Raw genomic sequence first — 55,260 nt, 5'->3', positions numbered from 1 at the left:
GCTCACCCATCCTTTTCCCCGTACTTGACCCGCTGGATTCTTTTAATTGAGCGACGGCAAACAGAACCCGATCGTCGATGCCGCGCCGAAAATGAACCGTGCCGCGGCGGTATAGGCGTTCACCGGCGCTTTCGCCGGCGCGCGGTACATCAACCAGGTGTTGAACCCCGTCGCAGCAGCGAACGGTTGGTCGAGTTGCCCGAGAACCTGCGACGAGATCAAGTTGCCGCCGTAGTCGTACCAGTCGATGACCGGTCTGATGTATGCCGTCGACGTCGACGTCATGAACTTCAGCGGCATCGCGAAGTGATAGTCGCGATTGCCTTCGACCTTGAATCGGGCCGTAGTGTCGGTTGCGAAGTTGAAGCCGTCGACCGTCGTTACGACCTGAATGCACTGACCCAGACCGAACGGGCCGTCGCCGGTGAGTTGCCGATATGCGCCAGCCGACGCGTTCGCCGTGACGACCCACCCGCCGAAGCTGCTGACGGTACCGACAGTCGGCATCGACGTTCCCGAGCGGTCGACGTTATTGATGCAGTTCGTGCGGCCGTCGTCGAGATACCAGCTCGTCGTGGTCGCGTTATCGATCGTCACGTCTTCGAATTTCGCCTGACAGCCGTGCACGAACGTGGCGCCACCCTCGAAGCCTTCGAAATAAAACTCCTGAATGTGGCACTTGCGCATCACAACGTGGTAATTGATCGAGCCGGTTGCGTCGACAAGCTTCGCGCGGTCCGTCGCGGCCACCCCGGACGCACGGCTCAGGCGGAAGTCTTCGAGCGTGAGCGTGCCGGTCGAGCCTGCGGCGATAGAGAACGGCGCAATGCCGGCCGGCCCGAAGAAACCGTCGGCGTCGCCACTGATCAGGTTGTCGCCGGTGAGAATTGCCGGGCAGCCCACTTCCCAGATCGCGTCACGGATCGTCATGTTTGAGCCGTACACCGACGTGCCGCTAGAGATCGCGCGCTGGAACTCGCAGCCGGTCAGCACCATGTGGTTACCGACGGGGTTGTAGTCGTTGCGCACGCAGAATCCCGCACTGTCGTTCCACCACGAAGCGTTCGATTCCATCTGCTGCGCAAGAAAGTTGCAGCCGATCCACGTCGAATACGAGTTGATAGCGTTGCCGTAGACCGGCTGCAGCACGCCGCGGAACTGGAACCCGAAGAACCAGTTCTCGGACATCTGCGACGACGGCATCACGGCCTGTCCAAGCAGACCGCCGTAACTGATGCCCGCCTTGATGTAGCGGATATTGCCGCCGTGGAAATAATTGAAGCAGGTATTCTTCGGCGGGATCAAACTGGAATCACCGACAAACTGCAGCGCGCAGCCGTAGTTCTGCTGATGCAGCACCGTCGCGGCGGCGCCGTCACTGACGATCTGCAGGTTGTAGAACTTGTTGTTGTTGCAGCCGTTCATGCGCACGATCGCGTCGTATGCGGTCGCCGCAACGCCGCTGATCCACGCGTCGTGGAAGACGAACGTGCAATTGGCGATGTTCGCGCTGAAGTCGAGCGACTTGACGTTGTAATACCCCGGCAGGAATTCCAGCGTCGTATAGTTCGGCAGCGCGTTGAGAATCGACTGAAAGAGCGTCGTCTGATCGGTACCCGCCGTGCCGTTCTGGTTACCGTCACCGAGCAGCCCGAGCTGCTTGCTGTTCACGCGGCCCTTGAACACGCGGCGCCACACACCACCATCTGCTGCGGCGACATCACCGAGCACGGCCGGCGTGATCGACGGTGAGCCGTACGGCACTGCGTAAAAGGCGTCGCCGCCACCGTCACCCGACGCGTAATAGCCAGCAGTGTGCGCGTGCGAATAACGCACAGTGCTGAGCAGACTAAGCGCGGCAATGTTCACGACGCGCCGTTCGAGCAGCCCCGCCCAAGCGAGTTGCGAATCTGCGACGGATTGATCCGGCGGGACATATTCCGACAGCGTCGTGCCGCCCTTCAACCAGATCTTGCTAATGCCCGCCGGGATCGGCGTATTGAACGAAAGCGTCTTTCCGGTCAGGCTGTAGGAATCTGGATCTTGCGCGATGCCGGCCATGACGACCGAACCGAGATTGGCCTTGCCGCCGTACGCCTTGCCGAGCGTGATCGACGTCGACGTGCCCGACGTATAGTCCACCCCGTCGGTGAACGTCTCGTCGGTGAGACTGCCTGCGCCGACGCTCGCCGTGATCGGCAGCGACGCGACGTTGCCAAGCCCATCGAAGCCGAGCAGCGTATTAACGCGGTCTGCGGCCGGCGGCAGCGACGAGGGTGAATCCTCACTCTCGTTCACGACGATCGCGCGCGAGACGATCTCGGCGATCTGCTGGATCTGCACGACGGCGCGATCGACCGCCATTTCGACGACTTCAGGATAGAAGCCGCCGCTGTTCGTGATGTCGACCGTTTGATCGATCGGCAAGTCGCCGAGAATGACGAGCGAGAAGCCCGTCGGCAGCGGCGAACCGGAGATCGGATAGGTGATCGTACCGCCGGGCGACTCGCTTTGATCGCTGCTCACCGACACCGAAAAGTCGGAATCCAGCACGAGTCGCGTCGACGTGCCGTTCGAATTGACCAGCGTCACGGTCAGATCGGACTTGTCGAAAACCTTAAATGCGAATGGAAACGCCGTCGTTGCACCGTTACCGATGAACGGGCCGGCTTTTCTTTTCGAACTGGAAACCGTCATGCGCGCACCCCTATGGAATGCCCGCAATTGTCAGCGCGCGTTTACCCGGTATGTGCGCTCACTTTGACGGCTTGCCAACGATCATCGCTGCGGCGCTGGCGTCGCCGTTTTGCCACGCCATGTACCCCGTTGCCACCCGGTCAAGCAGCCCCGCCGGGTAGTGCAGAAGGTCACCGGCGAGCTTGTTCACGGCGCGCAGCGCGCTCTCGTCGACTTCGCCCTGCTTCGCCTGTTTCACGAACTGCCCGAGATCGGCAAGCGGAGTAAGCGGCGTCGGGCCGGTGTAGTCGAAGCCCTGCAGAATGCTCGACAGCTCGCGCACGCCGACGCCCATGCCGAGCGTATTGCCGAGCAGTTCTTGAAAGTAATCACCGGCCATCTGCATTTGCCAGTCGTCACCGTCGCCCTGATGCCCGCGCAGGTTCGCGACGGCGGCAGTATAGAGCGACGGCAGCGCGATCGCGATCATGTACGCCGACGCGAGCCGTGCAACGCCGCCCTGCCCCTTCGCCTTCGCGAGCAGGTTGTACTGTGCATTCAGCGCCGAATAGAACGTCGTGAACAGTTTCGCGAATTGACCGCCCCGCATGATCTGCGGCTGATCAGCGATCATGCCCGAGCCCTGCGAATCACGCACGACCTGATCGGCGTACGAGACGGCCTTCGCTTCGTCCCCGGCGAAGTCGTTCAACCCCTTCCGGTACGCGCCGAGCCACGTCGGCACGTCGACATGGCGCTGCGTGTATTCGATCATCCACAAGAACGAATCCTTCACGCCTTCGATCACCGGCACCGTGCGCTGCGCGGCCGGCAATGCCTGGCTGATCGTTTCGATCAGCGGGTGAGCGCCGGCGTCGATCTGGTTCCGGATCTCGCGAATGTCACGGTTCATCGTCTGCCCGCGCAGGCGCATGAAATCCGACTTCGCGTACACCGAGTCGGTGACGTTCTGGCGCTGCACAGCCGAGCCCATGTACTCGATAAGCCCGCGGCGCATGAAGCCCGTACCGATCAGCGCGGCCGACGGACCGAACCCGCCGAACTGCTTCAGGGCGCTGATGACGTTCCAGCCGAGACGCGACACTATCGTGCCCTTGCGCAGGAACGCGAGCGCGGCGTCCATCGCGTGTTTCGATGCCACGTCACCGAGCGCGATCGACTTCGCCGTTTCTTTCATCGTCGACAACACTTCGGGGCCGTAGTGCGTACGCACGGCGTCACCGAATCGACCGCTGCCGAGCACGCGGTTCGTGTCAATCAGCCACTCGTGCCAGGCGAGATCGTGCAGCACTTCCTCGACGTGCTGCGTGATGACGCCGAGATCCTTACGCACCGGACGATTCACGTCTTCAACGCGCGACTCGGTGAAGCCGCGGCGCGTCGTCGCGCGCGTGACTGCCCCGCCGAGCATCTGCTTCAGCGTCGCGGATTCCTCGTGTTCTTCGGCGCGCGTCGAGCGCACCGGGTCGTATTTGATCGGGTAATACCCGCCGCGCATCGTGTCGCCCTGCGGGTTGATGAAGGTCTGCGCTTCGACCTTTTCCGGCCGCACGCCCGTCACGCGGTATTGCTTCTCGGCAATCTCAGGCCAGTACGTGTCGATGTGATCCCACGTCTTTTGCACGAACTGCCAGTCTTCCTTCGTCAGCGTCTTGAGAATCGCCTGCACTTGCTGCGGCGTCCACTTGTCGCCAGTCATCACGCGGCGCTGGTTCGTCTCGTTGCCCCAATTCAGCGCGACAGCAAGCCGGCCTTCTTTCGACAGACTCGTGTCGATCTCGGGAATGTACGTCTTCGTGCGCAGATCGCCATGCTTCACGATCGGCTCGAAGATCTCGCGCAGCGCTTTCGTCGCTTCGCTGCGGCGCTTCGCTTCCCAGTCGCCGCGCTCGTTCATCGGGCGCACGATCTTATCCCACAAGAAGCCGCCATCTTTCCCGTCCATCTGCTGCAGCAGACTGGCGAGCGTGCGGTGATCCGCGAGGAAGCGGTTCGCCTTCGCCTTGATCTTGTCGGCGAGCTGGTTCGACTCGATCTTATCCGGCAGCGTTTTCTTCGCGTTCGACTCGATCGTGCCGACGGCTTCCTCGATGAACGCATTGAATTCGCGCTTGTCGGCGAGAGTGAGCAGCTTCTGCTTCAGGCGTCCGAGATGCTCGATGTTGCGCACCGAGTCGATCAGCCCGCGCATCTCGTCGATCGTCATATCTTTGTACGATTTCCGATATGCCTCGTTAAGCAGCGACTCGGGGATCACCGGCGTCAGCCCTTCTTCGGTGCGGGCTTCGACCCACTTCACGAGGCTTTCGCGGCGCGCGATGTCTTTGCCCGTCACCGACGAGCGCAGATCGAACCGGTCGAGCAGCGCCTCGATCTGGCTGCGATAGTCGGGGTCGATCGTCTTGCTGACCGTCTCGAACTTGCGCAGGTAGCCGATGCCCTTCGTGACTTCGGTCGCGGCGTTGCGCGCGGCGCGTTCGAGCTGGTTGTTCAGCAGCTGGTTGCGCTTCTGTGCGGCGGCTTCGTTCAGATCGCCTTTGCGCAGCGCTGCGTCGGCCAGCTTCGCGGCGCGCGCTTCGGCGGCGGCGTACTTCGCCGCACTGATCTCGCGCACCTTCTTGTTCGCGATCGTGTTCTGCGCGACTTCGCGCGCGGCGCGTTCGAGCTCACGCACGGGGCCGGTGGCTTTCGCGAGCGCCTTCAGTTCGGTCGCGATAAAGCGCGTGCGCACTTCGTTGTGGATCGCTTCGTTTGCCGCGCGATTCATCGCCGCCGGATCGGTGATGTCACCGTACTTTTCAAGCATGCGCTGATCCGTCACGGCGTCGACGACATCCTTCTGCTTCTCGGATTCGAGCAGCTTGCGCACGAGTTCATCGCCAGACGAGAAGCCGAACAGTTCGGCCATGACGTCGGGGTGCATGCCTTCTTTCGCGGCGAGCCCGTTCTTACCGGTGTCGAGATAGCGCCACGGCGCCGCCTCGCCTTCACCGTACATTTCCTTCAGCGCTTCGAGTGACAGCTTCGTCGAGCCGCCGGCCGCGCTGTCGAGAATCTTGCGCTGCTTGTTCGTCTGCTTCGTGTCGTCGAGCTCGCCGCGTCGAATGAAATTCTCGGCGCGATAAACCGGCTCGGCTGCGACTTGCGCTTCGACTTCGGCGCGCGTCTCGCGGCGCTTCGCGGCGACGTCTTTCTGAATCTCACGCAGCGCGCGGATCTTCGAGTTGTCGGCGAAGCGCATGTCGCGCAGCGTGCGCGCGCTCAATTCGTCCGACGCTTCGAGCGTCGCTTCGTGACCGAGCTTGTGGTATTCGGCGAACTGCTCGGGCGTCATGCCGGCTTCTTCCGGCGTCGCGAACATCGGCGTGTACGCGCGCTCGGCTTCGGCGCTGCGGATCGCGTCATTCGTCGCGAGCAGTCGGTCGAACACGCCGCGCACTTCCGGTGACAGTTCGACGTTAAGCGCGCGCAGCGAGCGGTACACGTTCACCATCCACGCGCGCACCTTCTGAAACACGCCGCGCAGTTCGGCGCTCGGCGCCTTGCCTTCGAACAGGTACGCTTCGAAGCCGCGCGCAAACTTCTCGTGATAGTCGCGCTTCTGGTCGAGCGACATCTCGCGCCACTTCTCGGGCGTCGTGCCGAACCAATCCATAACGGTGCCGAAGTCTTTCGCCACGTCAGGCAGCGCGCCGTCGCGCGACATGTGCGCGAGCATTTCCAAATTGAAGTGCCCGAGCTCGTGCGTGAACGTCGAGAGATCCGCAGACTTATTCAGCGTGATCGTCGTCGGTGCGCTGCTGATGTCGTCAGCAAACGACAGCTTGCCGCGCGCGGCCTGGTCGACCGAGTTCGCGCCCGTCACGTCTTCGGCTGCGATGCGCAGCGGGTAGCGCTGATACATCGCTTCCGGCGTCACGCCCGCGCGCGCTGCGGCTGCGGTGTACGTGTCGCGCACGAGCGCGGCGTACACCTTGTTCACGTCCGGCGTGAAACGGTTCGCTTCGCCGAGCTGGCGCAGAATGTCGTCATGCACGACGCCCGCCGACTGCGCGACCGCGTCATCGTTGCCCTTGTCCGCGATCGTCTGCTCGGCGGTCTTCTGGAACTGATCGACGGCCGACTGATGGAATTCGTTCGCTTCCTGCAGCGTCATGCCTTCCGGGTCGGTCTTCAGGTGCGGCATGATCGCATCCTGCGCCTTGCTGCCCGCGATGTGCGCGGCGAAGTCTGCGACCGGGATCGTCACGTCGCCACCCGTCGCGAGCGCTTCCGGGATCTGCTTCGCGACGTCTGGCATCGTGCGTTCGATGTCGGCGAGCTTGAACCCGGCTTGCGCGAGCGCGTTCGCGAACGTGCTGCCGTCGACATACACGTTCTGCACCGGGCCGTTCTCGTTGGCCCGAGCGACGAAGTCGCGGAACGTGTCGGGATCGCGCGCGCGAAGCTTCGACTGCGCTGCGGCGTCAGCCAGGTTCTGCAGGTTTGCGCCATCGCTCGTCGCCGTCTCGGCGCGCGCTGCGTCGCGCAGCCAGCCGCCCGTCGCACGCCCCGCGCCGTGCAGACTGAAAAGCGTGTTCAGCCCGTAGTCGAAGACCTTCTGCGCGGTCGGACGATTGTCGAACGGGTTCGTGCCTTGGATCACGTCCATCAGCGAATTGACGCCCACGGCACGCGCGAGTGTCTGCACGATCGTGTTATCCGGCAGCACGCGCCCGGCCGCGCCGAAGACGCCGCCCATCTCAGCACCGTGCAGCCCGGCCATGCCGAGCGTCGCCAGTGCCGCGCTTGGCGTGCTCTGGTCGAGCGCCTGCCCCGTCGCGGTGATCGTGCTCGCAAGCCCGAGCGTCGTCGCCTGCGCTGCGACGTCACGCCCGATAGCCTTCGCGAACGATTCGCCCGCAACGTGCGTCAGCCCCGGCAGGCGTTCAACAGCGCCGGCCGCGAGCTTGAGCGGCGCGCCGAGCACGAAGCCGGCCAGATTGCCGGCGCCGCTCGCGACACCGCCCGCCGTCGTTTGCGCTTCACCGTTCGCGTCGGGCGCGAGCCCGGCGAGGAACGAGTTATAGAAGCCCTGCGCAAACTGCGTCGGCACTTCGGACATGCCGCCGACCGCGTCGCGCATCGCGCCGACCGGTACATTGTTGTCTTTCGCGTACTGCTGGATAAAGGCGTGCGCGCCCGCCGCGCCTTGCGCGTTACCCTCGCCCGGTCCCATGCCGAGCAGCCCGCGCGCCCAATCGGTGATCCGCGTGCGAAACGGAAGCGGGGAATTGTCCGGTACGATCGAACCCATCTGCGGCGGGTTGATCGCGAGACGCGTCTGCCCTTCGACGTCGTCGGTCATCTGCGCGTCGGGGCCGACGAGCGCGCTGCGCGGCATCGGTGCGTACGGCGCGGCGGGCGTCGAGAACAGCGACTTCGGCGTCAGGCCGTAGGTTGCGTGCTCAACGTTCTGCAGCGCGTCGACGTCATCGTGCGCGACGTTCGCATTGCCCTGATTCTGATAGAACGCTGCCGTGCTCGGGAACTGCTTCGACATACGGTCGAAGTCCATCGTCGACAAGTAGGCCTGTTGCTTGACCTGGTCGGGGAACTTGCGCGCGCTGTCGATCGGCACACCCGTCTGCTTCGACAGGCGCGAGAGTTCCGCCTCGTAATCCGGGTTCGCGCCGAACGCGATCGCGAGATTCGCCTGCGCGCCCTGCGACGTGTTCTTCAGATAGCCGTCGACCGCCGAGCCGGTGTCGACCGTAGGTGCGGCGCGCGGCGCGATCGGGCCGTCGGTGCTCGGCGCTGCGTCCGGCGTAAGCGGATTGGCGACAGGGGTCGTTACCTTCGGTGCGGTCAGATCGGCCATTTAGTTTGAGTTCGCCAGTACGGATTTTTGCGACAGGGTTTTCATCGTCCAATACGCGCCGAGCAGCTGCCCGTCCGTCGGGTTCGTTACGCCGCGCGCCTTGAAATCATTCGTGAGATTGGTCTTGATGTCGCCCGGAATGTCCGCAGCCGTCATCGACATCATGTTGACCGTCTTGTTCGAGCCGCTCGTCTGGAACGCGCCGAAGTCCCAATAGTTGCGAAACGTCAGCGACTTCGCGAACAGGGTGTCGATATGCTCGCTGATCTCGGCTTCGCTGAACTTCTTGCCGGCTTCCTTCTGCGCATCGAGGATCGAGTTCGTCACGAACTGGCGGATCGCGCCGACGCGCTCGGCACCGGTCACGTCTTTGCTCATACCGGTCATGCTCGGGCTCGGGTTGATGCCGATCGACGTCAGGCGCTGGTTCAGCGTCTGCGTCATCGCGCCAGTGTTCAGGCTGTTCGGCGAGTTCGAGCCGGTGCCGTTCAGAATGTCGGCTCGGATCTGCGTCAGGTGCTTGAAATCTTTCTCGTCAAAGTTCGGCGCCTGCGTCTGCCACTGATCGTTCGACATCTTCGCCATCACGTTCGGCGACGTGATGTACGTCTGGTACAGCGCCGTGTTCGTGCTGTTCACGCCTTCGTTCATCTGCTTCGCGAACGTCATCACCTTCGGCAGATCGTCGGGGTTCACGCGCGCGAGATCCGCCGGCGATACCGAGTTGATGTTGCCGCGGTTCGATGCCAGCGTGCGGTACACGCCGGCCAGGGTCGCGTCGTCCTGCTGCTTGATCGCGGCGGTCTGCTCGTCGTACTGCTGGCTGGCGAGCGTGACGGCGTGCGTCATCCATTCAGGTTTCTGCTGCAGCACCGGGTCGGCGCGCACGGCGTTGAGCACGTCGAGCTTCGACGGGCGTGGCACGCCGTTATTCGACTGCAGCGTGGCGACGTTGTTCTGCACGTACGCCTGCGTTTCCTTCGGCATGTACGTCAGCCAGTTGCCGGGCGCGCCGGCTTGCTGCGCCTTCGCCATCGCGTCGTCGAGCGTCTTCGGTCCGCCGTTGTACGCCGCCCACGCCTTCGCCGGATCGCCGCCGTAGTGCGCGAGCATCGCCTGCAGATAGTCGCGCCCGACGCGCGCACGCTCTGCGGGGCTGCTGTCCTGCGCCGGTCGCACGCCGAAGCCGGGATCAGTGTTCGTCGTCGGCATGACCTGCATGACGCCCTGCGCGCCCTTCGCCGACGTGACGGTCGAGCCGTCGGGGTTCGTCTCGTGCCCGCCCGATTCCGACTGAGTGGTGATCACCACCATGCGGTCGAACGGGCTGTTCGACAGCGCCGGGCCTGCGGCAGACATGACGCGCGTCACGGTGTTCTGCGCAGCCTGCGCGCCGAGATAAGACGTCATCTTGCCGTTGACTTTCAGCATGTCGTCGGCGGTCATGTCCGAGCCGTACTTCTTCAGCAGGCCATTCGCGTACGTGATCTGCCCTTGCTGCAGCGCCGTGTCGATTGCGTTCGACAGCGCGTTGCTGGTCATCGTGCGCTGGTTCGCTTCGATCTCGGTCGCGGCGTGCCCGCTGATCGTGCCTGCCTGATACACCGCTGCCTTGATCGTCTTGATGCCGGCGTCGATGGCGTCGGGGTCGTTATAGCTCAGACCGATCTGATTCGTCGCGAGCTTGATCGTGCCGTCTTGCGTCGACAGCGCGTACGACTTGAACTGTTGGCCTTCCCACTGCGTCGTCGCGCCGTGGAACTGCGTCGTGATCTGCCCGGCCTGCTCGGCGAACAGGCGCTGCTGCACCGGGTTCGATAGCTGGCTGCTGATCTGCGACGCGCTGTCGTTCAGCTTGCCGGTGTACTCGTCGGCAAGCGACATGCCGCTGTCGCGCTGCAGCGCCTTCAGCCCGGTCTGCGACTGCACGCCGGTCTGCGGGTTGTACATCAGATCTTGCTGCTGCGTCTTCAACTGATTCAGCGCGTCGTTCACCCGCGTCTGATTCGCGAGATTCTGCGCGTCGATCGCCATCTGCGATTGGACGTTTGCGGCTTGCCCGAGCGCATCGCCGAGCTGGCCGACTTGCCTCGTGCCCTGCGTGAGCAGATCGGCAGTCATCGCCGAGTTGACAGGCGTGGCTGAATCGGTCGTCGGTGCGACGCGCTGCGACGGGTCGAGTGTCGGAACTACCGGCATTATTGAACCCCTGCGCGTTGATTGCGGTACCAGTCGGACGCGATGCTCGTCGCGCTCGTGAGCAGCGACGTCGCGCCCGCAGTGGTCGGGCTGACGGAATTCGCCGCGGCGCGGTACACGCCCGAGTTATTGGCGTAGTTTTCCGACTGTGTCGTGTAGCCCATCGCGGCGCGCGCGGCGTTCGCGGTGATGGTGTCAATGTTCTGATCCGTGACCCACTTCGTCGACTTCTGCAAGTTCGCGGCGGTGCCCGAATTGATGTCGACGCCGTTCGCGGCGAGCGCCGCGCGCTGTGTCGCGATCGTCTGCGCGCCCTTGATAGCAACGTCGGATGCCTGCGCTTCGCCGCTGGTGACCGCGCTCGCTGCTGCGCGCTCCGCGATTAGGGCGTTAGTCGCCATCGCGTCGGCCTGCGCGTTGTCAGCGGTGCGCTGTGCGCCTGCGCTCGACAGAGCGGAAAACAGCTTCATGCCGGCGCCCGCCGCGCCGAGCGCGAGCGACACATTGCCGGCCGTCGCGACGCCGGGCGTGGCCGGCGCGGCACTACCGAAGGCGACAGGTGCGCCGCTGCCAGTTGTCGCGGAAACCGTATTTGGCGAAAGGCACATTATTTTTTCATCCCGAATCGGTGAAACGGTAAGCCGAGCACGCCGTACGGCGTTGTGCTCTGTTCGACCGTGAAGCCGAGCCGTGTGAGCCAGTGGATAGACTTGACGTTTCGCGCGTCGACGAAGTTCATCAGCGTGCCGTATTGTTCAGCCATACGCCTGACGTATGTGCGCCCGAGCTTCGTGAGTTGCTTCGGCGCGCGCTCGAGCGCGGCAGTGCCGAGCATCCACACCCCGCCGACGCCATCTGTCGGCGAAGCACCGAAAACGCCAGCGGGTTCGCCGCTGACCTCGATCGTCCAGCACGGCGACGACGCGTCAACGCCCGCACGCAGCACCGCGAGCGCGTCGCGCGCGCCGGTGCCCGCTTCCACTTCGTCGAGATCCGCCGGCCGCAGATGCGCGGCGATGTGCTCGACGTCCCCTTCGCGGATCTCGCGCACGATCAGCTTTGCCATTCAACCCCCGATAGATGCTTCGATCGTCATCGACGCGACGATCAGCGGTAGCGGATCGGTCTGTCGAACGCACACCGATCCATCCTGTTGCCACGACGGCGAAAGCGTGATCTCGATCTCGCCGGTCACCATTGCGGGCGGCGTACCGTACGGTTCCGTCTTGCGCTGCTTGAACTGCGTGAGCTTGTCGAACGAGGGGCCGGCGAAGACTCCTGACGAGTTGTGCACGCGCATCCAGATCTTGTTCACGTTCTTCGCGCGCCCCTGCCCGTACGCTTCCGTCGCGAACGAGAACGGCAGGGTCTGCAGGTCTCCAGTGATCGGCAGGCCGACCGCGACAACGCTGCCCGCGTGCGCGAGCGTGACCGTACCGTTTGTGACGGTCTGCTGCGGTTGCACTGCGCCATCAACGAGGATGCTGACCGTCTTACCCTCGATGTGACCGAGCCCGCTGACCGACGTAATATTCGAGCCGGTCACGAGCACGCCGCAGTCGACAAAGAAGCTGTCGGACAGCACGTCGACCTGGCGGGAGTGCATGCGCTCGACATAGCGCAGCAGCGCGCCATTGATGTTTCGGCGCACGATCGCGTACAGCACAGACTCGTCGCCTTCGGTAACGACGCACACCGATTCGAACGTGCCGTCGGTGTCGTGGTGATGCCACGCCGAAACCTTGTGCGAGGGTGAGTAGGTCAGGCCGAGCAGCGTGCCGTCAGACGAAACGCACCACACAATCGGGTACGGCGACTTCGAGTACGCCATGTCGGCGATCGTCTTGAAGTCGAACAGGTGCGGCGCCATGACGCTGATGTCCTGCGTCACGTACCCGCCGGCGTAGTAGTTGTACGTCATTTCTCCGACGTGCCCGCCCATCGCCATCGCGTACAGCAGCGAGTTGCTGACCGTGACCGGCACGACATTCGACGCACCGGTGTACCCCTGAGGCTGCACCGACAGCGTGCTCGGCGTGATCGCCTGCGTCGCTGAGCCGTTCGCTGTCACCGCCCATTCGGCGCTCGATGTGAGCAGCACAAGCTCGGACAGCGGCACGACATGACGGATCGTGTTCGCTTCGCGCGCGGCGATGCGATAGTTCAGCGCGTCGGTGTCGCGCGACGGTGTCGACATCGACAGGTTCGACTCGGTGCCGGTGCGCGTCATCCAGACGGTTTGCGGCAGATTGGTCGTACTGGCGAACACGCGGCGCTGCTGGTGGTAGCCGACCGCCGCTGGGTAACTGCCCGCGCCGCTGAACGGGTTCGCCAGCTCGGGCGGCGTCGTGCCGGTGTCGGGTTCGATATTGTTGTCAGTGATCGACAGATCTTCCGTCTGACCGATGAACGCGAAGATGCCCTGGTATTTGCGGTACACGTTGTATCGCGCCGCGCCCGCGACGGCGGGCCACGTAACGGCGTTCGTATAGCCCGACAGCGTCAGATCGTTGTTGCACGACGCAACGGGCGAAGCGAGCGATTCTTCTAGCGTGTTCGCGGCGAGCGCAGTGACGCAGTAGAAATAGTCGATGTACACCGGCGTGCCCGTCGAACCGTGCGTCGCGGTCGCGGTCGGCGTGCCGGGCGCCGCCATCGACGACACGAAGCTGATATCGGTGAGCGTCCAATTCGACGCGCCGAGCCGGCGCAGTTCCTTCGGCGGATAGCTCGGGTGCGTGATCGTCAGCACATCGGCAGACTGAACATAGTGCAAATCGAACAGATCCGCTTCGCCGTAAGGTGTCGCGACTTCGTAATAGGCTGTGCCGTCAGTCGTGAGCAGCGTCTCGCCCTGCGTGTGGAACCGGATATAGTTCGAGCCGAATTCCAGCACCATCGTCTGCGTCGTGCTGTACGAGAACGGGATCAGGCGACTGCGTGTCGCGCTGTTCTTCGTCGCGAGCACGAAGGCGAAGCCGGGCCGATTCGCGGCGGGGCCGTGCGGGAGCGTGATGAAATTGCGGCACGTCGCGAGCCCGGTCTGAAACTGATCGAGATCGACGCGCCCGAATAGCTCGGGCGTGATCTCGCCGGCCGCGAACGAGCGCGATAGGTTGCGGACATTTGGCATTATCGGTTCGCGATCCAAGACGGGTTGCGCTCGGACTGCGCGCGGGAACGGCGCCGGTTATTGGCGTCGCTGGTTTTCGCTTGCGAGATGCTGCCGATAAAGGCGCGCATCATGGCTTGCCCGACTTGCATGCCGGTGTCGCCCTTGATAACAGGCCCGGCGAGATAGGCGGCGAGCAGCCACGCGAGCGCGTCGACGAACTGCGCACTGAACTTGGTCGTGTCGGTCACGCCGCGGATATAGCGCAGTTGCGCGCCGGCCAGGTTCGTGTAAATGACCTGCGTGCCGTCGGCGAGCGTTTCGAGCTCGTACGGCACAGGTTCCTGATCGAAGCCGTGCCAGTGCTGACCGTAATCAACGCAATGGAAGTCGCTCACCGCATTCGGATCGACTAGATCGACGATGTTGCGGCAGTCGGACGGAAGCTGATACACGTATGTGAAGCCCGGCGGGGGCGTGTTCGACAGCGCGGCGAGCGTAGCGCGCGTCGTTGCGAACCCCCACTCGTGCGCTTCGAGGCACAGATCGCGCGCGATCGGATAGAAGCGCTGGCAATGCTCGGCCTGCGAGCTGCCCTCCGGCGGGCTGATGCTCGACACCGTGGCGTCGTCGCCAAGGTGACCGAGCGCGAGATTGCAGATATCAACGGCGCTAGCCATATCGAAACCCTCAAACAAAAACGGGAACCGCTCGGGCTCCCGTTTGTACTCACCTATGCGCGAGCCGCTTAGACCAGATCGCTAGTCACGTCGCGGCTTGCGCCGCCGATCGGGTTGTTGCCAGTGGTCTGTGCTTGCGAACCCGCGATGCGCTTCGTGCGCTTGCCGTCGAGCTTTTCCATCCACTTGTCGGAAAACGCTTCTTCGTTCTCGACTTCGAACTCGTCGCCGACTTCGCGGAACTGGCCGTGGTAACCCTGCGCGGTCGCGATGACTTTGATACCCATGCTTTACGCTCCAAGTAAGAGAGCCGGGCCGAAGCCCGGCTGCACGTTACGCGACGGTGAAGCCCTTCGCGTAATCGACCGTGCCGTTGATCGTCTGCATGTCCTTCACGAGGCCGGCGGTGATTGAGCCCGCGGTGGCATTCGAACCGGTCACGACATACTTCAGACCGACGTAGCGACGGAACTTACCGAACGGTACGTCGATGCCGACGAGGCGCGCCTTGGCGGTCAGCGATGCGACCGGGATCGCGCCGCTGTCGTAATGCGTGATGGGGTTCGTCGTCAGCGCTGCGTCATCGGCAGACACGAGCTGGATATTCAGTGACGTGAGCGTGGCGAAGTTCGCCGAGCCGACTTGCGCGAACAGGGTGATGTCTTCGCCGTCGCCGATGCCGGACTTCGTGTTTTGACCGCCGGGCAGCGTGTCGATGACGTTGCTCGAATTGGCCGACGCGGTGATCGCCTGCGCATCCGAGAACAAGCTTTGTTGATCGAGGATCATGGTTGCTGCTCCTATGTTCTGTGAACAGAGCAAGCCGCCGAAGCGGCTCGCGTTCTGCGGATACGCTTAGACGACGCGGCCTTCGGTCGACAGGATCGAGTCGACGATACGGATCGGGATACCGAGGAACGACGTCGTGATCTGGCCTTGTGCTTCGCTGACGCTCAGCGCGTTCTGCGACTTGTTCAGCGCCTGCACACGCAGCATTTCGCCGATCGTGCGGTTGACGTAGAACACCTGACGGCCCATACCCTGACGTGGGATACGCGCGGTCATGCGGATCATCGTCTGGATCAGATCGGTCGGCGTACCGCTGCTCGTCGTGCCGGTGCCGGGGAACGTCGGCGCGTTCGAGCTCGTGGTGAGCACGGTCGTGTCGATGTTCGCGGCGCGCACGATGTAGCGCCAATCCTTCAGCGCAATACCGCAGTTCCATTCCCAGCGGTCAGCGACGGCGCGGAAACGGTTGTTGTTCGCGTCGAACGCGTCGATTTCGCCGAGATCCTGGTGGATGATGCCGGCCTTCGAGCCCTTCGGGAAAATGCCGTGCAGCGTCTGATCGCCCCACGTCACGAGCCACATCGACGTGTTCGCCGAGCCGGTGCCGCCGCAGTCGATCACGTTGTTCGCGTTCGCCGCGCCCGAGATCGCACCGAAGCGCGGCGCAAGGCCGGTGAAGCGCTCGGCGTTCACTTGCGTGTCGCCGTAGATCAGCGTCGAGGCCATCGTCTCGTTCATCGATTCGAGGAACGCGCTGGCTTCCGACAGACGGAATGCTGCGGTATTGCCGTTCAGCGCTGCGACCTTCACGTCGATTTCGTTGCGTGCTTCGAGCAGGCCGCAAGCCTCGTCGACTTGCGCGCGGGTCGACTTGCTCGCCGGCACGCCACCGTACAGACGGCGCCACACGACGGTCGGCAAGCCGGTGCGGACCGTGGTGCGGTGACCGGTCGGCAGGTTGCCTTCGATGAAGGTTGCGTCGAGCAGAATTTCGTTCGTTTGATTCAGCAGCTCGACGACGTCAGCGGTGCTGCCGTCCGGGTCGAGCGATTTCGCAGCGTCGAGCAGCGTCGGGTTCTTCGTGCCAAGTACGGCCATGATGTATGCCCCTTATTTCTGGTTCGGATAGAGACGGTTTTCGATCGGGGTCGCGTTGCGGTCCTTCTGGCCTGCTGCGCCCGTCACAATGCGGCCGTCTTCACTGATTGCCTTGCCGGCCTTGACCATGAACCGGATGACTTCCGGGTGATTGCCAAGCCCGCTTTCGTTCAGCAGCGACTTCAGTTCCGGCGAGCCGAATTGATCGAGCGCTTGCTTCGCCGCGGCCAGGTTCTCGGGCAGCTTGTCGCCGCCGAATTCCTTGTCCGTCTGCGCCTGCTTCGCCCACTCGGCGGTTTGCGTCTTCACGTGATCGGCGATGCGGGAATTGAATTCCCGCGCCTGCTTCACGCCGAGATCGACGAGCTTCTGCGCGTCTTCCTGCGAAAGACCCTTCTCTTTCGCGTACGCCTTCAATTCGTCGAACGCTTCGCCTTCCAGCTTCACGCCTTCGGGCACCTTGAAGTCGGTGTACTCGACCGGCTTTGCGGCTTCAGTAGGCTTGTCGCCTTCCTTCGCTGCTTCGCCTTCGGCGGGCTTGTCGGCCGCGCCGTCGAGCAGCGTCGCGCCTTCAGCCGGTTGCGTTGCCGGGGTCGCTGCTTGGCTTGCCGGTGCGCTCGCGGGGCTTGCCGCGTCGCTGGCCGTCGTCGCCGTGGTTTCCGTCTGGCCTTCAGTGATGGGGTCAGCCATTTGGTTTTTCCTTTACCTTCGCTTCGGTCGCCATCTGCGCGTAGAGCTCGGCGCCGTTCTCGATCGAATGGATCTGAGCAACGAGTCGTAGCGCAATGCTGCGTTTCCCTTCGTTGAAAATCGACCAGTTGGTGTTGCCGTCGAACGACTGCTGGTACAGCCGTGCGTCGCCGAGCAGGCGCCACACGAAACGACGGCCACGCTTGCCGCTCATGAGCCAGCGAATGTCATCGAGTTCGACCGCAGCCTCAAAGCGCGACTGCTCGCGCGCCGCAGCGCGCTGCTCGTCGATTGCTGTGAGATCGGTCGGATTGAATTCATCGCTCATGACGCGCGAATATACGGGCGCGGTTTTGCGGTATGTGCGCGTCGGCTATTGCTGGTGCAGCTTGATGAAGTTCTGAAAGTCGGTGTAGCGCGTCTTCTTAGTCACGCCATCGTTCGAGAGCATGCCGAATTTCATTTCGTCGTCGGTATTCGGCGTCGTGTTGCTCGCCGCGTCGAAGAGCTGGTACAGCGACACGTGCTTGATGTTGTACGTGTTGCGGGTATTCCAGAAGCGAGTCAGCAGATAGTTCCCGGTGATCGCGTTCGAAATGTCTTGCTCGACGCCCGAATAATTGCTGCTGTGTGCGCCGACTTCGGTCAGATAAATCGGCTTTCCCCAATCCTTCAGGTGCTGCAGGATATTGAACCCGCCTGACTGCCCGGCGAGCACTTCGATGTCGTCATTGCCCGGATAGTTGTAGACGTACCAATGCCACGACGTCAGATCCCAATCGAGCTTCGGCGCGCCGGTCGTGCCGTCGGGGTTCATGCCGGCCAGCAGCATGTCGTGAAACGCCGTGTGCATCCACGTTCCGCCCGGTCCCATGATCGGTGTGACGTTGTCAATCGACTTGATGCCCGCCACCGTGCCACGCAGCAGCCCGCGCAGAATGGCGAACTTCGCGGCGTCGTAGTCACCGCGCCACGCGCCGCGACCGACGAGCGCGTACGTCTCGATCTCGTTCGCGATCTCGTACCAAGGCACAAGGCCGCGCAGTTTCGTTGCCGCTTCGATGCCGCGCGCCTGGCCGAATGCGTAAGCCGTCGTCTCGTTCGTGATCGCCGGGTGTGAATACGTCATCAGCAGAACCGGGGCGACTTGAATGCCGCACGGTGCGGCGTAGTTCGTGATGAAGTCGACGATGGTATTGCCGTCGCTGCCGGTGATCGCGCCGGTCGTGCCATCTTCTGACCAGCCGTACCCGTTGCGGTACACCTTGGTCCCGAGTTCGAGCATGCGCAGGCAGGCGATCGCCCAATTCGCTTTGATGTACGGCGTAGCGTTCGGTGACCAGTTCCACGTCAGATGCCCGTTGATCCCCCAAAAGCTCGACGGTCCGCCGATCGTCAAGCCGCTCGTGGAGTTCAGCCACGCTTTCAAGTCGGTCAGCTTGATCTCGACTAGCTGATTGTCTTGCCGGACGGTCAGCGTGTCGTTGTCGAGCGGTGATCGGGTGGACTTCTGCGGCTGCATGGCGAACTCCTAGACGGTTAGTCGAGCTTGTCCTCGACGCGGCAACAACGTTCGCCGTCTTCGAGTGCACGAGCGCACCACCAACAGCGATATGCGTAATAGAGCTTCACTGCGTGTATCCGGTCAGGTTCGACATCACGTCAGACAGCACATTGCTCGCACCGCCTTGCGTAGGCGCTTGCGCGGCCGTCTTCGCCGTCTCGGCGGCTTGCTGCATCTGCGCCTGTTGCTGTGCCTGCTGCTGCGCTTTCGCGCGTGCGGCGCGCGCCTGGTCGCGCTCGTCGGGGTCGACGTTGATCGCTGGGTCGACGCCCTGCGCGTCGGCGTACGTCTCGTACCACCCGTCGGTGTCGAAGTTGTCCATCACGGTCGGCTGCTGGCCGGCGTTGATCTGCATCGTCGCAATACCGCCGAGCGCCATCACGAACTTGTCGATCGAGTTCGTGCCGATCTGCTTCATGGCTTGCGCGAGGATCGAGATGAACTCGACTTGCAGCGTCATGCCCTGCAGATCAGGCGGCGGCGGCGGGAGCAACCCGGCTTCGGCCAGAATGTCGAACGCCGCGTCGACGAGCGGCTTGAGCAGTTCATCGTGCAGGCGCTCGATCACTGGTCCGAGCATCAGCATCTTTTCTTCGTGCAGCTCGGCGACTTCGGTCGCCGTCATGTTCGAGTTGACGTTGTTCGCGAGCATCAGGAACAAGTCTTCGTAGAACGCGCTCTTGATGCGCTGGCGCACGTCCTGAATGTCCTGCAGCAGATAGTCGAGACGCAGGTTCACGTCGTACAGCGTGCGGATTCCGCCCTGCGGCGTCGCGCTGTCGACGTAGGACAGACCGCCCGGCAGGCCGTCGAAGTCGTGATTCTTCAGCGACGTCGGTGCCTGCAGGGGCGGGTTCGTCATCTTGTCGATGGCCTGGCCCTTGCGCAGCTGCTCGTGCTGCAGCTGGCGAATGTCGCCGAGCGCGTCGGATGCGGGGCCGCTGCCGTAGATGTCGCCGCCGAACGTCGCCCATCGCGGCGCGACGACGCGGAATTTCTTGAAGCCGGACACCGACAGCGTCGCGTTGTCGCCGCCCGTCGTGGCCTGATTGCTCGTCTGCTGCGAGTCGGACGAGCCGCCGAGTTCGAGATACGTCGACGTCCACGCCATGTTGCGCGCGTCGGACTTGCTCGGGTCGCGGTCTTCGTTCGGCTCGATGATGTGCAGCACCGTGCGCCATACGTCGAGATTGCCGCTGTCGTACATGCGGCGTGCGTTCTCGCTGCAGTTCTCGTATCCGAATTTCTTCACGAGTTGCGCGACCGTCAGTTGGAATTCGCGATACAGCGTGTCGACTTCGCCCTTGTCGTTCGTCGAGATCGCGTACTCGCCCGCGGTCAGCGGGTACATGCGGATCACGTCATTGAAATCCTGCATGATGATCGACACCGCAGTGCCGAACGCGCCGATTTCCTCGTACATGGAATGCAGCGAGCGGTACACGTTCGAGCGGTTGAACACGTCGAGAATCAGCTTCGTGACTTCGGCGCACCAGACCTTGACGGCCTGCTTCTTATTGAGTTCGCGGTACGGCGTCTTCAGCGCGATCCACGGCCGCGCCGGCGACGTGGCGCCCGCCATCAGGCCAGCGCCGAGCACGCGCAGCGACTTGGTCGCCGTCGAGTCGAAGATCTTCTGGTTGCGCCGGTTGCCGCGGTTGCGATCCTCAACGAAGAAGCGCCCCGCGCGGGGCAGCAGCACTTCGCTGATCTCTTTCCATTCGCGGATCCACGACGAGCGTTCCGACTTCAGCGCGTACCAGCGCTGCAAGTGCAGTTCTTTGCGCGTCTTGATCGGCTTCGCGTTGCCACCCGACTGCGCCGGCTTGTCGGCGCTCGGGTCTTGCGCGGTGTCGTCAGCGAGTAGCGTGTTCGCCATTACGAGCCCAGAAGCGTGTTCCCGCCAAGCCCGGCGGTGCCGCCGAGATTCAGCTTCGAGTTATCAACGCCGCTCGAACCGGTGAGCAGGGTCGAAGCCGGGCCGCTGTTCACGCCTGCGGTCGCCGCACCGTCGGTCGAGCTCACACCGCTCGTGTCGGCTGCGGTAGCCTTCTGCGCGGTGCCCGCCTTGCGCGCTGCGTCGGCGGTCGCACCGCGTGCGTTCGCGGCCTGCTGGTTTGCCTGTACGTGCGACGCGATGGCGCCCGCTGCGGCTACACCAACGCCGATAGCTGCGATAACCCCGCTCATGCTTGTTCCCCTGTGATCGTGACGCGGCCCGCGCACTGCATGAGCAGTTCGGGCTCGTCGGTGAATTCGTGTTCAGCTTCGACCACCGACTGCGCGGCGCTCAGCAACACCATCGTCATGTGCGTTTCGGCGTGCGTGCGAAACAGTTGCTTGCGCCCGGCGCTGCCAGGCAGGACGTGAAAGCCTGTGAGCCGCACCGCATCGGCGCCGGTGAAAACCGTCACGTCGCCCTGCAGCACGAGCACTGTCGCCCGGCTGAGCAAGACGCCCGAGACGACCGTATCGGCGGGCACGTGCGCGGTTCTCGCGTACATGCCGCCGTGAATCAGGTGGTCGATCGGAATCTCGATTTGCGGCTGCGTGAGCAGTTCAACGTCGAGCCGGCGCAGCTGATCGAGGATCGACGCATCGGGCGCGACGAGCGCAGGCGAAGGTGTCGTCAGCTCGTTCATCGCGCGAAGGCCCGGAAGTACAGGCGATTCGTCGCCCGGTATCCGACACGCGGCAGGATGACGTCGAGCCGGCTTTCGCTCGGCGCGCTGATCATCAGGCCGATTGCGCCGCGCGCTTCTGCGATCTGCTCGGCGGTCTGCCGGAGCCGCGTGCCTGCGCTGCCGTCGCGCGCGCTGGCGGCGAGGAAGAACGAGATCAGGCACCCGACCAGCTTCGAGTAATGCGGCAGCGGCGACAGCGTGACGACGCCGAAGCCCACGAGCTCGTCGCCGCGCCACGCGCCAATGCACTGCCCCATGCCGGCGGCTTCCATCGATCGGTACATCGCGGCGTCAACATTGGCCTGGCCGAATTCCGAAATGCCCGACTCGGCGGCGTACTCGTCACACAGCGCGCCGAAGTTCGGCGCGGCGGCGAGTTCGTCGAAGAGGCATTCGCGGATGACGGTAGCCATGATCCTTTACGCGTATGGGTTGTGCTCGCCGCGGGCGGCCGGGCGCTGATATGCGTACGGATCGTAGTTGTCACGCGCAGCGGTATGTCCGCGTCGCAGATCGGCGATCTTCGGCGTGTCGATCAGCGCGAGGATGTACGCCGATGCGCAGTCAGGCGATCGCCCGATGCGCTTCACGATCTCGTCGCGGGACTCGACTTGCACCGTCTTGCCCTGCACGCGCCAGCGCGGCGCACACAGATCGGCGAGCAGCTCGGGGTCGTTCGGCAACGCAATGCCGGTGTTCGCGCTCGGCTCCAGCGCTTCACGCATGCGCCACCAGAGTTCGGTTCGCAGGTTCGAGAACCGAAGCTGGCCTGAGCGATCGACGCCACGCGCGGCTTCCGACACGTTCACGCCGAGCGCTGGCAGGCCGGCATTGTTCAGGAAGTCGTACGGCGACGAGCCGACACCGATCACGTCGATGTGCATCGGCGCGTTGTCGCGCGTCGCGGCGATTACATAGCCGGCGACAGTCGGACCGTCGGGCGTTGCGCTGCCCTGGTACGCGATCGTCTTGTCGAACCACATGCCGTGCCGGCGTGCGATCACGGTCTTGTCGCGCCCGCCACGTGCGACGTCCACGCCGACGGAATCCATCGGCGGCTTGACGTCCGGCTCGCGCCAGCGCGCCATTGCCGCGTCGACCCATGCCGTGGGAATCAGCTGCATTGCGTCGTCTTCCATGCCTGCCTCGAATGAGCCGTAAAGCATCTGCGAGCGCAGCGGCTCGGGCAGCGCCTGAAGCTGCGACACGTAGTTCGTGCCGACCAGGTGCGGGTTGTCCGTTACGCGCGACGGAATGAACGTGCGCGAGCGTGGATGCACCATCTCGCCTTTGTGCTCGAACGGCTCGGGCCCGGCGACTTCCACATCGCGCACACCGCTGCCGTGAACGAGCGTCGCGAACCAGCGCAGTTCGCCCGGCGCAGCTCGCTTGCCGGCGTACTTGCGATCGAGCCACGGTGCGAAGAACGCGATCAGCCACCGGCCTTCAGCGCTCGACGGCGGGTTGAACGTGAGCAGCGTCTGGCACTTCTGGCCGGGCACCGTCGTGCGGTTCCAGGCCATCAGGAAGCGGATCTGGAACTCGGGGATCTCGGCGGCTTCGTCATAGATGATCAGATCGTGCGGCCGGCCCCGATACTTCTGCTCGTCGCCCATGTTCGGCACAGAGCCGAATTCGACCTGCACTTCGGGCAGACGCCAGATCGCATCCTTCGAACTCCAACCGTCACGATTGCCGAGCAGCTCGCCCATACGGTCGACCATGCCGACGTGCTCGGTGCCGTTCTTCCGCACCACAATGCACTTCTTGTGCTGCGTGAGCGCCTTGCCGATAGCGAGATCGGTCTTGCCGCCGCCGGCCGCGCCACCGAAGCCGATGACGTCGGCGTCCGAGCCGTAAGCGATGCTCTGCGGTCCCGGCAATGGTTCCCATAGGGGTGGCTCGTACGAAGCCAGCAGCGAGTCGAATTCAGCCCTTTCCGCGTCCGTCATGAACGGACGCAGGGCTTCGTAGTCGGCGGGGGTCATACGAGATCGGTGCCGTCGTCCTGCTCGGCTTGCTTCCTGCGCTTCTCGGCCGCAGCCGCTAGCTGTGTGATCTTGGCCTGGCGTTGCTCGGGTGTCAGGTTCAAGGATTCGCCGGCAGTCGTCATGTCGATGCGCTGGCCGTACTTGCGCGGGAACCAGACCGCGAGCAGCTTAAGGCGCGTCTCGACCTGCAGCTTGCGGTGCCCGAGCATGTCTTCACGCACGGTCTTGAAACCCTCGTGCGTCGTCTCGTCGCGCTCGCCTACCTGCGGCGTGTCAGCGATAGCCAGGGCTTGCTCGGCGATGACGTCGCCGCCGATCTCACGCGCGAGCGCGAAGCGTGCCGAAAATTCTGCATTGGACTCGCGCCAGCGATACACCGATCTGAAACTCGGAACATGATCATCGCGACAAATGTCGCGCAAAGTCTCGCCCGAAGCGAGTCGTTCGCAAATCTCGTCTGCCAATGCGGGGGTGTAGGACGTAGGCCGTGTCATGCGTCGAATGTTGCGCGACGCATGACAGGGTAAGTGCGCTTCAGATCGGGCGGAACTTGACCGCGACTTGCGCGCGGCGGCGATAGTTGACGATCTTGTCGACCGTTGATTCGCTGACTTCGAACTTCTCGGCGATGTCTCGGCGGGGCATACGCTGCTCGTGCAGCTGTCGCATGAGCTCGACATCGCGATCCGTCAATTTGGCTCGCTGGTGGTCTTGCCCCACCCTAAGCCCCTTCTCGTTCACCCCGACCAATCGCTTATTCATTCGGCCCCTCAACTTGCAATTTTTTGCACAGACCACCTAGACCACCTAGCCCACCTACTTTCTATTCCTTCCTAAAACCACCTACTAATCACACGCGTAATTTCTAAAGTAGGTGGTCTAGGTGGTCTAGGTGGTCAAAAGCCTTACTCCATAAGACTTTGCGGCTAGACCACCTTGCGCGCGATGGTGGTCTAGGTGGGCTTGACCCATACTCGAATCTGCTGCTTCCCGACGGACCGCCGTTCGCGGACGTAGCCGAAAACCTGCAAAATCTTTCCAACACGCATTTCTTCGCGCTTTCCGATCTGTTTCGCGTCCATGCGCAGCGCACCGATCAGAACGTCATGTGTTTGCAAAATTTCGCGCTTTCCCGGCGTGGCGTCTTCACCGTCGAATTCTTCCGGCGTGTCGAGCCACGTCTGCACGACCGGCGCCCACGGATCGCTTATCTTGTGTTCGTGATGGACATCTGCGGCCAGCTTCTCGGCGTCTTGCCAATCGATGCCTGCGAGCTCGAAGACGTCGCGCGCTTCGGCCCAAAGCTGCAGACAGTCACGCGCGATTGCGTCGACGTCACACTTGCCGACGCGGATCGGAAGCCAGCGCCGTTCGCCTGTCTCGTCGGCCAAAAATTCTTCCTGATTGGTCGTACCGAAGAACAGGAAGCGTCGCGCGAACTGCGTGCTGAACTCTTTGAACTTCGGAACCCAGTTCTCATGCGTGCGGCTGATGAACGCCTTGATCGACTCGGAATCCCGCGTGTGCAGCCCGCGCAACTCGCCGAGTTCCAGCACGAGTCGGCCGCGCATCACGCGCGACGCGTCGGCGTCACGGTCGGCCAGGTTCAGTTCGGTGTAGAAGTCCATCGCCGGTGAGATCGCCTTCACCGAGCGCGTCTTGCCCGCGCCCTGCCCACCGATGAACACCGGCACCATCGCCGATTCGCAGCCCGGTGACAGCACGCGCCCTGCAAGCGCCGTCCACATGTAGCGCGACACGGCCCGCGTGTACGGCGTGTCGGGCACGCTCATGTACTTGTGCAGGAACATCTCGATGCGCGCTTCGCCGTCGTGCGTGAGCGTGTTGATCCACTCGACCGCGCTGTCGAAGCGATGGTCGTCAGCCACGAGCCAGACCGCGTCGCGCATCATCTCTTTCGAAAGCTTCTTGAACCCGAGACGTTCGAGCTGGATCTGCAGGCGCGTGTAATCGGCGTCGGTCAGCGTGCGCCACTCGCCCGAGTCGGCACGCGCGAGCATGATCTCGGCGCGGAACTCGTCGAAGCGAATGTCGACGCCTACTTCGTTCGGGTTTTCGAGCCCCATCACGACGTTCTCGATCACCGCGAGGATCTCGCCGTTACCGTTGCGCCGGTACGCCGGGCGCTTCGGGCTTGGCTTCTCACCGGGCGCGAGCGGAATCACGGCGAAGTCATCGCCGAGCGGTTCTTCCCATCCGTGCTCGCGCGCCATGTGCAGGATCGTGCGGCCGGTGATCGCGCCGCGCTCGCCGTCGTGGCCGTGCTTGACGAAAGGCCAGACCCGATCGTTCAGGAAGTCGGGCGCGTACTTGCTCGATCGCGCCGAAAACTCGTGCGCGAGCGCCAGACCCTCGTCGCTGCCCGCGGTCGCGTGATGCAGCGCGAAGATCACATTGCGCCACTCGTCGTAATCGAGTTCTGCATCGCCCGAGTTCGGGATCGCGTCGAGCGCCGCCTTCAGCTGCGCCAGCTCGACCGGCACTTCGCCGACCGTGGGCGCGACAGGTTCTTCGCGCTCGATCACCCGCACCGGGTCCGACACCGGCCATTCCATATCGGCGGCGTACTCTTTCGGCATGTCTTCAAGCTCGAACGTATCGAGCGGCACCGACTTGCCAGCCAGCGGCAGCACGAACATGTTCCCCGACCCGTCTTCGGGCACGCTGTTCTGCTTCGGGAACACTTCGATCTGCCCGGCGGCGACACCCTTCACACCGTCGACGAAGCCGCACGCTTCGAGCGCTTCACGCAGCGCGACGCGCACGCTGTACGCGTCCTGCGCTTCATCCCACAGCAGATAGATGTGCAGGCCAGCACCGCCCGACGAGCGGAACGGAATGCCGCGCAGGTTCGCTTCAGCCAGCGCATCGAGCACGCGCTGCGCGGTGTTCTGCATCTCGTGCCAGGGCGTTTCACCCTTGTGCGAATCGAGATCCAGCAGCGCGATGCGCGTCGTGCTCGCGCCCGGCTCGATCTGCGCGGCACCGTACGCCGGCCCACCGTTGACGTGGTGCAGAAGCTTCGCGCCCGTCAGCGGTTGCCGAGTGTGCGACAGCTTGCCGTCGCGCTTGATCCAGCAGTGCGACGTGACGACACGTGAGACGATCGGCGCGAGCGCGTCGACGAGAAGTTGTTTGTTCATATGAGATCCAGACCGGGCACCGGCCAGAACGCGGCCGAGTTGTTTAGTTCGATCCGCTCGGCGATCACTGCAGCGCGCTGCGCGGCGGTCGGCGGCACGTACATGCCGAACCGATCCTTAGCGCCGCAGTTCATCGTTGCGTTGGTGCTATCCGCCGACGACAGCGGCAGACGCGTGAAGACTTTCGGGTTCAGCATGCGCAGACCGTGCAGACGTGCGCGCGGTCTGCCCTGCTCGTCACAGGCGACAGCCATCGCGTCGGTCATACGCACCCACCAGTCAGACGTGCCCGGCGTCGCCCACTGCCCTGAACTACCAAGCGCGACCGTGCGCCACTCGGACACGAGACGATCGAGACGGCCAAGTGATTCGTGCAGATGCCACACCGGCACGCCCGCGACATGCGCCGGCCAGTCTGCGAGCAGCGCGTCATTGTCGGCTTCGTTGCCTTCGATGACGTCAGGGATCAACGCCCAGTCGAACCCCGGATGCCGGTGCCATTCTTCACACCAGCGGATATACGCCGGGAAATCGAGAACGGCGCCACGTTTCCAAGCCGAGAACGCGCTGTTATCGAAAACGAACGACTGGCAGGCTTCAGCGACGACGCCGATATCGTCTTGACGCAGAAACGGCACGAGCGCGTGCCGGCCAAGCAGAAAGCGCGCGGCGTCTTGCCGTGTCCCGCCGACAGGGGTTCCGTGATAGTGGATCATTCGGCCAGCCAGTCGAGCGAGACGCTGAAGAACTTCGCCAGCTTCGTGAAGTTCTGCCAGCACGGCGAATAGACGTTCAGTTCGACGCTTTGGATCGTCTTCACCGACAAGCCGACCTTGTCGGCCAGCTGTTGCTGCGTCAGCCCGGCGTCTTTGCGCAGGCAGCGCAGCTTCGCGCCCATCGTGTCGGGCGCTTCACCCCACTGCCGAACGCGGATCTGTACGCTCGGCATCTCAACCCCCGAATCCGCGACGCGTTTCGATGTCGACACCGTGGTGATGCGCTCGCAAGACCTGTTGACCGCCGAACTGCTTGAAGAAAAAGTCGGCGATCTGCTCGTGAAACGCCTCGTCGTACAGCGCGGCCGCAGTCACGATGTGCTCGACGTAGACCGTCACGCCCGCGGGCTTGCGCAGTTCGAACGTGTAAATGATCTGCTTGCCGTTGTTGGGGCAACGCGACACAAAGGTGTGGCGATAGATATTTGCGTCCGAGGGCGATTCGAGCTGGCGCTCTAATCCCTGCGCGGCCTTATCTGATGTGGTTTTCATGTTTTAAGACGCAAAATGTCCCCACACCCCGGTAAGGCTATGCTTTACAGGGGTTTTGGTATACGTTAAGGTGCGTGCGTGTTAGGCGTTACCAGACAGGGCGACAGGGATTCCGTCGGCCGGATTCGGGTAGTGCTTCGGGGCAAGAGCGTGCGGGGTGTACTTATATTCCGTCAGCTTCGCGAGTTCGAGTACACGGTCTTTCGGCAGTCGATCCTTATAGATCCACTCGTACACCGAAATGCGCCCGATACCTAACGCTTGCGACACAGCGCGCGCACCGCCGGCAGCGTCCACAGCTTGTTTGATGATCGACACGTCGGCTTTCCTATTAATGTAAGGCAATTCCGAACAAATTCTAGTTCGGCATCACCTAACAGTCAACGTCAATTTGGGGGGTTGCATGATGGCAACGATCGGGGATCGGATTCGAGAAAAGCGCAAGGCCAAGCGAATGACCCTGCAGCAGCTCGGCGACATCTTCGGTATTAGCCGATCGTCCGTGGCCGGGTGGGAATCCGGCGACAGCAAGCCCGGACAGGAAAAGCTGCTCGAACTCGCGAAAGCGTTGGATACGTCTGTCGACTTTCTGTTACAGGATAAGGACCAAAACACCCTGTTAATCGGGCAATTAAAATCGTACGATTCCGCTAAAGTTTCTGAAAGAAACGTCGCGGAACCCACCCGCGAACCGAGTAAGTTGCCCGTCATATCGTGGGTTCAGGCGGGTCATTGGGCTGAAATCGTGGACAATTTCCAACCGGGCGACGCTGAAGATTGGGTACAGTGCCCTTTCAAGAACAGCGCCAGTGCGTTCGTGTTGCGTGTAGTTGGTGAAAGCATGTTCAACCCCGGCGGCGAGATTTCGTTCCGCGACGGGGACTACATCTCTGTGGATCCGCAGCGCGAGGCGCTGCACCGATCCCTTGTGATCGCGAAGCGCACCGACGACCAGTCGGCCACATTCAAGCAGCTTCTGATCGAGAACGACGGCACGATCATGCTGCACGCACTGAACCCGGCCTGGCCGAACAGATACGTGCCTGTCGACGAACACACGCAGATCGTCGGCGTCGTCACCGGACAGTGGCGCGCCTTCTAAACCCGGCCGCACTACCCCGCTGAACCGTACCCGCCACATGGCGGGTATTTTTTCGTCTATTTTGTTCGGCAACGCTTGACACGCGTTCGGCGCTCACCTACAGTTCGTGTACGGCATTACCGAACAAACGGTGACGATCATGAGTCAGCTAGCAATCGACCTTCTCGAACTGCTTCGGCTTCGGGGAAAAGAACGGGGCGCATTGATCGAGCACCTTTTGCGCGAAGTCGCGCTGAACCTGATCGCGCCCGGCGTCGCTGACGTCCGCGGCGGCTGTTGAAAGGTTCAGCACGGTGCGCGCGGATGACGTCGTAAGCGCCGTGATCGTTGCTCTGTTCATCGTTTCGTTCCTGATTTCACATTCATCCTGTTAGGAGTACTCATGTCTCTCGAAGCTGTCATCGAAGCCCAAAACGCGGCCCTCGTCGAAAACACCAACGTGATGCGTGACTTGATCGCCGCACTGCTCGCGACCGGCAAGCCGGAAATCGCGCCCGGCGTGCGGATCATCGACACGTCTGTGTCGCCCGCCGTGAAGGCAGTCGTCAAGGCGCAGAAGGAACTCGAAGCAAAAAAGTCGGACAAGAAGGAAGCCGAGCCGACGCCGGAACCGACGTCTGGCGAAGCGTCGACCGAAGCCCCGGCGACCGAATCCGCGAGCGTGGATGCTGGTGAACTCGCACCGTGGGCGGACAAGACGGCCGAGCTGCACGCGAAGCTGAAGGATCTCGACCCGAACTTCGCGAACCTGAAGGAAGCCGTGCTCGGCATCAATCGCATCGTCGGTCGCGAACAGGCCGAAGCCGTGCTGTCGCGCTTCGGCGCGCAGGCGATCACGGCGAAGGCCGACAAGAAGGGACTCGACGAGAACCAGTACCCGGCAGTGTACGAGATGTGCATCGGCGTTCTCGCCGGCCGCGTCGACGCTACGGCTTCGATGGAGTAAGCCGACATGCGCCGCACTCAACTCGGAAACCTCTTCGTGATGCACGCAATGGTCGGCGGCATGTACCAGGCGATGCGCGCGACCGCGCCGTTCCCGGTCAAGCGCAAAGGGCCGCAGACGCAAGCCGACCGCGACGCGATCGCGCGCGCCGAAGCGAAGCGCGCCCGCAAAGCCGCGAAACTTCGGGGGATTTAATCGTGAGCACGCAAACCGAAGAACGCGCACACGCGCTTCTCTCGCCGTCGTCGGCTTATACGTGGATCAGCTGCAAGGCGTCAACCGCCGCGCAGCTCGGCCAGCCCGACGACAGCAGCGAGTACGCGGATGAAGGCACCGCCGCGCACGAGCTCGCGAAGTGGTGTCTCGAAGGCGGCACCGACACGACGGCGTACATCGGCCGGATCATCCCGGTCGGCGAACGTGAGTTCGAAGTCGACGACGAGATGGCTGGCTTCGTTCAGACGTATGTCGACGGCGTGCGCGATCGCGTCGCGGCGTACGAACTGGCTGGCGCCACGGTCGAGATGCTCGTCGAACAGCGCCTGTCGATCGAGCACATCACTGGCGAGAAAGGCGCGAAAGGCACGAGCGACTGCGTGCTGATCGCCAGCTGGCCGACGCGCGCCGAGATCTGCGTGATCGACTTGAAGTACGGGCGCGGCGTCGCGGTGCTCGCTGAAGGCAACTACCAAGGCATGCTGTACGCCGGCGGCGCTGTCGAAGAACACGGCGCGTTCCACGACTTCGACACGGTGGTAATCGTTATTCATCAGCCGCGCTTGTCCGAGACGCCGAGCGAGTGGTCGCAGCCGATCGATAGCCTGCTCGGCTGGCTCGACACCGTCGCGAAGCCCGCAGCCGAAACCGCGATGCTGTACGTCGACTCGGTGGAACTCGCCCCGCTCGCGCTGGCAGATTTCAACCCGGGCGAAAAGCAGTGCAAGTTCTGCAAGGCGAAGGCCGTCTGCCCGGCGCTGATGGCGCACGTTGAGACGACGCTCGCGGCCGACTTCACGTCGTTCGACATCTCGCCCGAGCACCGCGCGCCGCTGAAGATTGAACTGCTCGATAACGATGCGCTCGGCCGCGTGTATGAGTCGCTCGATCTGATCGACGGCTGGATGAAGGCCGTGCGCGGCCGGATCGAAGTCGAACTGCTGGCCGGCAACGCAGTGCCCGGCACGAAGCTCGTCGCCGGTCGTCGCGGCGCGCGCAAGTGGTCGAGCACCGACGAAGCTGAAGCGCTGCTGAAGTCGATGCGCCTGAAGCAAGACGAGATGTACACCTTCAAGGTGATCAGCCCGACGCAAGCCGAGAAGCTGCTCGCGAAGGAATCGCCGCGTCGCTGGAAGAAAGTCGAGTCGCTCGTGACGCAGGCCGACGGGAAACCTTCCGTCGCGCCCGAGCACGACAAGCGCCCGGCGCTGGTAATCGAGCCGGTGGTCGACGAGTTCGAAGCCGTGACGACGGAAGACGACGGCGGAGATCTGGTATGAACGCGACCCGTTCCCCGCAGCTGGAAATCGTCGAAGCGCTCGTCGCGTGTGGCCACTCGCGCACCGACGCGATCAAAAAGGTGCGCGCGCTTGAAGAAACGGTCGAGCGTCGCATCGCGCAGCCGGCGAAGGCGCAGCGTCGCGAGCGCATCGCGTCGACGGTGCTCGGCGGACTGGCCTGCGCCGCGGCGACGGTGCCGCGTGGCGTGAGCGTCGAGACGTTTCAAAAAACGAACGTCGCCCTTGCCGTGCGCTACGCCGACTTGTTGATCGAGGAAATCGACAAATGAACGCACGCACATACCCCACGAGCATTCGCCCTAATGTACTCAGCGCGTTGTTGCCGCCCGTAGCGCGCGAGCTGCTGGCGCGGGCGGCGTTCGAAGCGAAAAGCATTGCAGGCGAAGCAGCGCGTACGGCCCACATCGAAGCGGCCATCGAGCGCGTGCGCCACAACTATCCGAAATATTTCAAGTAGAGGTTTCAAATGATCGTTCAACTCCAATCCGCCCGTCTGTCGTTCCCGGATCTGTTCGAAGCGAAGCAGTTCGAAGGTGCCGGCCCGTTCTCGTACCGCGCCGCGTTCCTGATCGAGGAAAACGCGCCGGTGATGGTCAAGTCGGCCGACGGCTCGTGGAAGAAAACGACGATGGCGAAGGTGATCGCGTCGATCGCCGAAGAAAAGTGGAAGACGAAAGCCCCGGCGATCCTGAAGACGCTCGAAGGCAACCCGCAGAAGTGCTGCTGGTACGACGGCTCGGTGAAGGATTACGACGGCTACGAAGGCAACTTCGTGCTGTCCGCGTCGCGCAACGAAGACAAGGGCCGTCCGATCGTGATCGATCGCGACAAGTCGCCGCTCGTTGCGGCTGACGGCAAGCCGTACGCCGGCTGCTACGTGAACGGCACCGTCGAACTGTGGGCGCAAGACAACAAATTCGGTAAGGGCATCCGCGCGACGCTGCGCGGCGTGCAGTTCGTGAAGGATGGCGACGCGTTCAGCGCCGGCTCGCCGGTGAGCGAAGACGACTTCGACACGATCGACGCGCCTGAGACTGAGGATGACTTGGCATAACAGAACGGGGCAATGGTCGGCGTTGGCGCGCCGGCCTTCTCAATCACGCAAGGAGCATTCCCATCATGGCAAAGATTAAAAGCAAGATCACCGGCGACGAGTTCGACGCCCCGGCCGTCGATTTCCAGAACGAAGCCGACTTCGAGATCATCGACTCGGGAAACGAATTGACCGATGGCGCTGCGTCGGACACGGCGCTGTCGGTTACGTCTGGCACGACCGAATCCACGGCCGGTACGTCGTCAGCGACCGACACGGACCAGCCGGCATCGCAGCCGACGGAAGCCGCGTCAACGGCAACGGACAGCGCGGCGTCCGAGCAAGGTGCTGAACTGGGAAACGTGCCTGGCTCGTCGAGCATTGGTTCGATGAATGGCGAGCCCGAAGCGTCCACGACTGGATCCGACTCGCCCACGGCTGACGTGGGAAACGTTGCTGCGACTGGCATCTCACCGGCTGCTTCCGATTCGGATGCGTCGCCCGTCGCGGATCAAGCCCCCTCGAACGTATCCACCGACTCGCCGCTGCAATCCAGCGACGTATCCGACGCTGAAGTGCCCGTCGCACCTGACGCCGCACCGACGCCCGAGCAAGCTGCCGAAGGTACGACCGACACCGCAGCCGCTGACGCCGCGACGCCGATCGACACGACGGTTTCGCCCGTCGTCGACTCGGTGACCGGGAACCCGACCGGCGGTCCGTCGGCGGGTAACGGCGCGACGCTCGACTCGAAGGGCAAGCACATCGTCGCGGATCAGCTGGAAAGCGACACGCTGTACGCGATCGGCCAACTCGTCGCCGTGAACGACAACCTGAAGCACGCGGCCGACGCGTTCTTCGATCAGGTTCGCTCGCAGATCGACGTCGAAGCAGCCGACGCGCAGTAAGGATTGTGCCCTGCGTCCCCGCGCAGGGCGCTTTGGGGTGGCGTATTCCCCGGCGGTGAGTAAGCCACTCCAAAGCGGTTCGTTTCGGTGGTGCTGTACTCCCTGCATAGCGAAAGTATCCGGCTGACGATCGGTATAAGACTCTTGCCCGAAAGCGAGCGGCGTTAGCCGTAGAGCATCCCAGTAGGACGCCCAGAAGTAGCTCCCTGCACAGTGCAGCACCACCAAAGCGTAATCGTCTTATCGGGGCGCTCTATCCGAGCCGTGTCGGCAGCACGGTGCCCGAGCCTTCACTCGCTACCTGTCGCCGCCCGGCCAGCTTGGAACATTCCGGCGGCAGCATGCGCAAACCGTGAGCGCTTAAATTATTAGGCGGAAAGTTTAGGCACTGCCGTTTTGCACTACTAACTAGGAGAAAATCGAATGTCGCGTTATCTGATCAAAACCATGTGCGACGACGCAGCCGTCGAATTGCGCTTCGTGCGCGCTGACTCGCTGAAGAACGGCACGACTCGCTTCACTGGCGAGTGCCCGGCCTGCGGCCACTACCACTCAGTCGAGCGCAAAGCCGCGCCGAGCACGCTGCGCACGAACCCGAAAGCGGATCCCCGCCGCGACGTGACGATCCACGGCACGTCGATCAAGCTGAAGGTGCCCTACTCGATGTCGACGTGGCAGAAGTTCGCGATCGGAAACGTGCGCTTCGAGATGATCGGCAACGGCGTGTTCTGCAAGGCGCTCGACCCGATCCCCGACTCGTGGTTCGTCGACCTGGCCGCAGACGTGATCGAAGACACCGTCGAACAAGACGAACTCGATCTCGTTTAAGCCGCAAGCACATATCAACCTGCGGGCGCTGCCCGCCAAAGTGAACGGCGCCAAGTCGAATAACTGGTGCCCCGAGCAAATGGAGCTTTTCTGATGACCAACGCCGAACAACTAGCCGAATTACTAGACGATTACGCGAAGGCCGAACGCTACACGTGGAATGACGCTTCGTTCAAAGCTCGCAAAGACATCATGGCGCTGTTTGAAAAAATGCGGACCGCTTCGACCGCGAGCGACACTCCCCCTGTCGGGTACATCAACGAGCGCGGCGAACCTGTGCTGAAGAAATTGACCCCGCACGACATTGAGGTCTGCGAGTGCGGCGGTCTGCCCTTGTTGTACACCGCAAAGACCAAAGCATGAAACTCTGGCTCGATACCGAGACGTACAGCCCGACGCCGCTGCGCAACGGGACGCACATTTACGCCGAAGCCGCCGAGATCATGCTCGTGCAGTACGCCGTCGACGATGACGAAGTGCAGGTATGGGATCGCACGGCGGGCGAGCCGATGCCGCTCGATCTCGACGAAGCGATCGACGACGCCGACGAATACTGGTGGCAGAACGGCAACATGTTCGACTTCACGGCGCTGCGCCACGCGGCGCCCGAACTGCTCGCGCGTATGCCGCTAGAAAAGTGGCGCGACACGATGCTGCAGGCGTACGCGCATAGCCTGCCCGGCAAGCTCGATCTGCTTTGCCAGATTTTCAAGCTGCCGATGGACCAGGCGAAAGACAAGCGCGGCGGGCAGCTGATCCAGCGCTTCTGTAAGCCGCAGCGCGACGGCTCGCGCGCGACGCGCCTGACGCACCCGACCGAGTGGGCCGAGTTCATCGAGTACGGCAAGTCGGACATCCGCGCGATGCGCGCCGTCCACAAGAAGATGCCGAAGTGGAATTATCCGAACAACCGTTCGGAATTGGCGCTTTCGCATCTCGACGTGAAGATCAATCAGCGCGGCATGCAGATGGACGTCGACCTGGCTCGCGCCGCGGTGCGCGCGATCGACGTCGCGCAGAAGGATCTCGCGCGGCGCACGGTCGACCTCACCGACGGCGAAGTGACGAAGGCCACACAGCGCGACAAGCTGCTGCAGCACTTGCTCGCCGAGTACGACATCGATCTGCCGGATCTGAAAAAGTCGACGCTCGAACGCCGGATGAACGACCCCGATCTGCCCGACTCGCTGCGCGAGCTGCTGGCGATCCGGCTCGAAGCCACGATGACGAGCTCGTCGAAGTACAAGACGCTGCTGCGCGGCGTGTCGCACGACGGCCGGCTGCGCGGGCTGATGCAGTTTCTCGGCGCGAACCGCACCGGCCGCGTCGCGCACCGGCTCTATCAGCCGGGCAACATGCCGCGACCGAACGTCGGCTTGATCCTGCAGGAACTCGGGATCAAGAAGCTCGGTGACGGCGACATGCAGCGCTATGTCGAGATGGGGATCGACGCGCTGAAGAATGACGCCGCCGATCTCGTTTTCGAGAACGTGATGGGCTTGACGTCGAACGTCGTGCGCGGCTCGATCATCTCGCCGGAAGACAAGAAGCTGGTCGTTTCCGACTTGTCGAACATCGAAGGCCGCGTCGCGGCGTTCCTCGCCGGCGAGCAGTGGAAGCTCGACGCGTTCCGCGAATACGACGCCGGCACCGGGCCTGACCTGTACAAGCTGGCGTATTCGAAGTCGTTCGGCGTGAGCGTCGAAGACGTCGACAAAGAGAAGCGCCAGCTCGGCAAGGTGCAGGAACTCGCGCTGGCGTACGAAGGCGGCGTCGGCGCGTTCGTCACGTTCACGATGACGTACCGCATGGAACTCGACGACGTGCGCGCGGCCGTGTTCAAGGTGCTCGACACGATCGACGGCGACATCGTGCGCGAGTCGCGCGGCATGTGGGATTGGGTGACGAAGAAGCGCCGCACGCTCGGGCTCGAACAAGACGTGTTCGTCGCGTGCGAGATCCTGAAACGTGGCTGGCGCAGCGCGCACCCGCAGATCGCGAGCTTTTGGGGCGAACTGAAAGATGGTGCGATTCAGGCGATCTGCTCACCGAGCACGACGGTGCGCGTGCGCACGATCATCATGCGCCGCGACGGCGAATGGCTGCGCGTGCAGATGCCGAGCGGCCGGCAGCTTTGCTACATCGCGCCGCAAGTCGACGACTCGGGCGGCATCAGTTACATGGGCGTCAATCAGTACACGCGGAAATGGCAGCGCGTGAAGACGTACGGCGGGAAGATCTTCGAAAACCTGTGCCAGGCCGTCGCGCGCGACGTGCTGTTCGAGAACATGCCACGCGTCGAAGCCGCCGGGTACGAGATCGTGCTGTCGATTCACGATGAACTGCTGACCGAAGCCCCGGCCCGCAGCGAGTACAGCGACGCCCACCTGTCCGAACTGATCTCAACCGTGCCGGAATGGGCGCAGGGTATTCCCTTGTCCGCTGGTGGCTTTGAGGCGACACGCTACAGAAAGGATTAAAAAGCGCTTGTCAGGCATCGCCGAACATACTACGATACAGTCATGCAATACCTAACACTGTAGTTCGGAGATGCCTCACATGAAAACTGCCCTTCGCCGCCTGTTCCTTACGCACGAATCGCGTAAGCCGAGCCGCCCGATCTATCGCTGGTTCCTGAACCGCGAACTGCGCAAGCTGAAGCGCGAGATCGATTACGTGTTCCAGGTGCGCCGCGAGACCGTGCGCCGCGAAACGCAGCTGCGCCGCCAAGCCGAGCGCATCGCCGCCGACCTGATGAATCTCGACATCGAGGCGCGTCGTGCTTGAACGCGACGTCGAAGAATACCTGCGCAAGACCATCGAACTGCTCGGCGGTCGCGCGTACAAGTTCACGAGCCCCGGCCGGCGCAACGTGCCTGACCGGCTCGTGATCTTCCCCGGCGGCACGATGGTGTTCGCGGAAGTCAAGAAGCCCGGCGAGACGCCGAGCGACGCGCAGGTACGCGAGCACGAACGCCTTCGCAAACTCGGCTGCGCCGTGTACGGCTGCGTCGACTCGAAGGAAGCCGTCGACCGCCTGATCAACGAAGTGGCGCCGCTGCTATGAAAAACCCACTCGTCAAACCCGAAGACATCGAGCGCGTGCTCGACGGCGGTAAGCGCCTGTCGATCGTGCAACTGATGGCGCGACTCGGACTTACCTATCCGGCCGTGCTGTACAAACTGCTGCCGGCGATGCGCGGTGACGGTCGCGTACAGCGCGAGCGTGAAAGTGTCGACGGCGACAGTTCGCGCCAGCAGTTCGTGTACTTCACCGGCGAGCCGCCCGAGCCCGTCGGCAGGCCTTACCCCGCCGTGCTGATGGAAGGCACGATGACCGGATACGACAAAGCGCTGCGCCAGCATGCCGCGCTGTGCATGGCAACGCGAGGCTGACCGTGAAACCCGAACTCACCGCGGCGGATGCCGACGCGATCGAAACCCTCAACTACATTATCCGACTCGGCACCGGCGTCTGCGCGCTGTGTGTCGTCGGTATTGCGCGACTGACGGGGCTGCTGTGAAACTCATGACTGAAGACGAGCTGGTGCAGATCACCGGCAAGCGTCGCCACTCGAAGCAAGCCGAATGGTTCAAACTGAACTTCGGCATTGACGTCGTGCGCAGCGCCGACGGCCGGCTGATCGTGACGTGGCAGACGTACGAAGCGCTGAACGCGCGCAAGAATGGGTTGACCGCGAACACGGCGGCAACCGTTGAACTCTGTTTCGACTAATCATGGCCGAGCGCAAGAAAGCAAAATACCCGCGCGTGTACCCGAAGCACGGCGCTTGGTATTGGTCCGAGCCGATCTCGGGCCGGTGGATTCGGCTGTGCGCGCTGACGGAAAGCGAGACGACGCTCGTCGAGCGCCTCGCGGCCGAGCGCAAGAAAGTCGAGCGGCCCGAAGGCACCGGCGACATGCGCCCGCTGATCGATCAGTACGTGCGCGAGCACAAAGACAAGCACAAAGAGAAAGCCTGGCCGAAGTACGGCGAGTACGCCGGCAAGGGTTTCCGAAACGTGAACGTCGCTGACGTGAAGCCGACGCACGTCACGAACTGGCTGAAGGTGAAGTACGCCGACAAGCTCGCGATGCAGCGCGTGATGCGCGCATTCCTGAGCGGGTTCTTTCAGTGGTGCGTCGACAACGGCCGGCGCGACACGAACCCCTGCGGCGAAGTAAAGCTGAAGAAGCCGAAAGCGCGCAAGACATACATCACCGACGATCACTTCGCGCGGATTCGCGCGGCGATGCTGACCGTCAGCTACACGCGCGGCGGCGAGACGCGCACGCAGATCGTGCCGACCGGTCCGATGATGCAGTGCTTCGTCGATCTCTGCTATCTGACGATCCAGCGCTCGACGGATATTCGCGAACTGACGTGGTCGCAGGTTGATCGTGCGGTTGGCGTGATTCACTTCCTGCCGAGCAAGACCGAAGACAGCAGCGGCATCGCCGTCGACATCGTCATCACGCCCGAGATCGAAGCCGTGCTCGCGCGCATCGTCGAGATCGACGGCGGCGTACAGCGCATCGGCACTGCGCCGGTCGTGCACGCGCTGAATGGCAAAGCCTACGGCGCGACGGCGGTGCGCTCGGCGTGGGATCGCGCATGTGAGCGCGCCGCGCTGACGGCTGAAGATTACACGGTGAAGGATATTCGCGCGAAGGCGCTGACCGACGCCGAGCGGGCCGGGTATAGCATCGAGTCGCTGCAGATCGCGGCGGCGCACAGCGACACGAAGACGACGCAAATTTATCTGAAGCAGCGCGACGTGCCGGTTTCCGATGTTAGGCTACGCGTTCCGAAATCAGCTTAGGAATGCGGCCATGAACGAGCGCGAAGCGAAAGCGAAAGCGATGAAGCGTTACACGAAGTCGGCGTACAGCAGCATGGCCGGCGTCTTCCTTTTGCCGCTCGGCATCTGGTGGACGCCGGCTATTTTTCTGGCCGTGCTGTGCTTTCTCGTGTCGCTCGTGTTCGGCTATTTGGGGTGGAAAGCAGATCCAGCCGAGCCACTCGGCCGCTGAATTTATTAGACACCCGTTAGACATTGCATTAGACACCGCAAACTGCACTACCTGCAAAGCCTTGAGAATATTGGTCGGAGCGAAAGGATTCGAACCTTCGACCCTCTGATCCCAAATCAGATGCGCTACCAGGCTGCGCTACGCTCCGTCGAGCCACGGATTGTAACGTGCCGGCCGCGCGTCCGCAATGCCGGCCTCAGGCATATATTTTTCTGCGTGAAGCCAAGTGAACCTCGTCACCAGGAGACGACCTCGATGAATCTCATTCTGTGGCGCCACGCCGAAGCCGAAGACCAGGCGTCGAGCGATCTCGCGCGGCAGCTCACGCCGCGCGGACGCAAGCAGGCACAAGGCATCGCCAAATGGCTGAAAGCGCGCATCGGCGACGATGCCGTGTTGCTCGCCAGCCCCGCGACGCGCACGATCCAGACCGCCGAAGCCTTCGGCGACCGTTATCGCGTCGCCGACGAGCTCGCGCCGGGCAACGGTGCGCAGTCCGTGCTCGATGCGGCGGGCTGGCCCGACGGCATCGCGGAAACGGTCGTCGTGATCGGGCATCAGCCGACGCTCGGCCACGTCGCCGCGCTGCTGATGACCGGCCACGAAGCGGAATGGCCGATCAAGAAATCGGGTATCTGGTGGTTCCAGGGACGCACGCGCGGCGGCGACGGCCAGGTCGTGCTGCGCGCCGTGGTCAATCCGGACCTGCTCTAGCGCCGGCCGGGCGTCGCACGCTCGCCTCATGCGCCGTGTCGTTTCATCGAAACGTCATTGCGATGCCATGCGAGCGTCATCGCGCGTTACTACATTGGCGAGGACTTGAAGCCACAGACATGTCCTGTCGAGGAACGCCAATGCAAGATTTGCCGACGCCTTTCCTGCAACTCGGAGCGTCATCGCTCTCGCTCGATTCGCGCCGCCACCTTCCGCGCACGTCCGAAACGCATACGGGCCGCGAGCGCCTGCAAGTCGCGTGGGCACGCGACGACGACGCCCTGCGCGACGCACAGCGCCTGCGCTTTCGCGTGTTCTCCGAAGAAATGGGCGCGCGCCTTTCCGGTCCCGCGGGCCTCGATGTCGACGCCTTCGACGCCTATTGCGATCACCTGCTCGTGCGCGATCTCGATACGCTGCAGGTCGTTGGCACGTATCGCGTGCTGCCGCCGCATCAGGCCGCGCGCATCGGCCGCCTGTACGCGGAGAGCGAGTTCGACGTGTCGCGTCTCACGCATCTGCGGCCGAAGCTCGTCGAAGTGGGCCGTTCGTGCGTGCATCCGGACTATCGCAACGGCGCGGTGATCATGTCCCTGTGGGGCGGCCTCGCCGCGTACATGATGCAAAACGGCTACGAAACGATGCTCGGCTGCGCGAGCGTCGGCATGATCGACGGCGGGCACTATGCCGCGAATCTCTATACGTCCCTTCCCGCCGATGCGCTGACGGCGCCCGAATATCGCGCCTTTCCGCATACGCCGCTGCCGGTCGAGGAACTCGGCACCGGCGCGAACGTAAGCCCGCCGCCGCTCGTGAAGGGTTATTTGCGCCTGGGCGCGAAGATTTGCGGCGCGCCGGCGTGGGATCCGGACTTCAACACCGCGGACTTCCTCACGCTCTTCCGTCTCTCGGAGATCAACGCGCGCTACGCGCGTCACTTCATCGGCGACATGCAGGGCCGCTAAGTACCCCGGATGCGAAAAAGGCCCCTCGGGGCCTTTTTCTTCTGTTCTCTTGCGGCGTCAATCGCCCGTATAGACCACGCGATACGGCCGCCCGATCTTCTCCCATTCCATCGCTTCCTGAACGAGGCTGTAATCGGTGAGCGGATTGTTGGTCACCCATTCGCTCGGCAGATGCACGTCGAAGCCGCTGCCCGCCCCGCTGCCCGCCCTTCTCACCTCGATGCCCGGCAGCCCGACATCCGTGCGCCGGCGCGACAGGAGCGCCGCGAGCCGCAGACAAAAAAGCAGCGTCCAGTCGATGTCGCGAGCCTGCGCGATCTTGCCGAGCTTGCCCGCATGTCCGAGCACGAGCGCCGCGAGCCGTGCCTGATCGGTGCGCGAGAATCCGGGCATGTCGGCGTTGCTCGCGATATACGCGGAGTGCTTGTGATAGGCGCTGTGCGCGATCGACAGGCCGATCTCGTGCAGCGACGCCGCCCAGGCGAGAAACATGCGATTTTCTTCGCGCAGGTCTTCGTCCGGCTCGCCGAGTTGATCGTAGAAGCTGATCGCCAGTTCACCGATGCGCTCGGCCTGCGCGGAATCCACGCCATAGCGGCGCTTGAAGCCTTCGACCGTCACCGTGCGCATGTCCTGATGCTGCGAGCGCCCGAGCAGGTCGTACAGCACGCCGAGGCGCAAGGCGGCGTCGGTGGTATCGGCGTATTCGACGCCCAGTTCCTCGAACACGCCGAGCATGATCGACAAACCGCCCGCGAGCACCGGCACGCGATCGGGCTTGAGCGCGACGAGCTTCAGCCGGTTCACGTTCTCGGCCTTGATGAGCGCGCGCTTGAGCCGCTCCAGACCGACGCGCGAGATGCCGTGCGTGACATCGGGATCGTTGAAGCCGTTCGCCTCGATCAGCTCCGCGAGCGCGCGCGCCGTGCCCGAGGAACCGATCGCCTGATCCCAGCCGGTCTGCTTGTATTCGCGCGAGATGATCTGGATTTCACGCTTGGCCGCGAGTTCGGCCTGACGCATCGTGTATTCGTCGACATTGCCCGCCGGGAAGAACTGGAGGCTGTGGCTCACGCAGCCGATGTAGAGGCTCTCCATGTGAATCGGCGTGTAATGGGAGCCGATGATGAACTCGGTCGAGCCGCCGCCGATATCGACGACGAGCCGCTTGCCCGCGCTCGCCGGCACCGAATGCGCGGCGCCCGCGTAGATGAGGCGCGCTTCCTCGCGCCCCGCGATGACTTCGATCGGAAAGCCGAGCGCGGCTTCCGCCTCGATGAGAAAGTCGTGCGCGTTCTTCGCGACGCGCAGCGTATTGGTGGCGACGGCGCGCACCTGATCGGGATGAAAATCGCGCAGACGTTCGCCGAAGCGCTTGAGCGCATCCCAGCCGCGCACTTGCGATGCGCGGTCGAGCATCTTGTCCTTCGACAGTCCGCCGCCGAGCCGCACGGGCTCGCGCAGCGCGTCGACCTGATAGATCTGGCTGCCGGCGGGCGTTTCCTCGACCCGGCCGACGATCAGTCGGAAGCTGTTCGATCCGAGGTCGACCGCGGCAAGAAGATGGGGATGTGTGACCATCGGAGAGATCCGGAAATCGTGAAGTGGGGAACGGCACTGTCACAGCGGCGCTGTTGCAGCGCACGAATTCTATTCTATGCCGATGCGGCGCGCGCCCGTTGGAACTCGTAAGCAGCCCGCTTACAGCCCGTTGAGGAATCGCGCATTCGCGCTAGCGACGCTATCCTCATAGTGAGTAGAATTTGTGAAAATTGTTCTGTCATAAAAAGCACATCATACTGTGAGATCATCCGAGAGTTTTCTTGCCCATCTGCTCGAGACACCTTCCCGCCCCCCGATGTCCATACGCTATCCGTTATTCAATCGCGAACTGGGCATACTAGGTTTCAACGAGCGCGTCCTCGCGCAAGCCGCCGACACGACGGTGCCGCTGTTGGAACGCCTGCGATTCATCTGCATCACGAGCAGCAACCTCGACGAATTCTTCGAAGTCCGTATGGCGGGTCTGCAAGAGCAGATGCGCGACAATCCCGGTTCGTTGTCGCCGGATGGCATGTCGCTGCAACACGTCTACGACCTCGTCTCCGAGCGGGCGCAGCGCCTCGTGCGTCAGCAATATTCGATGCTTCACGACATCGTGCTGCCCGCGCTCGAAATGGAAGGCATCTACTTTCACGGTGCGGAAGACTGGACCGAGCAGCAGACCGCGTGGGCGCGCGACTATTTCTACAACGAGCTTTTGCCGGTGCTCACGCCGATCGGGCTCGATCCCGCGCATCCCTTTCCGCGCGTGTTGAACAAGAGCCTGAACTTCGTCGTCGAGCTCGAAGGCACCGACGCTTTCGGCCGCCAGGCGATGATGGGCATCGTGCAGGCGCCGCGCGCCCTGCCGCGCCTCGTGCGCATGCCCGAGGCGCTGTCGGGTTATCCGCATGGCTTCGTGCTGCTGAGCTCTTTCATGCAGCACTTCGTGAACGAACTGTTCCCGAACCTCATCATGCGCAGTTGCAACCAGTTCCGCATCACGCGTAACAGCGAGCTTTTCGTCGATGAAGACGAGATCACGAATCTGCGCGTCGCGCTACAGGGCGAATTGCCCGCGCGGCATCTGGGCAATGCGGTGCGTCTCGAAGTGTCGGCGGAAACGCCGCCGCATCTCGTGCGCCGTCTCCTCGATGAAGGCCAGTTGAGCGAGCGCGATGTCTATCGCGTGGACGGGCCGGTGAATCTCGTGCGCCTGATGCAATTGCCCGAGATGGTGGACCGGCCGGATCTCAAGTTCGTGCCGCATATCCCGTCGGTGCCGAAGGCGATCGCGAATACGTCGAATCTTTTCGATGCGATCGATCAGGGCGATATCCTGCTGCATCATCCGTACGAGAGTTTTCAACCGGTGCTGGAACTGCTGCTTCAGGCGGCGAAGGACCCGCAGGTCGTCGCGATCAAGCAGACGATCTATCGCACGGGCACCGATTCGCCGCTGATGGACGCGCTCATGCAGGCCGCGCGCAACGGCAAGGAAGTGACGGTCGTCGTGGAGCTGCTCGCGCGCTTCGATGAGGAAACGAACATCAACTGGGCGTCGCAGCTCGAAGCTGTGGGTGCGCATGTGGTGTATGGCGTCGTCGGCCATAAGTGTCACGCGAAGATGATGCTGATCGTGCGGCGCGTATCGCTGGGCGGCAAGCTCGTGCTGAAGCGTTATGCGCATCTGGGCACGGGCAATTATCATCCGCGCACGGCGCGTCTTTATACCGACTTCGGCTTGCTGACCGCGGATCAGGAAATGTGCGAGGACGTGCATCACGTCTTTCAGCAGCTCACCGGAATCGGTGGCGAGATTCCTTTGAATCAGCTGTGGCAGTCGCCGTTCACGCTGCACGCGAAGCTGATCGATGCCATACGTGCCGAAGCCGAGCATGCGCGCGCGGGACGGCGGGCGCGGATCGTCGCGAAGATGAATGCCTTGCTGGAGCCTACTGTCATTGCGGCGCTTTACGAGGCGTCGCATGCGGGCGTGAAGATCGATCTGATCGTGCGGGGGGTTTGCTCGCTGAAGCCTGGTGTCGAAGATCTTTCGGAGAACATCACGGTTCGGTCGATCGTCGGGCGGTTTCTCGAGCATCATCGGATCTTTTATTTCTATGCGAATGGCAAGGAAGATGTGTTTCTTTCCAGTGCTGACTGGATGGATCGCAATTTCTTCCGACGTGTGGAGGTGGCGTTTCCGATTCGCGATCGGCGGTTGAAGCGGCGCGTTATTGCTGAAGGCTTGTCGGTTTGTCTTGGCGATAATCAGTCGGCCTGGGTCATGCAGAGCGATGGGCATTATCGGAAGCGGCGGCCGGGGAAGGCTATTCGCAATGCGCAGTTGGGGTTGTTGGCGAAGTTTTGTTCTTGATTTTTTCTAGCGGAGCTTTTGGGTTCGCTCTTGGCTTTGCTTTTGTCGCCGGATCCCAAATTCGCGTTGGTCTATTTGCGTTGCCCCTATGCGGGGCGGCAGTCACTTTCTTTGCTGCTGCAAAGAAAGTAACCAAAGAAACAGCTATCCCCAGCCTAAGCACTTCATGCCGGCCGCGGCACAGGCGATTGACCTAATGGAACCCAGAGTAGCGAGTGCTCTCGTAGGTCTCGTCGGGCGTGGACCGCGCACGGTCTGACAAGCCATAACTTCAAGAACACTGGTTCAGCACGAAATAGCTTCGGCACAGCGCTACGCGCTGCCGCCGGGTATGCAAGGGAAACCAACGGTAGGCAGGTACTTGCAGTGAGAAGAAGACGTTAGGAAGGAAACACGCGCAGACCCGCTCTTCCCGTCGGCCGCGAAGCGGGCCGGAGCTTGCGAGGGGCTGAACCAGTTCGTTAAGCGGCGCGATGAAGCAGACCGTGCGCGATCCAAGCCGCGCGAGTTTTGTGAGGGCACTCGCTACTCCGGGGGCCATTCAGCCAATCGCCTGTGCCGCGGCCGGTGTGAAGTGCTTAGGCTGGGGAAAGCTGCTTTCTTTGGTGACTTTCTTTGCAGCAGCAAAGAAAGTTACCCCCGCCCCGGGGAGGGGCAACGCTAATAAACCAACGCGAATACGGGATCAGCCGAAAGCGAAAGCAAGAAACAAAAAAGCAAAAACCCATTCAAGCCGCCAACGACTTCCTCAAAGCCGTCCGCGAAGCGGGAAACCTCACGATGAACGTGCTCCCCCTCCCCACTTCACTCTTGACATCGAGCTCGGCGTTATGCCGCTGCAACACATGCTTGACGATAGCCAACCCCAACCCGGTGCCACCGGTATCCCGCGACCGACTCCGATCCACGCGATAAAACCGCTCCGTCAACCGCGGAATATGCTCCGCAGGAATCCCAAGCCCACTATCCCGCACCGTGAACACCGCGCGATCCTTCATGCGCTGCCATGAGACTTCGATCGCCCCGCCATCCGGCGTATAACGCACCGCATTCGTGACGAGGTTGCCGAGCGCGCTCATCACTTCAGTCTCCGCGCCCGCGATGGTCAACGCATCGTCGCTATGAAATGAAATCCGATGCCGCCCGCTAGAAAGACTATTGGCATCGTCTTCCAGATGACGCATCACCGCGCGCATGTCGAGCAACTCGTCGCCCGGCGGACGCATATCACCTTCGAGATTGGCGAGCACGAGCAGATCGCGCACGATGTTCTGCATGCGCGACGCCTGCTGCTCCATCATGTCGAGATAACGCATGCGGTCGGCTTCGTCGAGCGGCAGTTCACGCATCGTTTCGAGAAAACCGGAGAGCACCGTGAGCGGCGTCTTCAACTCATGCGAGACATTGGCGACGAAATCGCGACGCATAGAATCCGTGCGCTCCAGCTCGGTGATGTCCTGCGTGAGCAGCAGCTTGCGATTCTCGCCGTACGGAAACACCTGCACCGCGACCGTGTATTTGCGATGCATGCCCATGCCGCGCATCACGAGCATCTCTTCGTAATGGTGTGCGTTCAGGTAACGAACGAAATCGGGATTGCGCACGAGATGCGTGATGTGCTGTCGCAAGTCGCGCTTCGCGTCCAGCCCGAAATGCTTCTCGGCGATGGCATTGCACCATTCGATCTGATCGTGATCGTCGAGCATCGCGACACCGTTCGGCGAGGCCTGGATCGCCTGAATGAAGCGCGCATGCTGTTGCTCGACCTGACGCACCTGCGCGTGCCAGCGCTTCGCGAGCTTGTGCAGACGGTAATAGATTTCGCCCCAGATGCCGAGTGCGCTCGGCACCTCGCCGTAGACCGGCGCTTCGAGCAGACGCCACAGGCGCTGCATGTGATACGTGACGAAGAAGCCCTGCACGACGAGCATGAGCACCGCGAAAGCGAGCGCCACGCGCACGCCCGCGAATGCGCCGATCGCAGCGCTAAGCGCGGCGAGCAGCGCGAGGGACACGATGGCGCGCGTCCAGATGATGTTCATGTTGTCGGTGAGTCTGAGTGACGTTGATGCGGCAAATTAAAGCGGATAACTTTAGCAGCAGAACTCAGGCGCTCTTTGCAAGCCGGTATCCGCTGCCGCGCACCGTTTCGATCATAGCATCGCAGCCCGCCGGCTTGAGCGCGGCGCGCAGGCGCTTGATATGCACATCGACCGTGCGCTCCTCGACGAACACGTGATCGCCCCACACCTGATCCAACAATTGCGTGCGGCTATGCACGCGCTCCGGATGCGTCATGAAGAAATGGAGCAGGCGGAATTCGGTCGGACCGAGATCGAGTTTGATGTCGTTGCCCGAATGACTCGCCGCCACGCGATGCGTCGCCGGATCGAGACGCAGGCCGTTGATCGCGACCACGTCTTCCGTCAGCTGCGGTGCGCGGCGGCGCAGAACCGCCTTGATGCGCGCCATCAGTTCCTTCGGCGAAAAAGGCTTCGTGACGTAATCGTCCGCGCCGATCTCGAGGCCGAGCACCTTGTCCTGCTCGTCGCCGCGCGCCGTCAGCATGATGATCGGGATATGCTTCGTGCGCTCGTTGTTGCGCAACTCGCGCGCGAACGCGATGCCCGACTTGCCCGGCAACATCCAGTCGAGCAGCACGAGATCGGGCAACACGTCGCTGATCAGGTTTTGCGCCTGTTCCGCGTTATAAGCGCGAATGGGGCAATGTCCCGCATGCTGAAGATTCACCGAAATCAGTTCGGAGATCGCGGGTTCGTCTTCGACGACGAGGATACTGCTGGGCATCGGCACCTCTTGACCTTTTGCTTGAAGTTAAAACGATTGCGCTCGGCCGAAATAAATCAACTGAGCGCCTCGCGCTCGAGCTGGTCGCGCGAGATGTGACGCACGTCCGTGCCCTTCACGATATAGATGATGAATTCGGCGATGTTCTTCGCGTGATCGCCGATGCGCTCCACCGCCTTCGCGATGAACAGATAGTCGAGGCCCGCCGAAATGGTGCGCGGATCTTCCATCATGTACGTCACGAGCTTGCGCACGAAAGCGCGGAATTCATCGTCGATGGCCTTGTCGTCGCGCACGATTTGAGCTGCGGCGACCGTGTCGAGACGCGCGAACGCGTCGAGCGCGCGGCGCAGGATCGACACCGCCATCTCGCCCGACAGCTTGATCTCGGCGATGTTCACCGTGCGGCCCGCGCCATCTTCGTTGATGCGCTTCACGCGCTTCGCGATTTTCTCGGCTTCGTCGCCGGCGCGTTCGAGATTCGTGATCGTCTTCGAGATCGCCATGAGCAAACGCAGATCGCGCGCGGCCGGCTGACGGCGCGCGATGATGTTGCTGCACTCCTCGTCGATCTCGACTTCCATCGTGTTCAGCCGCACTTCGGCCGCGATCACCTGATCCGCGATGCCGATGTCGAACTCGTTCAACGCCTGCATCGCAGAGATGATCTGCGACTCGACCAGACCGCCCATTTCCAGCACTTTCGACGACACCGCGTTGAGGTCGGCGTCGAACTGGCTCGAAAGATGTTTATCGGACATATATGCTCCTTAAGCCTTTCTGTTTCACCTGGCTGACAAATCAGCCGAAGCGGCCCGTAATGTAGTCTTCCGTTTCCTTGCGGGCCGGCTTGATGAAGATCTTTTCGGTATCGCCGAATTCGATCAATTCACCGAGGTACATATAGGCAGTGTAGTCCGAACAGCGCGCCGCCTGCTGCATGTTATGCGTGACGATCACGACCGTGTAATCGCTCTTCAATTCGGCGATCAGCTCTTCGATGCGGCCCGTCGAAATCGGGTCGAGCGCCGAGCACGGCTCGTCGAGCAACAACACTTCCGGACGAATCGCGATGCCGCGCGCAATGCACAAACGCTGCTGCTGGCCGCCCGACAGACCGTAGCCGCTCTGCTGCAGCTTGTCCTTCACTTCGGTCCAGAGCGCGGCCTTCGTGAGCGCCCATTCGACGCGGTCGTCCATTTCCGAGCGCGACAGCTGCTCGAACATCTTCACGCCGAACGCGATGTTGTCGTAGATCGACATCGGGAACGGCGTCGGCTTCTGGAACACCATCCCGACACGCGCGCGCAGCAGCGAAATGTCCTTCGTGGTGTCGAGCAAGTTGACGCCATCCATCAGGATTTCGCCTTCGCCGCGCTGCTCCGGATAGAGCGCGTACATCTTGTTGAAGGTGCGCAGAAGCGTCGACTTGCCGCAACCCGACGGACCGATGAAGGCCGTGACCTTCTTCTCGGGAATGCGCAGGTTGATGTTCTTCAGCGCGTGATACTTGTTGTAGAAGAAGTTGAGGTTCTTCACCTCGATCTTCGGCTTGATGGAATCCGCTGGCTGCGAGCCGTGCGTCGGGCGCACGCTGCCCGGAACCGGACCGCGTTCGACCGGCTTGTCATCGGCAGTCTTCGAATTCAGGTGCTTGACACCACTATCGACCGTATTCATGGAATCACTCAGCCCTTATTTCTTCGAGAAGATCGCGCGCGCCAGGATATTCAGACCCAGCACGCCGAGCGTAATCAGGAACACACCGGCCCACGCGAGCGATTGCCACTGCGGGAACGGACTCATCGCGAACTTGTAGATCGTCACCGGCAGGTTTGCCACCGGCTGATTCATGTCCCACGAGAAAAATTGATTCGACAGCGCCGTGAACAAGAGCGGCGCGGTTTCACCGGCGATCCGCGCGACGGCCAGCAACACGCCTGTGACGATGCCGCCGATCGATGCCTTCAGCGTGATCGACATCACCATCTTCCACTTCGGCGTGCCGAGCGCGAACGCGGCTTCACGCAGCGCATTGGGCACGAGCTTCAGCATGTTCTCGGTCGTGCGGATCACGATCGGAATCTGCAGCAGCGCCAGCGCGATCACGCCGGCCCAGCCGGAGAAGCGGCCCATCTTCGCGACGACCAGCGCATACACGAACAGACCGACGACGATCGAAGGCGCCGACAGCAGAATGTCGTTGATGAAGCGCGTGATGTTCGCGAGCCAGCGCTTCTGGCCGTATTCGGCGAGATACACGCCCGCGAGAATGCCGAGCGGCGTGCCGACGAACGTCGCGAGCACGACGAGCATCAGCGAGCCGACGATCGCGTTGGCGAGACCACCGCCATCGGTGTTCGGCGGCGGCGTCGACTGCGTGAACAGCTCGACCGACAGACCGCCGATGCCGAGCTTCAGCGTCGTGAAGAGAATCCACACGAGCCAGAGAAGGCCGAACGCCATCGCGGCGAGCGAAAGCGTGAGCGCGATCGCATTGGTGCCGCGGCGGCGGCTTTGCAGCTTCTCACGCGTAGCCTGCACGCGATCCGGGTCCTGATTGAAGGTGGCGGGACGGCTCATTATTTACGGCCCTCCCCGCGTTCCATGCGAATCAGCATGATCTTCGAAATCGCGAGCACGAAGAACGTGATCACGAACAGAATGAGACCGAGTTCCATCAGCGCCGACGTGTGCAGGCCCGGGCTCGCTTCCGCGAATTCGTTCGCGAGCGCCGACGTGATGCTGTTGCCGGGCGAGAACAGCGAGACATTGTCGAGCAGGTTCGTGTTGCCGATGACGAAGGTGACCGCCATCGTCTCGCCGAGCGCGCGGCCGAGGCCGAGCATGACGCCGCCGATGACACCGGCGCGCGTATAGGGCAGCACGATCTTCCACATCACTTCCCACGTCGTGCAGCCGATGCCGTACGCCGATTCCTTCAGCAGCACGGGCGTGACTTCGAACACGTCGCGCATCACGGATGCGATGTACGGAATGATCATGATCGCGAGAATCACGCCGGCGCACAGGATGCCGATGCCGATCGGCGCGCCCTGAAAGAACATGCCGATGACGGGCACGTCGCCGAGCAGATGGCCAAGCGGCTTTTCGAAGTATTCGGCGAAGATCGGCGCGAACACGAGCAGACCCCACATGCCGTACACGATCGACGGAATCGCCGCGAGCAGCTCGATTGCGACGCCGAGCGGACGGCGCAGCCAGGCAGGCGAAAGCTCGGTCAGAAAGAGCGCGATGCCGAAGCTCACCGGAACCGCGATGATGAGCGCGATGATCGACGTCGCGATGGTGCCGTAGATGGGCACGAGCGCGCCGAAGCTTTCGCTGGGTGGATCCCATTCCGCGCGCCAGAGGAACGAGAGCCCGAATTTCTGGATGGTCGGCATCGACGCGACGAGCAGCGAAACGATGATGCCGCCAAGCAGAAGCAGCGTGACGACGGCCGCAAGCCGCGTCACGCCGCCGAAAATGATGTCGCCGAGACGGCTTGGCGCGCGCTGGGTATGCGCCGCCGGCACCGCCGACGAGAGATTGATGTCCGACATGGGAGCCTTGGTTTCGCTACGTGTCAGACCGCGCGGCGAGCCCTGGCTCGCCGCGCGGCTTTCTTTACTGCGTTGCTGTCCTTCGAATCAACAGCTTAGGACAGTTTCAAACGACTGCTCTTTGCGCTTATTCAGCAACCGACTTGCCCGCAGCGTCCTTGACCTTCGCCTTCCATTGCGTCTTGATTTCGGCAACGACCGAATCCGGCAGCGAGATGTAGTCGAGATCGTTTGCAGCTTGGTTGCCGTTCTTGAACGCCCAGTCGAAGAACTTCAGCGTTTCCGTGCCCTGCTGCGGCTTTTCTTGCGTCGCGTGCAGCAGGACGAAGGTCGCGCCGACGATCGGCCATGCGTTCTGGCCCGGCTCGTCCGTCAGGATCTGATAGAACGACTTCGACCAGTCCGCGCCCGCTGCGGCGGCCTTGAACGTGTCGGTCTTCGGCTCGACGACCGTGCCAGCCGAGTTCTTCATGCCGACGTAGGTCATCTTGTTCTGCTTCGCGTACGCCCACTCCACGTAGCCGATCGCGCCCGGCAGACGCTGCACGAATGCCGCGACGCCGTCGTTGCCCTTGCCGCCCGTGCCCGTCGGCCAGTTCACGGTCGAGCCTTCGCCGACCTTCGACTTCCACTCGGTGTTCACCTTCGACAGGTAGTTCGTCCAGATGAAGCTCGTGCCCGAGCCGTCAGCGCGGCGCACCACGGCGATGTCGGTATCCGGCAGCTTGACCTTCGGGTTCAGCGCGGCGATCGCCGGGTCGTTCCACTTCTTGATCTTGCCGAGGTAGATGTCGCCGAGCACCTGGCCCGACAGCGTCACTTCACCCGCCTTCACGCCCGGCACGTTGATCACCGGCACCACGCCGCCGACCACCGTCGGGAACTGGAACAGGCCGTCCTTCGCGAGTGCGTCGTCTTTCAGCGGAGCGTCGGAGCCCGCGAAATCCACGGTCTTCGCGATGATCTGCTTGATGCCGCCCGACGAGCCGATGCCCTGGTAGTTGACCTTGCCGCCGCCGCTTTTCTGGTAGGCGTCTGCCCACTTGGTGTAGATCGGGGCTGCGAAGGTACTACCCGCGCCGGTGATATCGGCTGCTTGAGCGGAGATGGCGAACACTGCACCAATCAGGCCGGCCAGCGCGGTTTGCATCAATTTCATTCTTAACCTCCAGGGTTGTGAGCGTGTGTCGTGTGCGTGTGAAACGACACGCGAAATATAGGAGGTGTCCGTGACAGTAATATGACTAATCGTGAAGCAAACATGTCAGTTTTCTTACGTGCTGAAAGTTTGATCACATCCCATTCGTCAAGCGCCCGATGCAAATAAAAAAGCGGGCCGAGGCCCGCTTTTCGCGAAAGACGATGAAATTCAGTAAACGCCTACGAAGTCGCCTCTTTCACGACTTGCGCAATCGTTTCCGCGTACCGAACCGCATCTTGTTGCGCCGACGCTTCCACCATCACGCGAAGGACCGGTTCAGTTCCCGACGCGCGAATCAAGACCCGGCCGCGCGATTGGAGGGAACGCTCGGCTTGCTCCACGGCACGACGAATCGCGTCGCTGGCCTTCCAGTCCGCGCCCGCGTTCATTCGGACATTGATCAGCTTCTGCGGGAAGAGGCTCACGCCTTCGAGCAGTTCGGCGAGCGACTTGCCGCTGCGCTGGATCGCCGCAAGCACCAGGAGCGCCGAGACGATGCCGTCGCCGGTCGAATGACGGTCTAGCGACAGAATGTGACCTGAGCCCTCCGCGCCCAGTTGCCAGCCGTTCTCGCGCAGCTTTTCAAGTACGTAGCGATCGCCGACGGCCGCGCGCACGAAGCGCACGCCCACCTCTTTCAACGCCACTTCGACGGCCATGTTGGTCATCAGCGTGCCGACCGCGCCATCCACCTTGCCGTCGGTCGCGATGCGATCCTTCACCAGCACGTAGAGCAGCTCGTCGCCGTTATAGAGTCGGCCCGTCGAATCGACGATCTGCAGGCGGTCCGCGTCACCGTCGAGCGCGATGCCGATATCCGCCTTGTGTTCCAGCACGGCGCGCACGAGCGCATCAGGGGCGGTCGCGCCGACGCCGTCGTTGATGTTGAAACCGTTCGGCGACACACCGATCGACACGACTTCCGCGCCGAGCTCATGAAACACGTGCGGCGCGACGTCGTACGCGGCGCCGTGCGCGCAATCGATCACGAGCTTCAGCCCGCGCAGATCGAAGTTCGCAGGGAACGTGCTCTTGCAGAACTCGATGTAGCGGCCGCCCGCATCGTCCAGGCGCCGCGCCTTGCCGAGCCGCTCGGACGGCGCGCATTCCATCGGCTGCTCGAGCTGGCGCTCGATTTCGAGCTCGATTTCGTCGGGCAGCTTGTTGCCGTCAGCCGAAAAGAATTTGATGCCGTTGTCGTCGTACGGATTGTGCGAAGCGCTGATCACCACGCCCGCCGACAGCCGCAGCGCGCGCGTCAGATACGCGACGCCCGGCGTCGGCATCGGGCCGGCCAGCATCACGTCGACGCCCGCCGCCGAGAAGCCCGATTCCAGCGCCGCTTCCAGCATGTAGCCGGACACGCGCGTGTCCTTGCCGATGAGCACCGTCGGACGATTACCCTTTTTCTGCATCGCGCGGTCCGCGCCCGCGAGCACCTTGCCCGCAGCGTATCCGAGCCTGAGTACGAAGTCCGGCGTGATCGGCGCGACACCCACGCGCCCACGGATCCCGTCCGTTCCAAAATATTGACGTGCCATTATTGCTTGCCCTCCTCGCGGGACATACGGCTGCGGGTATCGACCCGCGACATAGTGTTGATGATTTATATTGGCGCGCGCCTGCGCCGGGGAGCATCCCTAATGGCGCCAAGGCTCAATGATGCCGATTAACGTCTGCTTGTTTTGTGGCTTGCCAGACCTTCAGCGCATCGACCGTTTCGGCGACATCGTGCACGCGGATGATCGCCGCGCCGCGTTCCGCCGCGCAGACCGCGGCGGCGACGCTCGCCGCGAGCCGCTCGCCCGCGTTGCGTCCGGTGATGGCGCCGAGCATCGACTTGCGCGACATGCCCGCGAGCAACGGGAAATTCGCCCCCGCGGGCTGGGTCGCGGCGAGACGCGCGAGTAACTGGTAATTATGCTCGACCGTCTTTCCGAAGCCATAGCCCGGATCGAGACTGATGCGCGCGGCTGGGATACCCGCCTGCGTGAGCGCGGCGACACGCTCCGCGAAAAACGCGCGTATCTCGGCGACGACATCCGCGTAAATCGGGTCGTGCAGTTGCATGGTGCGCGGCTCGCCGAGCATGTGCATCACGCATAAGCCGCAATTGCTGCCCTTTACGGCGTCGAGCGCGCCTTCCCGACGAAAGCCCCAGATGTCGTTGATCATGTCCGCGCCGGCATCGAGCACGGCTTGCATCACCGCCGGCTTGTACGTATCGACGGAAAGCGGCACCTGGACGTCACGCAAAGCTTCGACGATCGGCACGACACGCGCCAGTTCTTCATCGAGCGGGACGGGCGGCGCACCGGGACGTGTGGATTCGCCGCCGATATCGATCATGTCGGCGCCATCGGCGATCATCTGCTCGGCACGCGCAAGGGCGGCGTCGCGCGAAATGAAGCGGCCGCCGTCCGAGAACGAATCCGGCGTGACGTTGAGGATGCCCATGATGAGCGGCCGTTCGAAGGTCAGCGTGAAGCGCCCGCACTGGAGCGGCGCTGCTGAAGACGAGGATGAGGTCGGAGTGGTCAAGCGAGTCGGACGAAGGAAGTAATTCGCGGGAGCGGCGGAGAAACGTCTGATGCGGGCCGCGTGCAAAGCGGATCGGTGCTAGCGAGCGCGACGTTCAGCATCTCATTAAAACGCAGCCGTAAATGGAAAATGGGCCGGCGTGCTATGCACACCGGCCCATGAACGGACGCAGCTAACTCAGGCCGTGGCGGGCGCGTTGCCCGGCTTGACCTCGGTGCCGCTGCTGCCGCCCGGAGGCGTGTCGCCGGACGGCGGCGGCATGTTCTTCGGCGGACGCGGCGGACGATCCGCCATGATGTCGCTGATCTGGTCCGCATCGATGGTTTCCCATTCGAGCAGCGCCTTGGTCATTGCCTCGACCTTGTCGCGGCTGTCTTC

At 62.7% G+C, this 55,260-nt stretch carries 57 protein-coding genes, 1 tRNA gene and 1 pseudogene; 21 read left to right on the top strand and 38 right to left on the bottom strand.

Annotated elements, in window-relative coordinates:
• Positions 1–42 precede the first annotated feature (42 nt).
• The 25 genes from AWB74_RS10655 to AWB74_RS10535 all read right to left on the bottom strand — a co-directional run bounded on the left by AWB74_RS10655 (position 43) and on the right by AWB74_RS10535 (position 28,114).
• A complete protein-coding gene (locus AWB74_RS10655; protein WP_061146749.1) occupies positions 43–2,697 on the bottom strand; it encodes a hypothetical protein in 2,655 nt (884 codons plus the stop codon).
• A gap of 58 nt (positions 2,698–2,755) precedes the next feature.
• Positions 2,756–8,557, bottom strand: coding sequence for a hypothetical protein (locus AWB74_RS10650; RefSeq protein ID WP_061146748.1), 5,802 nt, complete (start codon positions 8,555–8,557; stop codon positions 2,756–2,758).
• The gene (locus AWB74_RS10645; RefSeq protein WP_061146747.1) at positions 8,558–10,756 is read right to left on the bottom strand and encodes a transglycosylase SLT domain-containing protein; all 2,199 of its coding nucleotides are present in this window, start codon (positions 10,754–10,756) and stop codon (positions 8,558–8,560) included.
• On the bottom strand, positions 10,756–11,364 hold the full coding sequence (locus AWB74_RS10640; RefSeq protein ID WP_061146746.1) for a hypothetical protein: 609 nt from the start codon (positions 11,362–11,364) through the stop codon (positions 10,756–10,758). Before AWB74_RS10640 ends, AWB74_RS10645 begins: the two co-directional genes overlap by 1 nt.
• Positions 11,364–11,822 carry a hypothetical protein gene (locus AWB74_RS10635; protein ID WP_061146745.1) on the bottom strand — a complete coding sequence of 153 codons (459 nt, stop codon included), beginning with the start codon at positions 11,820–11,822 and terminating at the stop codon, positions 11,364–11,366. Before AWB74_RS10635 ends, AWB74_RS10640 begins: the two co-directional genes overlap by 1 nt.
• Positions 11,823–13,889: a hypothetical protein gene (locus AWB74_RS10630; protein WP_061146744.1), complete on the bottom strand. Its 2,067-nt coding sequence runs from the start codon at positions 13,887–13,889 to the stop codon at positions 11,823–11,825.
• Complete coding sequence (locus AWB74_RS10625; protein WP_061146743.1) at positions 13,889–14,548, bottom strand: hypothetical protein; 660 nt, start codon at positions 14,546–14,548, stop codon at positions 13,889–13,891. Before AWB74_RS10625 ends, AWB74_RS10630 begins: the two co-directional genes overlap by 1 nt.
• 68 nt (positions 14,549–14,616) lie before the next feature.
• Positions 14,617–14,835, bottom strand: a complete 219-nt coding sequence (locus AWB74_RS10620) for a hypothetical protein (RefSeq protein WP_061146742.1) — start codon at positions 14,833–14,835, stop codon at positions 14,617–14,619.
• A 46-nt stretch (positions 14,836–14,881) separates the two neighbouring features.
• On the bottom strand, positions 14,882–15,337 hold the full coding sequence (locus AWB74_RS10615) for a Bbp16 family capsid cement protein (protein WP_061146741.1): 456 nt from the start codon (positions 15,335–15,337) through the stop codon (positions 14,882–14,884).
• A 66-nt stretch (positions 15,338–15,403) separates the two neighbouring features.
• Positions 15,404–16,435, bottom strand: a complete 1,032-nt coding sequence (locus tag AWB74_RS10610) for a major capsid protein (protein WP_061146740.1) — start codon at positions 16,433–16,435, stop codon at positions 15,404–15,406.
• A 12-nt stretch (positions 16,436–16,447) separates the two neighbouring features.
• Positions 16,448–17,125 carry a hypothetical protein gene (locus AWB74_RS10605; RefSeq protein ID WP_061146739.1) on the bottom strand — a complete coding sequence of 226 codons (678 nt, stop codon included), beginning with the start codon at positions 17,123–17,125 and terminating at the stop codon, positions 16,448–16,450.
• Entirely contained in the window at positions 17,118–17,453 is a 336-nt protein-coding gene (locus tag AWB74_RS10600; RefSeq protein WP_061146738.1) for a Bbp19 family protein, read from the bottom strand. The genes AWB74_RS10605 and AWB74_RS10600 overlap by 8 nt, the downstream gene beginning before the upstream one ends.
• 45 nt (positions 17,454–17,498) lie before the next feature.
• Entirely contained in the window at positions 17,499–18,647 is a 1,149-nt protein-coding gene (locus AWB74_RS10595) for a glycoside hydrolase 5 family protein (RefSeq protein ID WP_061146737.1), read from the bottom strand.
• Positions 18,648–18,753: 106 nt separating this feature from the next.
• Complete coding sequence (locus AWB74_RS10590) at positions 18,754–20,568, bottom strand: portal protein (protein ID WP_087038941.1); 1,815 nt, start codon at positions 20,566–20,568, stop codon at positions 18,754–18,756.
• Positions 20,568–20,879, bottom strand: coding sequence for a hypothetical protein (locus tag AWB74_RS10585; protein ID WP_061146736.1), 312 nt, complete (start codon positions 20,877–20,879; stop codon positions 20,568–20,570). Before AWB74_RS10585 ends, AWB74_RS10590 begins: the two co-directional genes overlap by 1 nt.
• On the bottom strand, positions 20,876–21,331 hold the full coding sequence (locus tag AWB74_RS10580) for a hypothetical protein (protein WP_061146735.1): 456 nt from the start codon (positions 21,329–21,331) through the stop codon (positions 20,876–20,878). The genes AWB74_RS10585 and AWB74_RS10580 overlap by 4 nt, the downstream gene beginning before the upstream one ends.
• Complete coding sequence (locus tag AWB74_RS10575; protein ID WP_061146734.1) at positions 21,328–21,786, bottom strand: GNAT family N-acetyltransferase; 459 nt, start codon at positions 21,784–21,786, stop codon at positions 21,328–21,330. Before AWB74_RS10575 ends, AWB74_RS10580 begins: the two co-directional genes overlap by 4 nt.
• 6 nt (positions 21,787–21,792) lie before the next feature.
• Positions 21,793–23,361: a terminase family protein gene (locus AWB74_RS10570; RefSeq protein ID WP_061146733.1), complete on the bottom strand. Its 1,569-nt coding sequence runs from the start codon at positions 23,359–23,361 to the stop codon at positions 21,793–21,795.
• Complete coding sequence (locus AWB74_RS10565; RefSeq protein ID WP_061146732.1) at positions 23,358–23,858, bottom strand: terminase small subunit-like protein; 501 nt, start codon at positions 23,856–23,858, stop codon at positions 23,358–23,360. Before AWB74_RS10565 ends, AWB74_RS10570 begins: the two co-directional genes overlap by 4 nt.
• Positions 23,859–23,898: 40 nt before the next feature.
• On the bottom strand, positions 23,899–24,126 hold the full coding sequence (locus tag AWB74_RS10560; protein WP_061146731.1) for a helix-turn-helix domain-containing protein: 228 nt from the start codon (positions 24,124–24,126) through the stop codon (positions 23,899–23,901).
• 191 nt (positions 24,127–24,317) lie between these two features.
• On the bottom strand, positions 24,318–26,528 hold the full coding sequence (ligD, locus tag AWB74_RS46390) for a non-homologous end-joining DNA ligase LigD (RefSeq protein WP_160110244.1): 2,211 nt from the start codon (positions 26,526–26,528) through the stop codon (positions 24,318–24,320).
• Positions 26,525–27,244 carry a hypothetical protein gene (locus tag AWB74_RS10550; protein ID WP_061146730.1) on the bottom strand — a complete coding sequence of 240 codons (720 nt, stop codon included), beginning with the start codon at positions 27,242–27,244 and terminating at the stop codon, positions 26,525–26,527. Before AWB74_RS10550 ends, ligD begins: the two co-directional genes overlap by 4 nt.
• A complete protein-coding gene (locus AWB74_RS10545) occupies positions 27,241–27,477 on the bottom strand; it encodes a helix-turn-helix transcriptional regulator (RefSeq protein ID WP_061146729.1) in 237 nt (78 codons plus the stop codon). The genes AWB74_RS10550 and AWB74_RS10545 overlap by 4 nt, the downstream gene beginning before the upstream one ends.
• A 1-nt stretch (position 27,478) precedes the next feature.
• On the bottom strand, positions 27,479–27,796 hold the full coding sequence (locus tag AWB74_RS10540) for a hypothetical protein (protein ID WP_235024536.1): 318 nt from the start codon (positions 27,794–27,796) through the stop codon (positions 27,479–27,481).
• 81 nt (positions 27,797–27,877) lie between these two features.
• Positions 27,878–28,114, bottom strand: coding sequence for a YdaS family helix-turn-helix protein (locus AWB74_RS10535; protein ID WP_061146898.1), 237 nt, complete (start codon positions 28,112–28,114; stop codon positions 27,878–27,880).
• A gap of 85 nt (positions 28,115–28,199) precedes the next feature.
• Here AWB74_RS10535 and AWB74_RS10530 point away from each other — a divergent pair, with 85 nt between their 5' ends.
• A complete protein-coding gene (locus AWB74_RS10530) occupies positions 28,200–28,898 on the top strand; it encodes a LexA family protein (RefSeq protein WP_061146728.1) in 699 nt (232 codons plus the stop codon).
• A 148-nt stretch (positions 28,899–29,046) separates the two neighbouring features.
• Here AWB74_RS10530 and AWB74_RS46385 read toward each other — a convergent pair whose 3' ends face one another.
• Entirely contained in the window at positions 29,047–29,238 is a 192-nt protein-coding gene (locus AWB74_RS46385; protein ID WP_061146727.1) for a hypothetical protein, read from the bottom strand.
• A gap of 42 nt (positions 29,239–29,280) precedes the next feature.
• Here AWB74_RS46385 and AWB74_RS10520 point away from each other — a divergent pair, with 42 nt between their 5' ends.
• The 17 genes from AWB74_RS10520 to AWB74_RS10455 all read left to right on the top strand — a co-directional run bounded on the left by AWB74_RS10520 (position 29,281) and on the right by AWB74_RS10455 (position 39,165).
• Positions 29,281–29,844 (top strand): hypothetical protein, encoded by a 564-nt coding sequence (locus AWB74_RS10520; protein ID WP_061146726.1) that lies wholly within the window; start codon positions 29,281–29,283, stop codon positions 29,842–29,844.
• A 6-nt stretch (positions 29,845–29,850) separates the two neighbouring features.
• A complete protein-coding gene (locus tag AWB74_RS46900; RefSeq protein WP_061146725.1) occupies positions 29,851–30,039 on the top strand; it encodes a hypothetical protein in 189 nt (62 codons plus the stop codon).
• A 2-nt stretch (positions 30,040–30,041) separates the two neighbouring features.
• A complete protein-coding gene (locus tag AWB74_RS10515) occupies positions 30,042–31,340 on the top strand; it encodes a DUF2800 domain-containing protein (protein WP_061146724.1) in 1,299 nt (432 codons plus the stop codon).
• Positions 31,337–31,630, top strand: coding sequence for a hypothetical protein (locus AWB74_RS10510; RefSeq protein ID WP_061146723.1), 294 nt, complete (start codon positions 31,337–31,339; stop codon positions 31,628–31,630). Before AWB74_RS10515 ends, AWB74_RS10510 begins: the two co-directional genes overlap by 4 nt.
• Positions 31,627–31,818 (top strand): hypothetical protein, encoded by a 192-nt coding sequence (locus tag AWB74_RS45585; RefSeq protein WP_143749189.1) that lies wholly within the window; start codon positions 31,627–31,629, stop codon positions 31,816–31,818. Before AWB74_RS10510 ends, AWB74_RS45585 begins: the two co-directional genes overlap by 4 nt.
• A gap of 9 nt (positions 31,819–31,827) precedes the next feature.
• The gene (locus AWB74_RS10505) at positions 31,828–32,415 is read left to right on the top strand and encodes an ssDNA-binding protein (RefSeq protein ID WP_061146722.1); all 588 of its coding nucleotides are present in this window, start codon (positions 31,828–31,830) and stop codon (positions 32,413–32,415) included.
• 65 nt (positions 32,416–32,480) lie between these two features.
• Positions 32,481–33,302, top strand: a complete 822-nt coding sequence (locus AWB74_RS10500) for a hypothetical protein (RefSeq protein ID WP_061146721.1) — start codon at positions 32,481–32,483, stop codon at positions 33,300–33,302.
• A 423-nt stretch (positions 33,303–33,725) separates the two neighbouring features.
• Positions 33,726–34,130: a hypothetical protein gene (locus tag AWB74_RS10495; protein ID WP_061146720.1), complete on the top strand. Its 405-nt coding sequence runs from the start codon at positions 33,726–33,728 to the stop codon at positions 34,128–34,130.
• Between the two features lie 93 nt (positions 34,131–34,223).
• The gene (locus AWB74_RS10490; protein WP_061146719.1) at positions 34,224–34,493 is read left to right on the top strand and encodes a hypothetical protein; all 270 of its coding nucleotides are present in this window, start codon (positions 34,224–34,226) and stop codon (positions 34,491–34,493) included.
• Positions 34,490–36,610 carry a DNA polymerase family A protein gene (locus AWB74_RS10485; RefSeq protein ID WP_061146718.1) on the top strand — a complete coding sequence of 707 codons (2,121 nt, stop codon included), beginning with the start codon at positions 34,490–34,492 and terminating at the stop codon, positions 36,608–36,610. The genes AWB74_RS10490 and AWB74_RS10485 overlap by 4 nt, the downstream gene beginning before the upstream one ends.
• 79 nt (positions 36,611–36,689) lie before the next feature.
• Complete coding sequence (locus AWB74_RS10480) at positions 36,690–36,917, top strand: hypothetical protein (RefSeq protein WP_061146717.1); 228 nt, start codon at positions 36,690–36,692, stop codon at positions 36,915–36,917.
• Entirely contained in the window at positions 36,910–37,197 is a 288-nt protein-coding gene (locus AWB74_RS10475; protein WP_061146716.1) for a PDDEXK family nuclease, read from the top strand. The genes AWB74_RS10480 and AWB74_RS10475 overlap by 8 nt, the downstream gene beginning before the upstream one ends.
• The gene (locus tag AWB74_RS10470) at positions 37,194–37,526 is read left to right on the top strand and encodes a hypothetical protein (protein ID WP_061146715.1); all 333 of its coding nucleotides are present in this window, start codon (positions 37,194–37,196) and stop codon (positions 37,524–37,526) included. The genes AWB74_RS10475 and AWB74_RS10470 overlap by 4 nt, the downstream gene beginning before the upstream one ends.
• 2 nt (positions 37,527–37,528) lie before the next feature.
• A complete protein-coding gene (locus AWB74_RS48190; protein ID WP_268811188.1) occupies positions 37,529–37,654 on the top strand; it encodes a hypothetical protein in 126 nt (41 codons plus the stop codon).
• 5 nt (positions 37,655–37,659) lie between these two features.
• Entirely contained in the window at positions 37,660–37,866 is a 207-nt protein-coding gene (locus tag AWB74_RS10465; RefSeq protein ID WP_061146714.1) for a DUF4224 domain-containing protein, read from the top strand.
• Between the two features lie 2 nt (positions 37,867–37,868).
• Positions 37,869–38,954, top strand: coding sequence for a tyrosine-type recombinase/integrase (locus AWB74_RS10460; RefSeq protein WP_061146713.1), 1,086 nt, complete (start codon positions 37,869–37,871; stop codon positions 38,952–38,954).
• A 10-nt stretch (positions 38,955–38,964) separates the two neighbouring features.
• Positions 38,965–39,165 carry a hypothetical protein gene (locus AWB74_RS10455; RefSeq protein WP_061146712.1) on the top strand — a complete coding sequence of 67 codons (201 nt, stop codon included), beginning with the start codon at positions 38,965–38,967 and terminating at the stop codon, positions 39,163–39,165.
• 71 nt (positions 39,166–39,236) lie between these two features.
• Here the strand turns inward: AWB74_RS10455 and AWB74_RS10450 are convergent.
• Positions 39,237–39,313, bottom strand: a tRNA-Pro gene (locus AWB74_RS10450).
• A gap of 107 nt (positions 39,314–39,420) precedes the next feature.
• On the opposite strand from AWB74_RS10450, the gene AWB74_RS10445 reads away from it, so the two are divergent.
• Complete coding sequence (locus AWB74_RS10445) at positions 39,421–39,879, top strand: SixA phosphatase family protein (protein WP_061146711.1); 459 nt, start codon at positions 39,421–39,423, stop codon at positions 39,877–39,879.
• A gap of 140 nt (positions 39,880–40,019) precedes the next feature.
• A complete protein-coding gene (locus AWB74_RS10440) occupies positions 40,020–40,844 on the top strand; it encodes a GNAT family N-acetyltransferase (protein ID WP_061146710.1) in 825 nt (274 codons plus the stop codon).
• Between the two features lie 57 nt (positions 40,845–40,901).
• Here AWB74_RS10440 and ppx read toward each other — a convergent pair whose 3' ends face one another.
• Positions 40,902–42,425 carry an exopolyphosphatase gene (ppx, locus tag AWB74_RS10435; RefSeq protein ID WP_096032014.1) on the bottom strand — a complete coding sequence of 508 codons (1,524 nt, stop codon included), beginning with the start codon at positions 42,423–42,425 and terminating at the stop codon, positions 40,902–40,904.
• A 277-nt stretch (positions 42,426–42,702) separates the two neighbouring features.
• Here ppx and ppk1 point away from each other — a divergent pair, with 277 nt between their 5' ends.
• Positions 42,703–44,766: a polyphosphate kinase 1 gene (ppk1, locus tag AWB74_RS10430; RefSeq protein WP_061146708.1), complete on the top strand. Its 2,064-nt coding sequence runs from the start codon at positions 42,703–42,705 to the stop codon at positions 44,764–44,766.
• Positions 44,767–45,494: 728 nt separating this feature from the next.
• Here ppk1 and phoR read toward each other — a convergent pair.
• From phoR to AWB74_RS10380, 10 genes and pseudogenes are all read right to left on the bottom strand, one after another.
• Positions 45,495–46,808, bottom strand: coding sequence for a phosphate regulon sensor histidine kinase PhoR (phoR, locus tag AWB74_RS10425; protein ID WP_061146707.1), 1,314 nt, complete (start codon positions 46,806–46,808; stop codon positions 45,495–45,497).
• A gap of 64 nt (positions 46,809–46,872) precedes the next feature.
• Entirely contained in the window at positions 46,873–47,574 is a 702-nt protein-coding gene (gene phoB, locus AWB74_RS10420; protein ID WP_008342029.1) for a phosphate regulon transcriptional regulator PhoB, read from the bottom strand.
• A gap of 56 nt (positions 47,575–47,630) precedes the next feature.
• The gene (phoU, locus tag AWB74_RS10415; RefSeq protein ID WP_061146706.1) at positions 47,631–48,335 is read right to left on the bottom strand and encodes a phosphate signaling complex protein PhoU; all 705 of its coding nucleotides are present in this window, start codon (positions 48,333–48,335) and stop codon (positions 47,631–47,633) included.
• A 40-nt stretch (positions 48,336–48,375) separates the two neighbouring features.
• Positions 48,376–49,254, bottom strand: a complete 879-nt coding sequence (pstB, locus tag AWB74_RS10410; RefSeq protein ID WP_061146705.1) for a phosphate ABC transporter ATP-binding protein PstB — start codon at positions 49,252–49,254, stop codon at positions 48,376–48,378.
• Positions 49,255–49,269: 15 nt separating this feature from the next.
• Complete coding sequence (gene pstA / locus AWB74_RS10405) at positions 49,270–50,157, bottom strand: phosphate ABC transporter permease PstA (protein ID WP_061146704.1); 888 nt, start codon at positions 50,155–50,157, stop codon at positions 49,270–49,272.
• Positions 50,157–51,140 carry a phosphate ABC transporter permease PstC gene (gene pstC / locus AWB74_RS10400; RefSeq protein WP_061146703.1) on the bottom strand — a complete coding sequence of 328 codons (984 nt, stop codon included), beginning with the start codon at positions 51,138–51,140 and terminating at the stop codon, positions 50,157–50,159. The genes pstA and pstC overlap by 1 nt, the downstream gene beginning before the upstream one ends.
• A 127-nt stretch (positions 51,141–51,267) precedes the next feature.
• On the bottom strand, positions 51,268–52,299 hold the full coding sequence (pstS, locus tag AWB74_RS10395) for a phosphate ABC transporter substrate-binding protein PstS (protein WP_061146702.1): 1,032 nt from the start codon (positions 52,297–52,299) through the stop codon (positions 51,268–51,270).
• Between the two features lie 221 nt (positions 52,300–52,520).
• Entirely contained in the window at positions 52,521–53,882 is a 1,362-nt protein-coding gene (gene glmM / locus AWB74_RS10390) for a phosphoglucosamine mutase (RefSeq protein WP_061146701.1), read from the bottom strand.
• Between the two features lie 115 nt (positions 53,883–53,997).
• Complete coding sequence (gene folP / locus AWB74_RS10385) at positions 53,998–54,798, bottom strand: dihydropteroate synthase (protein WP_235024543.1); 801 nt, start codon at positions 54,796–54,798, stop codon at positions 53,998–54,000.
• A gap of 261 nt (positions 54,799–55,059) precedes the next feature.
• Positions 55,060–55,260: pseudogene (locus AWB74_RS10380) on the bottom strand (ATP-dependent zinc metalloprotease FtsH); the annotation flags it as partial.

The organism is Caballeronia arvi (genome assembly GCF_001544695.2).
Taxonomy (GTDB): domain Bacteria; phylum Pseudomonadota; class Gammaproteobacteria; order Burkholderiales; family Burkholderiaceae; genus Caballeronia; species Caballeronia arvi.
The sequence above is the reverse complement of the archived record's forward strand: the minus strand, read 5'-3'. Positions and strand labels throughout refer to the sequence as shown.

Excerpts from the sequence above, each read along its gene's own strand:
- AWB74_RS10575 (WP_061146734.1), bottom strand. The coding sequence starts at position 21,786 with ATGGCTACCGTCATCCGCGAATGCCTCTTCGACGAACTCGCCGCCGCG.
- AWB74_RS10620 (WP_061146742.1), bottom strand. The coding sequence starts at position 14,835 with ATGGGTATCAAAGTCATCGCGACCGCGCAGGGTTACCACGGCCAGTTC.
- AWB74_RS10495 (WP_061146720.1), top strand. The coding sequence starts at position 33,726 with ATGTCGCGTTATCTGATCAAAACCATGTGCGACGACGCAGCCGTCGAA.
- AWB74_RS10610 (WP_061146740.1), bottom strand. The coding sequence starts at position 16,435 with ATGGCCGTACTTGGCACGAAGAACCCGACGCTGCTCGACGCTGCGAAA.
- pstA (WP_061146704.1), bottom strand. The coding sequence starts at position 50,157 with ATGAGCCGTCCCGCCACCTTCAATCAGGACCCGGATCGCGTGCAGGCT.
- phoR (WP_061146707.1), bottom strand. The coding sequence starts at position 46,808 with ATGAACATCATCTGGACGCGCGCCATCGTGTCCCTCGCGCTGCTCGCC.
- AWB74_RS10545 (WP_061146729.1), bottom strand. The coding sequence starts at position 27,477 with ATGCCGAGCGTACAGATCCGCGTTCGGCAGTGGGGTGAAGCGCCCGAC.
- AWB74_RS10460 (WP_061146713.1), top strand. The coding sequence starts at position 37,869 with ATGGCCGAGCGCAAGAAAGCAAAATACCCGCGCGTGTACCCGAAGCAC.
- glmM (WP_061146701.1), bottom strand. The coding sequence starts at position 53,882 with ATGGCACGTCAATATTTTGGAACGGACGGGATCCGTGGGCGCGTGGGT.
- pstC (WP_061146703.1), bottom strand. The coding sequence starts at position 51,140 with ATGTCGGACATCAATCTCTCGTCGGCGGTGCCGGCGGCGCATACCCAG.
- phoU (WP_061146706.1), bottom strand. The coding sequence starts at position 48,335 with ATGTCCGATAAACATCTTTCGAGCCAGTTCGACGCCGACCTCAACGCG.
- AWB74_RS10550 (WP_061146730.1), bottom strand. The coding sequence starts at position 27,244 with ATGATCCACTATCACGGAACCCCTGTCGGCGGGACACGGCAAGACGCC.
- AWB74_RS10635 (WP_061146745.1), bottom strand. The coding sequence starts at position 11,822 with ATGGCAAAGCTGATCGTGCGCGAGATCCGCGAAGGGGACGTCGAGCAC.
- AWB74_RS10580 (WP_061146735.1), bottom strand. The coding sequence starts at position 21,331 with ATGAACGAGCTGACGACACCTTCGCCTGCGCTCGTCGCGCCCGATGCG.
- AWB74_RS10455 (WP_061146712.1), top strand. The coding sequence starts at position 38,965 with ATGAACGAGCGCGAAGCGAAAGCGAAAGCGATGAAGCGTTACACGAAG.
- AWB74_RS10625 (WP_061146743.1), bottom strand. The coding sequence starts at position 14,548 with ATGGCTAGCGCCGTTGATATCTGCAATCTCGCGCTCGGTCACCTTGGC.
- AWB74_RS10595 (WP_061146737.1), bottom strand. The coding sequence starts at position 18,647 with ATGCAGCCGCAGAAGTCCACCCGATCACCGCTCGACAACGACACGCTG.
- ppx (WP_096032014.1), bottom strand. The coding sequence starts at position 42,425 with ATGGTCACACATCCCCATCTTCTTGCCGCGGTCGACCTCGGATCGAAC.
- pstS (WP_061146702.1), bottom strand. The coding sequence starts at position 52,299 with ATGAAATTGATGCAAACCGCGCTGGCCGGCCTGATTGGTGCAGTGTTC.
- AWB74_RS10510 (WP_061146723.1), top strand. The coding sequence starts at position 31,337 with ATGAACGCGACCCGTTCCCCGCAGCTGGAAATCGTCGAAGCGCTCGTC.
- AWB74_RS10465 (WP_061146714.1), top strand. The coding sequence starts at position 37,660 with ATGACTGAAGACGAGCTGGTGCAGATCACCGGCAAGCGTCGCCACTCG.
- AWB74_RS10655 (WP_061146749.1), bottom strand. The coding sequence starts at position 2,697 with ATGACGGTTTCCAGTTCGAAAAGAAAAGCCGGCCCGTTCATCGGTAAC.
- AWB74_RS10440 (WP_061146710.1), top strand. The coding sequence starts at position 40,020 with ATGCAAGATTTGCCGACGCCTTTCCTGCAACTCGGAGCGTCATCGCTC.
- ligD (WP_160110244.1), bottom strand. The coding sequence starts at position 26,528 with ATGAACAAACAACTTCTCGTCGACGCGCTCGCGCCGATCGTCTCACGT.
- AWB74_RS10600 (WP_061146738.1), bottom strand. The coding sequence starts at position 17,453 with ATGAGCGATGAATTCAATCCGACCGATCTCACAGCAATCGACGAGCAG.
- AWB74_RS10445 (WP_061146711.1), top strand. The coding sequence starts at position 39,421 with ATGAATCTCATTCTGTGGCGCCACGCCGAAGCCGAAGACCAGGCGTCG.
- phoB (WP_008342029.1), bottom strand. The coding sequence starts at position 47,574 with ATGCCCAGCAGTATCCTCGTCGTCGAAGACGAACCCGCGATCTCCGAA.
- AWB74_RS10480 (WP_061146717.1), top strand. The coding sequence starts at position 36,690 with ATGAAAACTGCCCTTCGCCGCCTGTTCCTTACGCACGAATCGCGTAAG.
- AWB74_RS10500 (WP_061146721.1), top strand. The coding sequence starts at position 32,481 with ATGGCAAAGATTAAAAGCAAGATCACCGGCGACGAGTTCGACGCCCCG.
- AWB74_RS10585 (WP_061146736.1), bottom strand. The coding sequence starts at position 20,879 with ATGAGCGGGGTTATCGCAGCTATCGGCGTTGGTGTAGCCGCAGCGGGC.
- AWB74_RS10485 (WP_061146718.1), top strand. The coding sequence starts at position 34,490 with ATGAAACTCTGGCTCGATACCGAGACGTACAGCCCGACGCCGCTGCGC.
- AWB74_RS10590 (WP_087038941.1), bottom strand. The coding sequence starts at position 20,568 with ATGGCGAACACGCTACTCGCTGACGACACCGCGCAAGACCCGAGCGCC.
- AWB74_RS10615 (WP_061146741.1), bottom strand. The coding sequence starts at position 15,337 with ATGATCCTCGATCAACAAAGCTTGTTCTCGGATGCGCAGGCGATCACC.
- AWB74_RS10520 (WP_061146726.1), top strand. The coding sequence starts at position 29,281 with ATGTCTCTCGAAGCTGTCATCGAAGCCCAAAACGCGGCCCTCGTCGAA.
- pstB (WP_061146705.1), bottom strand. The coding sequence starts at position 49,254 with ATGAATACGGTCGATAGTGGTGTCAAGCACCTGAATTCGAAGACTGCC.
- AWB74_RS46385 (WP_061146727.1), bottom strand. The coding sequence starts at position 29,238 with ATGAACAGAGCAACGATCACGGCGCTTACGACGTCATCCGCGCGCACC.
- AWB74_RS10490 (WP_061146719.1), top strand. The coding sequence starts at position 34,224 with ATGACCAACGCCGAACAACTAGCCGAATTACTAGACGATTACGCGAAG.
- AWB74_RS46900 (WP_061146725.1), top strand. The coding sequence starts at position 29,851 with ATGCGCCGCACTCAACTCGGAAACCTCTTCGTGATGCACGCAATGGTC.
- AWB74_RS10630 (WP_061146744.1), bottom strand. The coding sequence starts at position 13,889 with ATGCCAAATGTCCGCAACCTATCGCGCTCGTTCGCGGCCGGCGAGATC.
- AWB74_RS10530 (WP_061146728.1), top strand. The coding sequence starts at position 28,200 with ATGATGGCAACGATCGGGGATCGGATTCGAGAAAAGCGCAAGGCCAAG.
- AWB74_RS10640 (WP_061146746.1), bottom strand. The coding sequence starts at position 11,364 with ATGTGCCTTTCGCCAAATACGGTTTCCGCGACAACTGGCAGCGGCGCA.
- ppk1 (WP_061146708.1), top strand. The coding sequence starts at position 42,703 with ATGTCCATACGCTATCCGTTATTCAATCGCGAACTGGGCATACTAGGT.
- AWB74_RS10605 (WP_061146739.1), bottom strand. The coding sequence starts at position 17,125 with ATGGCTGACCCCATCACTGAAGGCCAGACGGAAACCACGGCGACGACG.
- AWB74_RS45585 (WP_143749189.1), top strand. The coding sequence starts at position 31,627 with ATGAACGCACGCACATACCCCACGAGCATTCGCCCTAATGTACTCAGC.
- AWB74_RS10470 (WP_061146715.1), top strand. The coding sequence starts at position 37,194 with ATGAAAAACCCACTCGTCAAACCCGAAGACATCGAGCGCGTGCTCGAC.
- folP (WP_235024543.1), bottom strand. The coding sequence starts at position 54,798 with ATGGGCATCCTCAACGTCACGCCGGATTCGTTCTCGGACGGCGGCCGC.
- AWB74_RS10570 (WP_061146733.1), bottom strand. The coding sequence starts at position 23,361 with ATGACCCCCGCCGACTACGAAGCCCTGCGTCCGTTCATGACGGACGCG.
- AWB74_RS10645 (WP_061146747.1), bottom strand. The coding sequence starts at position 10,756 with ATGCCGGTAGTTCCGACACTCGACCCGTCGCAGCGCGTCGCACCGACG.
- AWB74_RS10650 (WP_061146748.1), bottom strand. The coding sequence starts at position 8,557 with ATGGCCGATCTGACCGCACCGAAGGTAACGACCCCTGTCGCCAATCCG.
- AWB74_RS10560 (WP_061146731.1), bottom strand. The coding sequence starts at position 24,126 with ATGAATAAGCGATTGGTCGGGGTGAACGAGAAGGGGCTTAGGGTGGGG.
- AWB74_RS10505 (WP_061146722.1), top strand. The coding sequence starts at position 31,828 with ATGATCGTTCAACTCCAATCCGCCCGTCTGTCGTTCCCGGATCTGTTC.
- AWB74_RS10565 (WP_061146732.1), bottom strand. The coding sequence starts at position 23,858 with ATGACACGGCCTACGTCCTACACCCCCGCATTGGCAGACGAGATTTGC.
- AWB74_RS10540 (WP_235024536.1), bottom strand. The coding sequence starts at position 27,796 with ATGAAAACCACATCAGATAAGGCCGCGCAGGGATTAGAGCGCCAGCTC.